52 protein-coding genes (2 of these 52 running past the window's edge) are annotated in these 56,755 nt (G+C 63.4%); 21 read left to right on the top strand and 31 right to left on the bottom strand.

Annotation, left to right across the window (positions count from 1 at the left end; all coding sequences use genetic code 11):
• The 3 genes in view from ACODT0_RS23725 to ACODT0_RS23715 are tightly spaced (at most 2 nt apart) and all read left to right on the top strand, a layout consistent with a single transcriptional unit that may run on beyond the window.
• A protein-coding gene (locus ACODT0_RS23725) for a hypothetical protein (protein ID WP_489042437.1) crosses the window boundary here: on the top strand, positions 1–583 show its final stretch. Its footprint begins 2,267 nt before the window's first position; only the last 583 of its 2,850 coding nucleotides appear in the window; its start codon lies beyond the left edge, outside the window; its stop codon occupies positions 581–583.
• The gene (locus tag ACODT0_RS23720; protein WP_489042436.1) at positions 576–4,772 is read left to right on the top strand and encodes a helicase-related protein; all 4,197 of its coding nucleotides are present in this window, start codon (positions 576–578) and stop codon (positions 4,770–4,772) included. Before ACODT0_RS23725 ends, ACODT0_RS23720 begins: the two co-directional genes overlap by 8 nt.
• A 2-nt stretch (positions 4,773–4,774) precedes the next feature.
• A complete protein-coding gene (locus tag ACODT0_RS23715) occupies positions 4,775–7,009 on the top strand; it encodes a DUF8724 domain-containing protein (RefSeq protein ID WP_489042446.1) in 2,235 nt (744 codons plus the stop codon).
• Between the two features lie 118 nt (positions 7,010–7,127).
• On the opposite strand, the gene ACODT0_RS23710 is transcribed toward ACODT0_RS23715, so the two are convergent.
• From ACODT0_RS23710 to ACODT0_RS23695, 4 genes are all read right to left on the bottom strand, one after another.
• The gene (locus tag ACODT0_RS23710; RefSeq protein ID WP_489042435.1) at positions 7,128–7,901 is read right to left on the bottom strand and encodes a hypothetical protein; all 774 of its coding nucleotides are present in this window, start codon (positions 7,899–7,901) and stop codon (positions 7,128–7,130) included.
• A complete protein-coding gene (locus ACODT0_RS23705) occupies positions 7,898–8,248 on the bottom strand; it encodes a helix-turn-helix transcriptional regulator (protein WP_489042434.1) in 351 nt (116 codons plus the stop codon). The genes ACODT0_RS23710 and ACODT0_RS23705 overlap by 4 nt, the downstream gene beginning before the upstream one ends.
• A gap of 418 nt (positions 8,249–8,666) precedes the next feature.
• The gene (locus tag ACODT0_RS23700; RefSeq protein WP_489042433.1) at positions 8,667–9,470 is read right to left on the bottom strand and encodes an autoinducer binding domain-containing protein; all 804 of its coding nucleotides are present in this window, start codon (positions 9,468–9,470) and stop codon (positions 8,667–8,669) included.
• Positions 9,471–10,347: 877 nt separating this feature from the next.
• Positions 10,348–11,115 (bottom strand): SOS response-associated peptidase, encoded by a 768-nt coding sequence (locus ACODT0_RS23695; protein ID WP_489042432.1) that lies wholly within the window; start codon positions 11,113–11,115, stop codon positions 10,348–10,350.
• A 91-nt stretch (positions 11,116–11,206) separates the two neighbouring features.
• Between ACODT0_RS23695 and ACODT0_RS23690 the strand changes: the two genes are divergently transcribed.
• The 3 genes from ACODT0_RS23690 (at position 11,207) to ACODT0_RS23680 (ending at position 12,764) form a co-directional block, all read left to right on the top strand.
• Complete coding sequence (locus ACODT0_RS23690; protein ID WP_489042431.1) at positions 11,207–11,680, top strand: hypothetical protein; 474 nt, start codon at positions 11,207–11,209, stop codon at positions 11,678–11,680.
• A gap of 278 nt (positions 11,681–11,958) precedes the next feature.
• The gene (locus ACODT0_RS23685; RefSeq protein WP_489042430.1) at positions 11,959–12,324 is read left to right on the top strand and encodes a hypothetical protein; all 366 of its coding nucleotides are present in this window, start codon (positions 11,959–11,961) and stop codon (positions 12,322–12,324) included.
• A 224-nt stretch (positions 12,325–12,548) separates the two neighbouring features.
• Positions 12,549–12,764 (top strand): hypothetical protein, encoded by a 216-nt coding sequence (locus ACODT0_RS23680; RefSeq protein WP_489042429.1) that lies wholly within the window; start codon positions 12,549–12,551, stop codon positions 12,762–12,764.
• A gap of 180 nt (positions 12,765–12,944) precedes the next feature.
• On the opposite strand, the gene ACODT0_RS23675 is transcribed toward ACODT0_RS23680, so the two are convergent.
• The 3 genes from ACODT0_RS23675 to ACODT0_RS23665 form a co-directional block, all read right to left on the bottom strand.
• Positions 12,945–13,379 (bottom strand): helix-turn-helix domain-containing protein, encoded by a 435-nt coding sequence (locus ACODT0_RS23675; protein WP_489042428.1) that lies wholly within the window; start codon positions 13,377–13,379, stop codon positions 12,945–12,947.
• Positions 13,376–13,684 carry a type II toxin-antitoxin system RelE/ParE family toxin gene (locus ACODT0_RS23670; RefSeq protein WP_489042427.1) on the bottom strand — a complete coding sequence of 103 codons (309 nt, stop codon included), beginning with the start codon at positions 13,682–13,684 and terminating at the stop codon, positions 13,376–13,378. Before ACODT0_RS23670 ends, ACODT0_RS23675 begins: the two co-directional genes overlap by 4 nt.
• A 355-nt stretch (positions 13,685–14,039) precedes the next feature.
• Positions 14,040–14,336 (bottom strand): hypothetical protein, encoded by a 297-nt coding sequence (locus ACODT0_RS23665; protein WP_489042426.1) that lies wholly within the window; start codon positions 14,334–14,336, stop codon positions 14,040–14,042.
• 745 nt (positions 14,337–15,081) lie between these two features.
• On the opposite strand from ACODT0_RS23665, the gene ACODT0_RS23660 reads away from it, so the two are divergent.
• Together ACODT0_RS23660 and ACODT0_RS23655 are read left to right on the top strand one after the other, a co-directional pair.
• Positions 15,082–15,591, top strand: coding sequence for a hypothetical protein (locus ACODT0_RS23660; protein WP_413764976.1), 510 nt, complete (start codon positions 15,082–15,084; stop codon positions 15,589–15,591).
• A gap of 882 nt (positions 15,592–16,473) precedes the next feature.
• The gene (locus ACODT0_RS23655; RefSeq protein WP_296736328.1) at positions 16,474–17,043 is read left to right on the top strand and encodes a sugar O-acetyltransferase; all 570 of its coding nucleotides are present in this window, start codon (positions 16,474–16,476) and stop codon (positions 17,041–17,043) included.
• 446 nt (positions 17,044–17,489) lie between these two features.
• Here ACODT0_RS23655 and ACODT0_RS23650 read toward each other — a convergent pair whose 3' ends face one another.
• The 4 genes from ACODT0_RS23650 to ACODT0_RS23635 all read right to left on the bottom strand — a co-directional run bounded on the left by ACODT0_RS23650 (position 17,490) and on the right by ACODT0_RS23635 (position 25,694).
• Positions 17,490–19,763: a YadA family autotransporter adhesin gene (locus tag ACODT0_RS23650; RefSeq protein ID WP_489042425.1), complete on the bottom strand. Its 2,274-nt coding sequence runs from the start codon at positions 19,761–19,763 to the stop codon at positions 17,490–17,492.
• Positions 19,760–20,107, bottom strand: coding sequence for a hypothetical protein (locus ACODT0_RS23645; protein WP_489042424.1), 348 nt, complete (start codon positions 20,105–20,107; stop codon positions 19,760–19,762). The genes ACODT0_RS23650 and ACODT0_RS23645 overlap by 4 nt, the downstream gene beginning before the upstream one ends.
• 3,348 nt (positions 20,108–23,455) lie before the next feature.
• A complete protein-coding gene (locus ACODT0_RS23640; RefSeq protein ID WP_413764974.1) occupies positions 23,456–24,496 on the bottom strand; it encodes a ParB/RepB/Spo0J family partition protein in 1,041 nt (346 codons plus the stop codon).
• A 1-nt stretch (position 24,497) separates the two neighbouring features.
• On the bottom strand, positions 24,498–25,694 hold the full coding sequence (locus tag ACODT0_RS23635) for a ParA family protein (RefSeq protein ID WP_281081777.1): 1,197 nt from the start codon (positions 25,692–25,694) through the stop codon (positions 24,498–24,500).
• Between the two features lie 616 nt (positions 25,695–26,310).
• On the opposite strand from ACODT0_RS23635, the gene ACODT0_RS23630 reads away from it, so the two are divergent.
• Positions 26,311–27,696: a replication initiation protein gene (locus tag ACODT0_RS23630; protein WP_489042423.1), complete on the top strand. Its 1,386-nt coding sequence runs from the start codon at positions 26,311–26,313 to the stop codon at positions 27,694–27,696.
• Positions 27,697–28,064: 368 nt separating this feature from the next.
• A complete protein-coding gene (locus ACODT0_RS23625) occupies positions 28,065–28,304 on the top strand; it encodes a hypothetical protein (protein WP_489042422.1) in 240 nt (79 codons plus the stop codon).
• Positions 28,305–28,475: 171 nt separating this feature from the next.
• On the opposite strand, the gene ACODT0_RS23620 is transcribed toward ACODT0_RS23625, so the two are convergent.
• The 3 genes from ACODT0_RS23620 to ACODT0_RS23610 form a co-directional block, all read right to left on the bottom strand.
• A complete protein-coding gene (locus ACODT0_RS23620) occupies positions 28,476–28,727 on the bottom strand; it encodes a hypothetical protein (RefSeq protein WP_489042421.1) in 252 nt (83 codons plus the stop codon).
• Positions 28,728–29,017: 290 nt separating this feature from the next.
• Positions 29,018–29,572, bottom strand: a complete 555-nt coding sequence (locus tag ACODT0_RS23615) for an Rrf2 family transcriptional regulator (protein WP_489042420.1) — start codon at positions 29,570–29,572, stop codon at positions 29,018–29,020.
• Between the two features lie 466 nt (positions 29,573–30,038).
• Complete coding sequence (locus tag ACODT0_RS23610) at positions 30,039–30,449, bottom strand: hypothetical protein (protein ID WP_395347313.1); 411 nt, start codon at positions 30,447–30,449, stop codon at positions 30,039–30,041.
• Positions 30,450–30,739: 290 nt separating this feature from the next.
• On the opposite strand from ACODT0_RS23610, the gene ACODT0_RS23605 reads away from it, so the two are divergent.
• Positions 30,740–31,411 (top strand): hypothetical protein, encoded by a 672-nt coding sequence (locus ACODT0_RS23605; protein WP_203208204.1) that lies wholly within the window; start codon positions 30,740–30,742, stop codon positions 31,409–31,411.
• 744 nt (positions 31,412–32,155) lie between these two features.
• Complete coding sequence (gene mltA / locus ACODT0_RS23600; RefSeq protein ID WP_489042418.1) at positions 32,156–33,541, top strand: murein transglycosylase A; 1,386 nt, start codon at positions 32,156–32,158, stop codon at positions 33,539–33,541.
• A 110-nt stretch (positions 33,542–33,651) separates the two neighbouring features.
• Here mltA and ACODT0_RS23595 read toward each other — a convergent pair whose 3' ends face one another.
• The gene (locus ACODT0_RS23595; protein ID WP_057596352.1) at positions 33,652–33,873 is read right to left on the bottom strand and encodes a hypothetical protein; all 222 of its coding nucleotides are present in this window, start codon (positions 33,871–33,873) and stop codon (positions 33,652–33,654) included.
• 190 nt (positions 33,874–34,063) lie between these two features.
• On the opposite strand from ACODT0_RS23595, the gene ACODT0_RS23590 reads away from it, so the two are divergent.
• Genes ACODT0_RS23590 through ACODT0_RS23580 form a run of 3 tightly spaced genes read left to right on the top strand, consistent with a single transcriptional unit; the run spans position 34,064 to position 35,283 of the window.
• Positions 34,064–34,627, top strand: coding sequence for a DNA-3-methyladenine glycosylase (locus tag ACODT0_RS23590; RefSeq protein WP_489042417.1), 564 nt, complete (start codon positions 34,064–34,066; stop codon positions 34,625–34,627).
• Positions 34,628–34,645: 18 nt separating this feature from the next.
• Positions 34,646–34,936 (top strand): DUF3253 domain-containing protein, encoded by a 291-nt coding sequence (locus ACODT0_RS23585; RefSeq protein ID WP_057596351.1) that lies wholly within the window; start codon positions 34,646–34,648, stop codon positions 34,934–34,936.
• A gap of 17 nt (positions 34,937–34,953) precedes the next feature.
• Positions 34,954–35,283, top strand: coding sequence for a hypothetical protein (locus ACODT0_RS23580; protein ID WP_395347445.1), 330 nt, complete (start codon positions 34,954–34,956; stop codon positions 35,281–35,283).
• A gap of 52 nt (positions 35,284–35,335) precedes the next feature.
• Here ACODT0_RS23580 and ACODT0_RS23575 read toward each other — a convergent pair whose 3' ends face one another.
• Entirely contained in the window at positions 35,336–37,075 is a 1,740-nt protein-coding gene (locus ACODT0_RS23575; RefSeq protein ID WP_489042416.1) for an ATP-binding protein, read from the bottom strand.
• An 84-nt stretch (positions 37,076–37,159) separates the two neighbouring features.
• Between ACODT0_RS23575 and ACODT0_RS23570 the strand changes: the two genes are divergently transcribed.
• Positions 37,160–37,327 (top strand): hypothetical protein, encoded by a 168-nt coding sequence (locus ACODT0_RS23570; protein WP_261211765.1) that lies wholly within the window; start codon positions 37,160–37,162, stop codon positions 37,325–37,327.
• A 19-nt stretch (positions 37,328–37,346) separates the two neighbouring features.
• On the opposite strand, the gene ACODT0_RS23565 is transcribed toward ACODT0_RS23570, so the two are convergent.
• Positions 37,347–38,318 (bottom strand): helix-turn-helix transcriptional regulator, encoded by a 972-nt coding sequence (locus ACODT0_RS23565; protein WP_261211767.1) that lies wholly within the window; start codon positions 38,316–38,318, stop codon positions 37,347–37,349.
• Between the two features lie 251 nt (positions 38,319–38,569).
• Here ACODT0_RS23565 and ACODT0_RS23560 point away from each other — a divergent pair, with 251 nt between their 5' ends.
• From ACODT0_RS23560 to ACODT0_RS23550, 3 genes are read left to right on the top strand one after another with little or no spacing between them, the layout of a single operon-like run.
• Positions 38,570–38,797, top strand: a complete 228-nt coding sequence (locus tag ACODT0_RS23560; protein WP_057596348.1) for a hypothetical protein — start codon at positions 38,570–38,572, stop codon at positions 38,795–38,797.
• Between the two features lie 4 nt (positions 38,798–38,801).
• Positions 38,802–40,319 (top strand): sodium:solute symporter family protein, encoded by a 1,518-nt coding sequence (locus ACODT0_RS23555; protein ID WP_489042415.1) that lies wholly within the window; start codon positions 38,802–38,804, stop codon positions 40,317–40,319.
• A gap of 53 nt (positions 40,320–40,372) precedes the next feature.
• Complete coding sequence (locus ACODT0_RS23550; RefSeq protein ID WP_489042414.1) at positions 40,373–41,458, top strand: carbon-nitrogen hydrolase family protein; 1,086 nt, start codon at positions 40,373–40,375, stop codon at positions 41,456–41,458.
• Positions 41,459–41,660: 202 nt separating this feature from the next.
• Here ACODT0_RS23550 and ACODT0_RS23545 read toward each other — a convergent pair whose 3' ends face one another.
• The 14 genes from ACODT0_RS23545 to ACODT0_RS23480 form a co-directional block, all read right to left on the bottom strand.
• Positions 41,661–41,942 carry a prevent-host-death protein gene (locus ACODT0_RS23545; protein ID WP_489042413.1) on the bottom strand — a complete coding sequence of 94 codons (282 nt, stop codon included), beginning with the start codon at positions 41,940–41,942 and terminating at the stop codon, positions 41,661–41,663.
• Positions 41,939–42,850 carry a TraX family protein gene (locus ACODT0_RS23540; protein ID WP_489042412.1) on the bottom strand — a complete coding sequence of 304 codons (912 nt, stop codon included), beginning with the start codon at positions 42,848–42,850 and terminating at the stop codon, positions 41,939–41,941. Before ACODT0_RS23540 ends, ACODT0_RS23545 begins: the two co-directional genes overlap by 4 nt.
• 63 nt (positions 42,851–42,913) lie before the next feature.
• Entirely contained in the window at positions 42,914–43,663 is a 750-nt protein-coding gene (locus ACODT0_RS23535; RefSeq protein WP_489042411.1) for a hypothetical protein, read from the bottom strand.
• Between the two features lie 27 nt (positions 43,664–43,690).
• A complete protein-coding gene (locus tag ACODT0_RS23530) occupies positions 43,691–45,628 on the bottom strand; it encodes a type IV secretory system conjugative DNA transfer family protein (RefSeq protein ID WP_489042410.1) in 1,938 nt (645 codons plus the stop codon).
• The gene (gene virB11, locus ACODT0_RS23525) at positions 45,594–46,706 is read right to left on the bottom strand and encodes a P-type DNA transfer ATPase VirB11 (RefSeq protein ID WP_489042409.1); all 1,113 of its coding nucleotides are present in this window, start codon (positions 46,704–46,706) and stop codon (positions 45,594–45,596) included. The genes ACODT0_RS23530 and virB11 overlap by 35 nt, the downstream gene beginning before the upstream one ends.
• Entirely contained in the window at positions 46,669–48,009 is a 1,341-nt protein-coding gene (gene virB10, locus ACODT0_RS23520; RefSeq protein ID WP_489042408.1) for a type IV secretion system protein VirB10, read from the bottom strand. Before virB10 ends, virB11 begins: the two co-directional genes overlap by 38 nt.
• On the bottom strand, positions 48,006–48,845 hold the full coding sequence (locus ACODT0_RS23515; protein ID WP_489042407.1) for a TrbG/VirB9 family P-type conjugative transfer protein: 840 nt from the start codon (positions 48,843–48,845) through the stop codon (positions 48,006–48,008). The genes virB10 and ACODT0_RS23515 overlap by 4 nt, the downstream gene beginning before the upstream one ends.
• Complete coding sequence (locus ACODT0_RS23510; RefSeq protein ID WP_296736398.1) at positions 48,845–49,573, bottom strand: VirB8 family type IV secretion system protein; 729 nt, start codon at positions 49,571–49,573, stop codon at positions 48,845–48,847. Before ACODT0_RS23510 ends, ACODT0_RS23515 begins: the two co-directional genes overlap by 1 nt.
• A 167-nt stretch (positions 49,574–49,740) precedes the next feature.
• On the bottom strand, positions 49,741–50,787 hold the full coding sequence (locus ACODT0_RS23505) for a TrbL/VirB6 family protein (RefSeq protein WP_489042406.1): 1,047 nt from the start codon (positions 50,785–50,787) through the stop codon (positions 49,741–49,743).
• 236 nt (positions 50,788–51,023) lie between these two features.
• Positions 51,024–51,758 (bottom strand): TrbJ/VirB5 family protein, encoded by a 735-nt coding sequence (locus ACODT0_RS23500; protein ID WP_489042405.1) that lies wholly within the window; start codon positions 51,756–51,758, stop codon positions 51,024–51,026.
• Positions 51,751–54,258, bottom strand: coding sequence for a VirB4 family type IV secretion/conjugal transfer ATPase (locus ACODT0_RS23495; protein ID WP_489042404.1), 2,508 nt, complete (start codon positions 54,256–54,258; stop codon positions 51,751–51,753). Before ACODT0_RS23495 ends, ACODT0_RS23500 begins: the two co-directional genes overlap by 8 nt.
• Positions 54,249–54,638, bottom strand: a complete 390-nt coding sequence (locus ACODT0_RS23490) for a VirB3 family type IV secretion system protein (protein WP_489042403.1) — start codon at positions 54,636–54,638, stop codon at positions 54,249–54,251. Before ACODT0_RS23490 ends, ACODT0_RS23495 begins: the two co-directional genes overlap by 10 nt.
• 9 nt (positions 54,639–54,647) lie before the next feature.
• Complete coding sequence (locus ACODT0_RS23485) at positions 54,648–54,983, bottom strand: TrbC/VirB2 family protein (protein WP_261211782.1); 336 nt, start codon at positions 54,981–54,983, stop codon at positions 54,648–54,650.
• Entirely contained in the window at positions 54,980–55,411 is a 432-nt protein-coding gene (locus tag ACODT0_RS23480) for a hypothetical protein (protein ID WP_489042402.1), read from the bottom strand. Before ACODT0_RS23480 ends, ACODT0_RS23485 begins: the two co-directional genes overlap by 4 nt.
• 325 nt (positions 55,412–55,736) lie before the next feature.
• Here ACODT0_RS23480 and ACODT0_RS23475 point away from each other — a divergent pair, with 325 nt between their 5' ends.
• Positions 55,737–56,663 (top strand): ParA family protein, encoded by a 927-nt coding sequence (locus ACODT0_RS23475; RefSeq protein ID WP_489042401.1) that lies wholly within the window; start codon positions 55,737–55,739, stop codon positions 56,661–56,663.
• A protein-coding gene (locus ACODT0_RS23470) for a ParB/RepB/Spo0J family partition protein (protein WP_057590548.1) crosses the window boundary here: on the top strand, positions 56,660–56,755 show its start. The gene runs 813 nt beyond the window's last position; 96 of the gene's 909 nt are visible here — the first part of the coding sequence; it begins with the start codon at positions 56,660–56,662; its stop codon lies off the right edge, out of view. Before ACODT0_RS23475 ends, ACODT0_RS23470 begins: the two co-directional genes overlap by 4 nt.

Raw genomic sequence — 56,755 nt, 5'->3', positions numbered from 1 at the left:
CGTCATGTCGCTGGAGCTCCGAGAGCTCACCGAGGCTGCCCTCAAGGAGGCGGGAGTCCCTATCAGCCACGACCGGCGATTCGAAGAAGACCTCCGACGCTATCACCGCACGGTGAGTGATCTGGCCACCCAGCTTCCCGGCGCGACGCTGAGCCTGAAAGCGGCACAGCTGCACGAAGCCATCACCCACGCGCTGGGGCTCAAGGGCGCGCCACCAGCTGAGGGCACGGTTCGCGCCTGGCTCGACGCAGATCGATATGCCGGTCAGTCGTTCGACGACGCCAAGCCCGGAGCCCCTCGCACTGAGGCCCACTTCAAGGCGTTTGCCAAGACACTTGGGATGCACGACATTCACGCTGTCTACTTCTGGAAGGCCGTCATCCAGCCACTGCGAGGCGTGCGCCGGGCAGACGGCCGTCGCGTCTCGGATGTCTATGCCGAGATGCTGCTCGAGCCGGAGTCCACCGTGGTGCACCGCCGTCTCAGACCCGACGTTGTGAAAATGCTCTTCGAGCGCGCCAAGGAAAACATTCACACCGTTGAAGCCATCCGCAAACCCCAGGGGGAAGTGAAAGATGAGTAGTGCAGTCGTTCGCGTCGACCCTGCCAAAATTTCGAGCACGCTCAAGGAGGCCACGGTCGACTCCTTGCTGAACCTAACGTTCTCGCGCATCAGCGGGCATGGACCGGAAGGCCAGGTGCTCTTTGGCTCGCGGCCGCGCTCTATCCTGGCCGCAGCCTTCCTGCTGCCGCCCCTGCGCGCGGAAGGCACGGGCGACGAGGTGACGCAGCCCATTCGGATCACTGCGCATGGGCTGGACTGCCAGATCCATCGCGGCGTGCAAGGGGTCGTCACGGTTGAGCCGCGGCTGCAGGTATACGTCCGCGTACTACCCACACCTGACGACATGAAGCGGTCGGACTGTGCGCCGCGCTTTCGCCTAAGCGATGAGGTCCGAAAGCTGCTGCAGACGCAGACCAAGGAAGCGTTGAGTGAGCGCTGGAAGGTCGAGTCAGCGGGCAAGTCCTACAAGCGCCGCATTGACCATCCCCAGTGGCGCGAGATTGAGCAGGCTGTGCGGCGCGAGGTGCTCGAGCGCCTGAAGCTTCCGGCCAACATAACGACGCTGTTCTCAGTAGAGGGGGATGGCTCAAGCGAGCCCGGCCAAGAGTCCGGAGAAGGCGTTGTTGCGACGGGTGGGGCTCTTCCCGAGATTCACGACGAGCTCTTCAAACCGATGGATTTGCCGCACAAGTGGCTGCGCATACCCGTCGACCAAGCCCATCTCTCAGCCTTGGTGATCGATCCGGCGATGTCGGAAACGGAACTCGCGGCGAACGTCCAGAAGGCATCTGGCGACTTGACCGCCGCCATTCAGCTTGCTGTACGTCAGTGGGCCGACTCAGCCGAAGGTAAGTTATGGTGCATCCGTAAGGGCGTTGTCGTTCGACCCTCGCAGTATCGTGACTGGCCTAAGTTCCTCGAAGAACTGCGAGCTGATCCGACCCGGGAACTAGCGCTGCCTGAGATCGTCGTTTCTTGGCAAGTAAAGCTGTCCGCCGATTGGAGGCAACCGACGCGCTCCAACCTGCACATCAGCCTCGAAAATGTCTCGAAAGAGGCGCGCCGAGGCGGTGACCTCACTGACCAGAGTATCTTCCAGGTGCATCTGGAAGTCTCCATGCCGCGAGTGCTTCACGCTCCGTTGCGACTGGGACGTGTGCAGGCGTCCTACCGCTACAACCGCTACCTTGACTACTCGGCGATGGGCTTCAACGGTGGCGTGCAGCCGCAGCACTCGTCCGACCCAATCGCACTAAGGCTGCGCACCACATGGGCGCCCCGCTACACGCAGCCGCGCATCACACCCAAGAGTTATGCAGGCATCAACCCCTCCATGCGCGTCCTCGCCACGCCCGAGGGACTAGATGCGGTGTCGCCGCTGGGAGAAGCGCTGGATGGGTGGTTCAGAGAACTTGACAAGACGGTAGACCTGACAGCGGGTCTAGAGCCCGGTGATTTGGTTGGTCTCGAGCGCGAGGAAGAGGGCTTCGCACAGGACAAGCAGGGCTGGGAGAAGGAGATCGCGGCAGTAAAGGCAGGCCTAGCAATCTTGCAGGAGTCCAAGGCATCCTGGGACAAGACCGCCAAGCGAGGGACTCAATCCGACGACCGAGCGGTAGTCTACGAGGCGTGGCTTTGCATGAACGAGGCCATGGCCAACCTCATGCGCGACAAACTCAAGAGCGATGACGGCTCGTGGCGCCTTTTCCAGCTCGCCTTCGTCATCGCGCACGTTCCGGCGATGGCAAGCCGCATGAAGTGCTTCCGCGACAAGTATGACCGCACGCGTGACGACACAGTCTCGCTGCTCTACTTCGCCACCGGTGGCGGCAAGTCCGAAGCATTCTTCGGCTTGCTGGTGCTCTCGCTTTTCCTAGACCGTCTGCGCGACAAACATGTGGGTGTGACCGCGATGATTCGCTACCCGCTGCGTCTGCTGACCATCCAGCAGGCGCAGCGTTGCGCCTTGGCGTTGGCCAAGGCCGAACAGGTCCGCAGGCGCTTCGCCATCGAGGGCGACCCGTTCGCCATCGGCTTTTGGGTTGGTAGCGGCGGCTCGCCGAACAATCACTACGCGCCAGGTGTCTCCGACGTACCTGACATCAAGGATGTCGCACCAGACATCAAATCCGAGCGCGACCACGAGGCTGCGGAAGTCAACTACGAGTTGCAGAAGGCGGCCTGGAACAAGCTCCCGAGTTGCCCGTTCTGTCGTTGTGAAACAGTATTGCGTCGATTTTCCGACAAGGGCGGAACACTCGCACACGTGTGCTCCAACGCCAAGTGCGAGTCGAACACTGATGGCTATCAACCGCTTCCGTTCTACATCTGCGACGTCGATATCTATGACCTGGCACCCTCGGTGCTGCTGGGCACCGTGGATAAGCTGGCCCTCATCGGCCAGTCTCCCGGCACGCTACGTCGCATCTACGCAATGCTGGGCGCAGCGCCCCTGCGCGACCGGGCGACGAAACGCCTCGTCATGCCCTCCAAGACCAATGAGTTCGAGGGGGACGTGGAGGCCAAGGGCTACGAGAAGCTCTATCCGGCCTATCCGGACGGAACGCATCTCTTCCACGATCCGTTCCCGAGCCTACTCATCCAAGACGAGGCTCACTTGCTCGATGAGTCTCTGGGCACGTTCGCGGGCCTATTCGAGTCAGCACTCGACGCCATCTTGACGTCTATCTCGAATCCGCTCCATGAGCTTGTGGCTTACGAGCCTGATGGCAGCACGCGTCGTCGGGCCAAAGTAGTGGCGGCCTCGGCCACGGTCTCGGATCCCGACAGGCAGCTCGAACACCTCTACCAGCGTCCCGTGCCCGCCATGCAGTTTCCGTATCCGGGGCAAAGCCTCTACGAGTCCTTCTACGCAGGGCCGACGGCACCGTCCGACGATGAACCGCAACGCGCCGCACTGAGGAACATCGAGGAGTGGTCCCGCTGGAGCCGCGTCTACGTCGGCTTCATGACCAACGGCCGCGCCCACACGGCTACGACCGTGGCTGTACTCTCGAATTTCCACACCATCATCACAGAGCTCCTGCTGGCGTTTACCTCGAGCGACGGAGCTCAGGTTGCAGCAGCGCGGGCCAAGCTGGTCGACAGCGTCTCACCCGGGATGCTCGAGGAGCTCTATCGCGACACACTCCGGGGTGCAACGCCGTCAGACCTCGCCACCATCGTCGACTTGCACCGAATAGCGCTGACATACGTCACCAACAAAAAAGGTGGAGACCAGATCATGGCAGCCGAGTTCGAGGAGACGCGAAAGCGCCACGCGGAGCGAAGGCTCCCCATCGCGGACCTGCGCACAGCGCTCATCACGGGCTCAGTCTCCCAAGGCGAAATCCAGGCGACGGTCCAAGAGGCTCAGGCACGACCCAAGCCCGGGGAGCCATTGCCCGAGCTCGCCGATGCGCTTCGCTCCGTCATCGCCACGTCGGCTGTTTCGCACGGCGTGGACGTCGAAGAGTTCAACTCAATGTTTTTTGCCGGTATGCCCTCTGACGTTGCGGAATATATACAAGCCTCCTCACGCGTGGGCCGCACGCACGTGGGCTTCGTAGTGCTAATCCCCACACCTCAACGCCGCCGCGACCGCTACATCGTCGAAGTCTTCGACAGCTATCATCGCTTCCTAGAGCGAATGGTTTCGCCTGCGGCCATCGACCGCTGGGCCGGACGGGCTATTGAGCGCGTGTTGCCGAGCTTCATTCAAGCCTACCTCGCCGGCGTGCGCTATATCTTGGAGCTCTACAAGCTCGACCCGGACAAGAAGTACACCGTACGAGACCTATCCTGGATTCCGTTCATCGTCGACATCTACAAGAACCCGGCGACCAAGGGTCCGCTCCTCAAGGGCATATGTGAGTTCGTCGAGAAGGCCATCGGTTTAGACGGAAATTTCGCGCCCGGCGGCAAGCAGCACTACCAGGATCTCATCCGCGAGCGGGTGGAGACGCTTCTGACGAACTGGGCCCGGGATGCGCTGGGCGAGCAGCGCAGCTTGATGGATTACTTCAAGGCGCAGCCCAGTGTCATGAACAGGCCCATGACTTCGCTCCGCGATGTCGACGAGGCCGGAGTCATCTACTTTGGCCACCGTGACCTCGACGGACGTCACGGAATTGCCGATGGAGTTGCGCGCAAGGTCATGCGGTTCATCCGATGCGGCGTAGCCGAAGGAACGGATTTGGGGGAGTGAAGATGGCAACAAGAAAAACCTCCCGCGGTGATATCGAAGAGCGCGAGCCTTCGGCCGCACGAATGATTCGCTCGCGCGGGCAGCTAGCCACCGCCTATGCGCCTGGCGCTCTGTTCACGTTTGAAGGTGGTCTGGGCGCTTGTCTGTCCATGGCTGACCAGAGCCAAAGCCCAACAAAAGCCGACATCACCAACGAGACCGCGACCCAAATTCACCTTCGCTTGCGCGAGATCTGGCAGAGCTGGTTCAGCCGTGCGATGCTAGGCGGCACTGACAAGGCGGCGGTACTCCCTACTCAGTGCCTTGACCCCGCATTGTTGCCAGACGGGACCTTCAAGGCGCCGCCACCGAATCGGTTCGAGCTCGTTGATCCCAAGGCCATGAGCTACGTACCTGCACCGCTGGACTTTGTGTGCAACACGTGCGGGCGGTTTCGGAAGTTCGAGTCCGTTCGGGAGGCTTTCACCCAGATTGGCGAGCTCAAGTTCGACCAGTGCGACACCCGCAAGCCCGAGGACAAGGGTAAATGCCGTTGGCGGCAGCTTGACGTCATCTTTGTGCACTGGTCGGGCAATTGGGAGCCGCCGAGTTCGGGCAAGTGGGAATGGAGTCAGCCTGAGCAGAAGGTGAAAGCCCCGATCCAGGCATGCGCCGTCTGCCAGAGCCGGAGGTTCTACCTCATCGACAAGTCGCCGCGCATTGGTGAGTGGGTTTTCGAGTGCGAGAACGGGCACAAAGAAGGGGATAGTTGGCTGCAAAACGACCCTGAAACCACACAACTGCTAGGGGACGAGTGCTTGCAGCGCCCGCCTCGCTGGCGACGCATGGAGCCGATCTCGTACCGAGCAGCACCGGCCTTCTACCCGCACAGTGAGCAGTTCATCGTCTTCGCAGCAGGCGAACGCGACCTGCTGCTGATGCTGCAGGAAGGCAATGCGGAAGACCTGGTGGGCTTTGCCTCGGAACGCTTCGGTCTTGGAGTCAAGCCACCCTCCGATGCTGAGGTTGTCGAGATGATGAGGAAGGCTGGGCAGACTGCCAAGGTGTCTCTGTACGAAGACCTTGATCGTATGCGGCAGGCCTTGCCGTCTCCCATGTGCGACGAGTTGGCAACGAAGCTGCGCGTCATGGTCGATGACTGGAGGGCCACGCCGGGCCTTGTTCCTGTCAAGCACGAGCCGCCGCCATGGCTGTCGGCGCAAATCGACCGGCGCGCCGAGTTCGGAAGTCGCTACGACCCCCTCGTGCTCGCCGTTGAGCACGAGGCCCTGCGTCGCAGCAAGCTCACCAAACTGAGCGTGGCTGACGAGCACTCGCCATTTGTACGCTTCACGGAACCCGACCGTGACCTTGCCCCTAGAACCCAAGCAGAGCTCGACGCGCAGAAGGCGAAAACATCACGCGTCCTCTCTGCCATGGGGCTCGCTGAGATGGGCCTCATCCGTGAGTTCGACTTGTGCCGCTTCACGCACGGCTTCACCCGCATGTCAACCGATCCGCTCATCGAAAAAAGCGATCAGCAGGAGCTCATGCTCCCGGTTCGACTGAACCTCTTTCAGCCGCTGGGCAACGGCAAGATTCCTATCTACGTCGTCACCCAGGCCAACGAGGCCATCTACGCGCGCCTAAACCCGGAACTTGTCTACGCGTGGCTGCGCGCCATCGGCGTGAACGACTTGCCGGAGTGGAACCCCGCAGGCGACTTGAAGCTCGGAGCTCACATCCTGGAGAGCGCTGCACCGTTCGGAAAGTACTTCTCGGACCTGGAGCCGGGACCGGCAAACACCTACCGATACGTCTACACGCTGCTGCACACTTATGCACACACGCTGATGAAGGCGGTCGCGGAGTTCTCGGGGCTGGACATGGGCAGCCTCGGGGAGTACCTGTTCCCAGCGGATCTGTCTTTCGTGGTCTACCGCAACGGAACGACGATGGACCTTGGGAACCTATCGGCGCTCTGGCGCAACTACAACACGGTGTTTCTTGAACACATATTGGAGCCGAGGACGCTGATGTGCGGCTCGGGCAGCTTGTGCGATGCCGACGGAGGCGCATGTCCGAGCTGCATCGTTATTCCAGAGACCTCCTGCGTCGCCGCAAATTGGCTACTGTCACGCTCGGCGCTTCGCGGCGGGCTTGCTCCTCGTGAGGATGAGGGCAGGCAGCAAGGCAAGCGCATCGTCGGCTATCTCGACATCACGACAGCCAGGGTGGCCTCCGATGCCACGAGCTGATGAGCTCTTGTGCGACTCACACTTCACACCGAGGTGCTTAAGCCTGTACTCAACTGGACTGGTGACGGCAAGTAACCCGCGGAGGTACGAAGACCGAACACTCTCGTGGTTTTGCACCCTAGGTCCATTCGAGAACTCGGTTCATGAGCGTCCACCAGCAGCCCACGGTCTTCGGGAGGTGATCTGCATCATCGAACCTGCCGCGTTGAACGAGGCATCCGCCCCCGAACTCCGTGGGAGCCGTCGGGTCCGGTTCAATGTAGACAGTGTTTTTCTCATCCACCTCATTCAGGCGCTGAGTGACCGTGATGCACTGCATGTATATGACCGCCACGCCGCCATGAGCAAAGCTGCGAATCCACTCATGAATATTCTGGCGTGCAAACCAATCCAGACTACCGATGGCCATTAGCGCGACGATATCGTCGATCACTACGCACTCAGTCCCTTCTGGCATGGAAGCTGTGAGCGCATTGCGCCCTTCAGCATGCTCGATTTCCACCGGGGTCAGCTCACGATCAAAGCTGGGCTGATAGATCATCAGATTGTTTCTGACATGTTCTCGCGCAGTCGCGTCCAAGGTATCCGCATGTTGGTGAAATCGCAACTGCTCCGAGTGCGCTTCGGCGGAGGCACTCAGGTACCAGGTTTTTCGAGGACGTGTGGCATCGAAATGACCCAGGCACTTCGTACCACCTGCGATAGAGCAGACGATGTTCACCGTCAGCCGCCTCACGTCAACCCCGGGGGCCACGGCGACATGGGTTACCGCTGACTCTTCAAAAAGGCCGTCAAACATCATGAGAGGTGCGGGGAGTTCCGCGCTAAGCCAGTCAGCGCCACTGATCGAGCTAACTTTCTTGAGCTCCCCAGATTCGTCTTCGATCCTCATGCGCGATCTCCAGAGGGTTTGCGCGACTCCTCTTGAAGCGGGCGACCGGCAGCCCAAATGCCGTGCAGCCCCGCCTGGGCAAGTTTGTACAACTGAGCATCACGCTCGGCGGCCTGATCTTCGAGCCACTGCATCCATTCGCTCTTAAGCCAATACGAGGTGCTGTTGCGCTTGATGGCACCGTTGACAGCGGGATACTTGATGGGTGCCGGCGCCAAGCCCGCTTGGATGAGCTCGTACAACTTGGTTTTGCGCAGCTTGGTCAATTCCAAGACTTCGGGCAAGCGAAGCAGACCGGCATAAATAGGGCCGTGGTCTTCCACAGCTTGATCAATCACAAAGGGCATCTTTCTCTCCGTTTGGGGAAAGAAGTGCCCAGAATCACGCGGACGACCCCTCTCCCCCCGTTTGACACAGGTTGGAATGGGTCACGCCCCTGGATTAAATTGCGTGATGCGGCACAGTCACATCGATCCAAAAATCAAAGCAAACACGACTCGCCGTATATTGATGCCTAGGCAGATTTAAGCCACGTCTTATGCGACGGTAAGGCTGCGGTCAACTTCGGAAAGCACATGAGCGCTACACACCCATGTGAGTTGACTTATCAGTCACGCCCTGCTAGCCCAAAAAGCTTTTATTTTTCAACGGCTTACACAGGTTCTTGGCGGAGAGTGTGGGATTCGAACTAGTGCCGACGCGGCGCGGATGATGCCGGCTCTATGTGCCTCCCTTCGGATTTGTTCCAGTGGGTTTGCTACACCGTCATACCAGCAGGCCACGGCTCACCACGCGAGCGATAGCGGCTACCTTGTTAGCCACGGACAGCTTCTCGATCACCTTCTTCATATGGAACTTGATTGTGTTGGGGGAAACCTCCAGGAGGATGCCGGCCTCTTCTGATGTCTTGCCATCCGCCGTCCAGCGCAATACCTCGAGCTCTCGGTCGGACAGGAGGGGAAAGTCGTCAGGCTCTTCCCTTCGAACCTGAGCCGACAAGTGTCGGTGGGCGGCATCGGCGAGCAAGTGAAGCTGATAGCCGAGGATTGCAAGTTCCGAGGACGTGAGCTTTTCGTGGGACCTAGCGACTGTCAGCATGCCTACGCAGCCATCTGCATCGAAGAACGACTGAGCCCATCCGTAGCGCAACCCGCATTCTCGCGCCTCGTCCCAGAGCTGAGGGGCGCTCCTGAAGAGTTCGGTGCTCCAGACTAGCGGTGCATGGGATCGCAAGCCGTGCGCTACGCTTGGGTCAATGCCCAGGTAACCCGCCTCCTGGTAGCGCTGCTGCCAAGCCGTACTGTAGTTGTTGATCATGCGCGTCTTAGGGCGCGTAAACGAGTCAAAAATTCTGACGCCGTAGGCGCAACGTTCGAAGCCAAGCCGTCGCGCGTACCGCGCGATCACGTCGAACTTGGCCTGTAGGTTGTTGGCGCGGACCAGTGCCCTCTCCATGTCCAGGAAGAATTCGAAAGTTGAGGCGAAGTCCTCATTCACTCGAGGCTTGTAGAGCCGAAGGCTGCCGCCAGGGCGTCGCTCAAGGAATGGCAGATTCCTTTTCTTGCGCATGGATGGGTTCCTTTTCGAATGTGATGCCGGACTCTTGATGTGCTGCTGTGGGCCCGTTGCTTTCTTGGTTCAGTCTAGAAAGGACGTTCTCGCAGCACAGCGACAAAACTTCCACCCTTTCCGCCAATGCTTAAGCGCGGGCCACGCGTCGAAGAGTTGCGCTGCGCACGATGAATACCTTTGTGCGGCTGACAATGAGGAAGTAGGCAGGAAAGCTGATATCGATGTGACAGGAAGGCCCTCGTCGCAGCAGACCGCGTGAAGCAGCCGCACTACGCCATGCTTCTTCTCAGGGCTCCACCACGCGGGGACTGCAGGAGCCCGAGCAACAGGCGCGCGGGATCAGCCGGGTCGAGCAAACGATGCCTGAGCCAGTTCACCGGGGGAACACCCGGCACGTAAATGCGCTAACGCCGTGCGTACTCACAAACTCATCGCCTCGTACGCCGCGTCATGCCTGAAGCCAGCGAAGATTCACCAGCTTGCGCAGCACTTCCCACCATGCTGAGCACGGCCATTCGTGCATGACATCCAGAGGCTCGGAAATGTTTTGAACGACTCGCACGTTCCGCGCATGTACACACGCCGCTGTTCCCTGCCCTACATCCTCAAGGAGGAAGTTCGCTCTACCAGCCCGAAACAATGGCGTGATGTCGAGCCAGGTATGGCGAACGAGTCAGGCAACGCGATCACAGCCGTCGGCGCTCTCACTGCTGCTGAGGCCAAGTAGCGCCGGAGCTCGACACCGACGTTCTGCTTTACCTGGCACTCTGCGGTCGCACCGAGTGCCCGCTGGACTCCGTATCTCAAATGCCATCAACTGGGCAGTAGCACGGCCCTCGGCTCGTCGGTTTCCGCCATGGGCCGCGGTGGAAGCTCAGCGTTCTTCCGAGGATTCGACTTCTCGCTGTTGACCTGCCTCGGCCACCTCGGGCACGGTCGGCGCCGGTGCGGCGTCGATCAGGTGAACGGGGATGAGCTCGACCATCTCTCGGGCTTCCTCTGGTGAGCAGGTGAGCCAGCGATCAATGTCGTGCTCCTCGATGGCGACGACCGAGCGCTTGTCCTGCACCTCGAGTGACCTCTTTGTCGCCTTGTCGACCTCTGGCTTGTGCATCCTGGCCATGATCGGGTGGAGGTTGGCGTTGATCGTGATCATGGTGAAGCTCTCCCACATCTCACCGGTCTCGCGGTCCAGCCAGGGGCTCCACAGGCCCGCGAGCGCCCAAGGGCGGCCGTCGGTGCGTTTGAAGCGCCACCACACGTTGGCGCCAGTTTCCCAGCAGGGCTCATCGAAGCTGTCGGCGAGGATCACGCAGCGCCGGCTGTGGGCCCATGCATCCTTGAAGGTCGGCTTCTTCTCGATCCCATCGAACCGGGCGTTGTAGGTCGACAGCCGCTGGGACTTCGTCTCGCCTTTTCGCGGCTTGTTTTGGGGAATATGGCTTGGCGAGTGCGCTGGGATCAGCCCCCACTGCCCTGCCACCAACTCACGCGTGTACTCGGTGCGCTCGCGATCGCGGCGGATGAAGACGCCGGTGGCAAGCGGCCGCATGCTGCGCATCCAGCGCTCAGCGCTGCGCGCGCCGATGTACCAAGCAGCTTCGATCTCGCGGTCTTCGGGGGTGATGTAGCGGGTGCACATGGCTTGGCTGAATTCTGCGCTCGGGAACCCATTGACGGTCGGGTTGCGGCGGGTTGATACTGTATTTTTATACAGTTATTGGAGATAGTCCATGGCCATCACCCCGCCCCTGCCCGGCGCCGAGTCGGCGCTCGACAACCCCGTATCCGATGGGGAGTTCATCCGCCTTGCAACGCGACGTGACGCCAAGCGCGATTGGACCCGGCGCTTCAGCGACGAGTACCAGCGTCTGCATCAGGGCCGCGTCGATATCGAATACCTGACGTTCGAAGCCCATGCGGTGTACCCCTTCCTGAGCCACCGGCCTCCCGAGGAGTGTGCGCGTCAGCGCTTCGGCTTCGACACGGGCGCGGACCGCTTCGAGGTCCAAGCGGAGCAGAAATTCCGCACCCTCGCCGGCAACATCGGCCTGATCGACCACGGGCAGCCGCTTCCGGAGGATCTCAAGGAATTTGCGCACGGCGTGGCGGAGCTCTGCGCAGCCTCCGCGGAGCAGTACCGCCATCCGCGAGACGGCAGCGCTGGCGATCACATCCGGGCGACCTTCTGTGCGCTGCCCTTTTGATGGACAAGTTGGCGGCTTCTCTGTGTGTCCGAAGCAGGCTGCAGGCCCGAGAGCCTGCGTCGTTCCAGGGAGTCCGCACTCGCCACCGCTTAGCGGGTGTTTTCTTTCGACGCAAGCGATCCGTCGTTTGCCGCTGGCGCGCAGCGCGAGCGGGCGGGCGTCGTTGCTTCGAGATCGCAGTGAGGGCCTCATTTCCCCGCGACCTGTCGTGTTGACCTCAACCTTCTTCATCGACAACCCGACCACACAGAAGGCACGAAGCCTTGACTGGATGCGCCATGAACAACACTGAACTTTTTGAGGTCGAGGCGGCAGTCGACGCGCCGCTGAACTTCGACATCCTGCTGCAGCCGCACCGCGTTGCCTTCATTGCCAAGCTCCTGGACTACCCGCACGCCACGGCCGATGTGGTGCGTGTGTCCGAGCAGCGCTTCACGCGTGAGCTCGAGCGCCAGCTCGGCGAGGATGTGGTGTCGGCGCTGCGTGCCTACCAAAACGCCTACGAGTCCAGCGGTGCGGATCTCACGAAGGACGAGTTGGCGCTGGCGCAACGCTGGGCCAAGGCCTATGACGCCGCACGAACCGCGGGCTTCCGAGATCTCGGGGACACCGACGAGGCGTTCTTCGAGGTCCGGCCGGTTTGAAGTGGACATCCAGGGCGAGTACGCGGCCATGGCCAGACGGGCCGGCGAGCTGGCGCCGGACGAGCCACTGCGCCCTACCCTCCTTGAATTTGCCGAGCTCGTGGTCGGCATGTGTGCCGAAATCGGCCAACACTATGGTGACTGGGACCGCAACGCTGGCGATCACATCCGGGCGGTCATGTACGACGTGCCCGGTCTTCTCCCTCCACCTCGACAATCGCCGGATGAGCCAAGCTGATTTTTTCCTGTCCGAGACCTCCGTGCTCGTCACACCCGTCTGGTACAGCGACGAGGTGCAAGACACGCGCGAGCTGCCGATGGCGCCGGGCGACTACAAGGTGACGCCTGGTGCGCGTTGGTCAGTCACGTCGCTCAAGGACGGTGCGACGGTTTACGAGGGCGTCGGTCCCGTGGTGATTCGACGCGCCAACAGCGCGTGATCCCATTGAGCCGATGCGTCTCTCTTGATTGAGACACTTGTTGCACAGGATTCAAGCTAACGGCCTTCGTCCTTAGCCGCAGGCTTCGCTCAGGAAGCGGCCGCGAGCCGCGGCTGCCACCCACGCTGCACTGGCCATGTTGCATCTAGCATATCGATGCATTCTTGCCCGAACGGGTCGTCAGGCGACAGCGGCCCCTCCGCGCTCGACCTTGGCCTTGCCGGCAGGACGAGGCTGCCGCTTGCGCGCAACGCCAGACGCGCGCGTGCGACGCGGCGCCGACGGTTTGGCAAGGGAGCTCAGACTATCAAGCATGATCACAGTGCCCGTTTCAGTTCTGACAGCTACGGCCAGTTCTCCGCCCATTGCTTCTATGTACTTGCGCAATGTAGAGAGCAGCAGGTCCGAACGCTTCTCCAGCTGAGCTACAGCGTTTTGTCTGACATTGAGAACGCGCGCCACCTCCTCCTGGGTCTTGACCAACGCAGCGCGGACCTCCGCCAATGAATCCGCATGACGAACCATCTCCTCTGCCAAGACGGTCGCTTTGCTCTGGATGAGCTTCTGATCCTCGACGGAAAACTCTTCGATGATGCTTCGCAGCGTGGTGCTCATGTCGATTCCTTCTTGTCCTTGGCGAGTTTCTTCAGGTGGGAGTCGAACTTGTCGGCCATGTTGAGCAGAGCCTTGTAGAACGCCGCCTCGTCCTGCCCCTGCTTGTCGCCGGCTACCAGCACATAGGCTTTTCGCTGCGGACCGAAGGCGAAGGCCGCCCGCCAGATCTCCGAGCCGTTGTGAGCTTTGAAGCGCAACTCCTTCATGTTGGCATGCTTCGATCCATTGAGCGTGTCGACATGGGGTCGTCCCGTCTTCGGTCCCGCCAACTCGATGCCGCTATCAGCGTGCGCGGCCTCGACCATGGGAAATTGGTGTGCCAGCCGTCCAGACCATCTAAGCGCCGGAAGAACCTCTCATTGCACTGGGTGGCCGGGGCCGGCTTTTTTCGCTCGCTCATGCCGCCATCGAGAATGGACTGCGCCGAGTCTGCTTCGCGATGTCTACCAAAGAGGCAACGATAGGACGAAATCTGTGGTCGGACTGGGTGAGCCTTGGCGTTCGCCGTTGGTCCAGGGTTGCCGCCTTCTGCCCAACGAAACAACGTGGTCGCACAGCGCTCCAGCGCTGAGGGTCGAAGTTGCGTCCGAATCTCATGTTGGCAATGCCCCCCGCTTCTAATCTGACTTGCCTATGCCCTTGGGCGCGTGAAGTTAGTCTTCACCCTTCGATGTTGCGGAGGAAGACGGCGGCGAGCATCGCCGCAGCCCGCTTGTCGCTCGCGAGGTCCTCAACGGACAGGCAGGGTTCATCGTCGAGCGAGAGATCGCGGACTTCAACGACGTACTTCAGCACCAGGTCTTGGTCGGTCATGGCCTCCCCGCTTTTCCCGAGGAGCCATCGGTTCACCTCCTCCCGGGATGCCACATGGAACACGGCACGGACCGGACGCGACACGCGCACGCGGTCGTCCAACTGCCTTGGCAAATCGAAAACCTGCGAGATGGTGTCTGTCATGGGCAACCTCTCCGGAGGGCGTTTCCGGCTGATCCAAACGGTGGTCACGCACGCGAGGCGCACTTCTTCCGCCGGTCTCAACCCGCGCACCGAGACAATGTAATCATTTGGTTGCAATGCTAAGCCCAATGAAACAAAATGCAATCAAATCACAGGTGCTGCGCCTCGCGACCGGCATCAAGGGAAGAAAAGCGCGCCATGTGTGATGCGCCTCACCATGGCCACGACAAGCGAGGGACCCGTCACGCTTGTCGGCAACGATGGACGCAACTCTTCTCTTTGCGAACATGTCTTTCTTCTCCGCCTGCGACTGCACTGCCAATCACCTGGGACGCGTGGAGCGACGGGGGTGGATGCGCTTGTTCTCTCAGCGTCGCCTGTATCAGTGCTCGAGCTGCCGAAAGCTGCAACTGCTGCCCGAAGAGGCAGTCAACCGGGCCAAGGCGGAATACGCCTCGCGCGAAGCCATGCCGAATCGACGTCCGCGTTCCGCGGCGGCTTGATCGTCAAGGCCAGCAGTTATTGCCAGAGTACCGCTGGGAGTGGGTGCTCACCGGCCGTGACCCTTTCATGTGCGCGCTGGTGCTGGCCCTGAGATGGGCCTTGGGCCAAGTCACGCTGGATCGGCGCGGGGCCGCTACGATGCTGCGCGGCTGCGCCCAGCAGCCCAAAAGAGGCACTCCGGGCAGGGTGGTGTTCCGCGCGATCGCGGGCCTTCCCCCTGCCCGCCCATCCGACGCGCAGCATGACCATTTTTCGCTTTGTCCCAGCACTCGCAGCGTTGCTCGCCCTGACTGTGGTGGAGCCTTCGCCGGCGTCGGCTCAAGGCTTCGACCTCGCGGCCCAGGTCCGCGACAAGGCCGCACTGGCCGTGTCCCAGTTTCAGGCGCGCGCCGGCGGACGGCTCGATTACTCCGAACAAAGTCTGGCCACCGTCGAGGAGATGTTGGCGGAGGCGTCACCATATGCCAAGGAGATGCCGCCTGCGGATGTGAAGGCCTTGGTCGAGCTGATGGGGTCTTACATCCTCGAAGTTGGGCGTCGACAACACGGTGGCACCTACCAGTGGCATGAAGCCCGGTCGCAGCCCGTCCTGGTCGTCGGGCCACCGAAGTTCAGCGTGGCGATGATGACCTTCGACAAAGTCAGGGCAAGACTGTCGGGTGACCCGGCGGACAGCATAGTTTTCTTCTACGAGGGATTTTCCGCGCGAGCCAATGCCGCCTCGCCGGGCACGGACGCCCTCTATGTCTGAGCCAACGACGAATTCCACCCGTTTGTGCCGCGAACCAGCTGCGGCCGGGAGAGCGTCGAGACACGACATGCTGGATCGCCGGCTCTTTCAGCGCCCATGGTCGGGCGAGTCCAGTCAGTTCACCATGGGCAGTGGCTCGCGTTTCGGCCGCCGTCGGCTGAGGACGCAGGCGCCGACGGCCTCTCGCCTCATGGACGGGTTGTTGATTTTCCGTCGAATACTGACTTCCGGCTGGACAGCATGTCCGAGGTGTTCATCAAGGATGCGCCGCCACGGAGCCCGCCGGTTGCCAAGCAGATACGCTGTCAATTCAGAACTCGACAAACTGCGCGCGCAGTACCGTGATGCATGAGGCTCTAACAGCGGCCTTACCCCTCACGGTGTCGCCACTGTGAGACCTCGCCCTGGTGTCAGAGCCAGGGTCTTAAGCCCGACCAGGCCATGCCTGGTCGAGTTTCTTTTGGGGAGGGTGCTGGGATCGGCGCGGCCAAAGAAAAAGGGCCCGAAGGCCCTTTCCTTGACAGCCCGAGGGCTATCGCTGCGAGGCTCTGTTACCCCTGCTGGTGTGCAGGACCTGTTTACAGGCAGCTAGTTCGTATACGCACTCGCTCTCGAACTGTCTTTGATTGGTCATGATAACAGTTGGGGGGGCGCCGACGTTCTGCACACCTTGAAGCAGGTCTTTGAGTACCTTGGGAACAGGCCAGTTGCACCAGGGGGATGTTCGCCCCCCAACGCCGAGATGAAGGCTGTCCTCTCCTTCGATCGGCCGGTTGACTGCGCCCGGGCTCCTACATCAATAGCTGCTCTGCGCGCTTAGGCTTGTCTTCAGCCGGCCATGGCCTGCATGGCTGGCGCGACCGACGACATGGAGTGCCTTCGATGAGATCCGAGAAACAGAAGATGCTGGCCGGCGAGCTTTATGACGCGGGCGACGCCGAGCTTCAGGGTAACCTGGCGGCGACCCGGGAGTGGCTGGTGCGCTACAACGCCGCGCTGGGCATGGCCACCGCCGATCGACGCGTGCTGCTGGCCGAGCGGCTGGGCTCGGTGGGAGATGGCTCGACGATCCGGCCGCCCTTTCACTGCGACTATGGCTTCAACATCCATCTGGGGTCGGGCGCGTTCCTCAACTTCGGCTGTGTCATCCTGGATGTGGTGGAAGTCCACATCGGGGACAAGACGCAAATCGGGCCCAACGTGCAGATCCTGACCGCGGACCACCCGCGCACCGCTGCGGAACGCGAGACCGGCCTCGAGTTCGGCCGCCCTATTCGGATCGGGCGCAACGTATGGATCGGGGGCGGCGCCATTTTGTTGCCCGGCATCACGGTAGGTGATGATGCGGTCATCGGAGCCGGGAGCGTGGTCACCCGCGACGTGCCTCAAGGCGCGACGGTGGTCGGGAACCCCGCGCGCATCAAAGCCCAGACCTCGCCCGCTCGCTCATAGCCCTGGCGGGCATCCGGAGGTTGGGTGCATTCGCAACCGATGCCATGACTGCGGCTTTGCGCAAAGCCAGAATGGTCACGGGTGCACGTCGTCTCGAAACGCAGGCCGCTTATGCGGAGCGACACCGCCCTCCGCCAACTTGCCATCTAACTTTTCTCAGCCTGCGCGAGGGTCCGCCGAGGGCACTCCATCGTGCCGGCTGGGCGCGGCACGATGCAACCTGAATCCAGAACCGGCCTCAAGCCGTCATTGCTTCAGTCTTCGCAAAGCAGCATCAACGTCTCGTTGTCGCTGGGACTGCACCTTCGCGCCCCTCTTCTCCCGTTTGGGGGCATGCGATTGGTATGTGACCATCTTTGCAGGCGCTCTACGAACCACGATGGAGCAGTGAGTCACGGCGAGACGGTGTCGCATGCAAGACGCACTGCAACACCGTCAAGCATTGCTTACCAGGCGTAGCCGACCTGCACCCGCGTGGCCACGTGGTTGGCGCTGCCGCTGGTTCCGGTCGACACGCCCAGCCCGAGGTTCAGGCGCTCGCTGACCTGGTAACCGAAGGCCATGCCCAGCGCGGAGGCGCCCGCGTAGTTGCCGACCGCGGCGCCCACCCAGCGCTGTCCGGGCGCGAGCATGGGGATGCTGGGCATGGCCAGCGCCGACGCGATGCCCTGAGCGGCGAAGCTGCGGAGCTCGTTGGTCGCGGTGGCGACGGCTTGCTGCATCTGGCCGACGTTGACGGCATCGCTGGGCAGCACGCCCGGCGCGACGTTGGTGATGGTGCGTGCGAGCCCGGTAGCCTGGTTGCCCACCGACACGCTGTTGTCGCGCGTGGCGACCGACCCCTGGCCTAGTGCCACGGCATTGCGGCCGGTGGCGAGCGTGTTGGCGCCGAGCGCGACCGAATCATTGCCGAGGGCCTGGGCGTTGTTGCCGACCGCGGTGGTCGGATCGGCCAGCGCGCGCGCGCCCGCGCCGATGGCGACCGAGCCCGCATGGCTGGCCTGCGCGCCGTTGCCGACCGCCACGGTGTCGTTGCCGTTGGCCTGCGCATTCGGGCCGAAGGCGGTGGCGCCCTGGCCAGTGGCGCTCGCGCCCGTGCCGCAGGTGACGTTGCCGCCCGAGAAGCTGCACAGCCCGTTCGAGAACGCCTGATTCATGAGCGTCTGCAGTGCCATGACCTGCTGGCTGGTGAAGTTGTTCGCGCTGGTGATAGCGCCTTGCTGGGCCTGCTGCACTTGGCCCACGTTGGCCGCATCGGTGAGCGCCGCGCCGGCACGCACGTTGCTGATGGTCGAGCCTGCGCCGCCGTTGGCGTTCAGTTGCAGGTTGGTCCCGCCCGCGCTGTATTGTGCCGAGTTGTTCGCCACGCCCAGGGCGGTGTTCGCCGTCGTCTGAGCCGCGCCTGCAGCTGCAACGCCTGTGTTGGCCGTCGTTTGTGCCGCGGCGGCCGCGCTCACTGCGGTGTTCGCAGTCGTCTGTGCGTTGGCAGCCGCAGCCACGCCTGTGTTTGCCGTCGTCTGCGCAGCCGCAGCAGCAGCGACGCCGGCGTTGGCAGTCGTCTGCGAAGCGGCAGCCGCGGCCACGCCCGTATTCGCCGTCGTCTGCGCGGCCGCAGCAGCGGCAACACCGGCATCAGCCGTGGTCTGTGCGTTGGCAGCCGCGCCTAGAGCCGTGTTCGCGGTTGTTTGGGCATTGGCAGCAGCGGCCACGCCTGTGTTGGCAATCGATTGTGCAGCCGCGGCCGCGCTCACCGCCGTGTTGGCCGTGGTCTGTGCATTGGCGGCCGCGCCCAGTGCGGTGTTCGCGGTCGTTTGTGCGTTGGCAGCAGCAGACACGCCTGCGTTGGCCGTCGTCTGGGCGTTGGCGGCCGCGGCAACCCCGCTGTTCGCCGTCGTCTGTGCAGCGGCGGCAGCGGCAACGCCTGAATTCGCGGTCGTCTGCGCGTTGCCGGCTGCAGCGAGGGCGTTGTTCGCGGTGTTGTTGGCCGTGTTTCCCACGCCGAGAGCCACGCCAGCCAGGTTGTTGGCCGTGTTGGCTGTCTGCTGGGCACCGAAGGCTGCCTTGTCTGCCGTCATGGCGGCAGCAAACGCGCTGTCGGCAGTGGACTGCGCGTTGGTGGCGGCGCCCTGAGCTTTGCTTGCCGTCGCCTGTGCGGCATTCGCGCTGGACTGCGCCACCCCTGCCGCCGCAGACGCGCCTTGCGCGGTGCTCAGCGCATTATTTGCCGTATTGTTCGCCGTATTGCCGACGCCGAGGGCCACACTGGCCACGTTGCTGGCGGAGTTGGCTGTTTGCTGCGCGATGAACGCGGCCTTGTCAGCTGCTTGCGCCGCTGAAACAGCGCCGTCAGCGGTAGTTTGTGCATTGCCGGCCGCGCCCAGCGCTTTGCTGGCGGTGGCCTGGGCGTTGTCCGCGGCAGCTTGCGCCGTGCCTGCTGCCGTCGTTGCTGTCTGCGCCGTGCTCAGCGCATTGGTGGCCGTGGTCTGAGCCTTGTTGCCGACGTCCAGTGCAGTGCCCGCAATGGAGTTTGCTGCGTTTGCAGACTGCTGGGCTGCGTTGGCATCTTTGCCCGCCTGACCCGCAATCGCCGACGCAAATTCAGCGGTGGCCTTCGCCTCGTTCGCGGTCTGCTGCACGCTGAACAACTGACCGCCAGTGACGGCGTCCGTGCTGCCACTGGCAACGTTTCCTGAAGCGACATTGGTGAGCGTACGGGTCACACCATTGCCACCAACCGACACGGTGTTGGCTGCGCTGGCCACGGAGCCGGCCCCCAAGGCAACGCTGTTGGTCGCAGCACCAGTGACTTGGCTGCCAGCGCCCAACGCAACGCCGCTGGCGGCCGCGGCGCTTGCGCCACTTTGCGTTCCAGACGCGCCACCAATCGCCATGCTCGATTCGCCCGAGGCGACTGCACCTTGTTTTCCGCCAGACGCACTTCCAATCGCGATTGCCGACGCGCCGCCAGCCTGCGCGCCGGATGCAGAGCTGCCGCTGCCCACAGCAATAGATCCTGTTCCAGCAGCAGCAGCACCTGCACCGCCAGCGGCCGCTGTTCGACCATTCGAACCTGCGTCGCCCGATCCCCCCGCGCCGATGGCCGTCGCTCCAGCGCCGCTTGCCACGGCACCAGCTCCTCCGTTGCCGCCGGTTCCGCCGGTCGTCGCACCGCCACCGTTGCCTCCGGTGCCGATCGCCGTCGTGCCCAACCCGCTTGCGGTCGCGCCTGCGCCCCCAAGTCCGGCGGTTGCCCCATTGCTTGCAGAGCCGCCTGTGCCGCCAGCACCGATCGCTGAAGCGTTCGATCCAGCGCTTGAGCCGCTGCCACCCGAGCCAGCAACCCCACCTGAAGTTGCAGATCCTCCATTGCCCCCGGCGCCTATGGAAGTCGCAGCATCCCCAGCCACAACAGCCGCGGAACCGCCCGCGCCAGCGGTGCCGCCGCTATTTGAGCCGCCAGCACTACCAGATGCCCCCAAATTCAGATTGGCGCCAAAGGCAGTGCTGGAAGCCAGCAGAACGGTGAGAACGGCGGATGCGGCAGCGGTGCGGCGGAACTTCGAATTAGTCATGTCTCTTCGGTTGTAAATGTTTCAGAAAGATACATCATAAAACACATACATAGAACTTTGGCGCTAATCGGAGGATGGCTGTGAGGAAAAACACAGAGAACCTTCTCTGCCCTGCCGCAGCGCCCGTGTGCCTGTGGTTCGGAACCACAGCTGGTCAACGACAGCGAGCGAGCCTTGGCTTAAAGGGCGGGGGCGTGCTGCTGACGGGCGGGCGGGTGCATTGCCAGTCCGCGGGATGTGTTGGGGGAAGCCTCGCTTCACTGGGACGCTTGGGCGTGGAGCTACCAGCTACAAGGTCGACAGCACAGGCAACGCTCAGAATTGGCTGGAGCTCTTGCTCCACGGTTGGCTTGACGAAGAAGAGCTGGTGAGCGTGGGGGGCCTTTTGCGCGCGCGGGCCGGCTTGGGACAAAACACCGGTCGCGACCCGCAAGCGGTCTTGACCTGTGGCGCGCTGTGGGACGGTCCGGTCGCGCTCACAGCGGACTGAACGGTCGCCCGATGCTGGGTGCATGGATCGACTGGCGTTGGGGGACTACTGCCTGTCGTGATCACTTGCTGTCGAGGCTTGAACCCGCCGCTGGTGACTGGCTGGAAACGCGAAGGCGAGATCTCGGCCGGCTCACCCTAATCGACGGCGCCGTCGTGGCCTACACAGCGGATTCGGCAATGTGGGCGCCTCTCTCGTATGCGTACAAGCGTGCAGTCGTTCAGCTTCGGCCACTGCTTGGAGCGCCTATGCCCTGTCTCCTGTCATTGGGAGCTGCGCGCCGCACGCAATAATCATCCATGCTATTTTTCGATGCACAAACCCCTCATGCAAAAGCAGGTTCACCGGATCTCCTGATAAATCAATGACTTAGCGCACACTTTTGATGCCGGCGAGTGGCGGCTTACTTTGTTCAGATTCACTCTCAAGGCGGCGCTTCGTGCTCCGATGATTACTTTAGGATGAATCAATGCGGCGCTGCATGGTGAGTCGTTTTGGCTTTACCAATGGGAATGTGGCGCAGCGGGGCCGACGTCCCATTCTCGAGCTCCACGGATCACTGCACCAAGTCCGCTGCGCTTGCTGGGTTGAGCGAACAAGTGCACTGACGACCGAAAACGTCATGGCGCTCTCGCGCCACCAGGATTCCGCAGCTGATTTGCGTGTAGAGTAAGTGCGCACTTTTATCTAAGCAACTGCGTTCGGACATGACGGATGTGCGCGAGGGAGCGCTTTCCGTCTAGAAAATAGTAGCTGCTGGGACACAACGCCATTGGAGCTGGAGCAGGGAAAATGCCGGTGCTAGCTACGCGAGGCGCTTGACAGCAATCAGCGTCTCTAACCGTCGCTATTCCGAGCTCATGGCGGCAGTCAGGACGAAGGTTTGGCGCCGCACAACTGGATGTCAGTGGCGTCGGATGATTGAATCAAGACGCGATGCAGTGACTCTGTTGCGACTTCGACAGCTCAGAGTTAAGGGGAAAAGTACGCGGCGAACTTTGAATTTTCGTCCGCCGACCATGTTCGGGGGCCCGTCCCGAAGGAAGCAGTAGCAACTACGACACACGGCAGTTCAGGGCCGAGTAAAGCACGGACGGTTTGCTCGCTCTCGCCCCTCATGGATCGAAACGCGTCCCGGGCTGCGATGTGGCCTGGAGGTACTGCTGCCAAGCCACCAAGTGGTGGGCAAAGTGTTCGGCAAGCACCGATGTGCGAGATTGTTCACCGCTTAAAGAAAGTTGGACGCATCACACCCCGAGCTAATCCATCTTGGGTTTAGGGGGTGTGGTTCGGAACCACACCCCACCATGGTCGCTTGCAGCCGCGCTAGATCTACAAAATTTCGCATGTTGGAGGCGGCTCGTCCTAGTAGTTGTGCGGTCGGATCCTTGCGCAGCGTGCTCCGCCGCGGGTGCAAACGGGCAGGCAAGTCAACGTGATTCTTGTTATCCACCAGGGAAGGTTGAACGCTTGCAACTAGGCGATCGGAGCCAAGTTTCGCCATCTCTGTGGTCTTCTCGCATCGCTCGGCAGCCGTGCGAGCGATGCGGTCAGACTTAACGCCAAGGCGCACGAGCTGGTGCCGAGCGTGAGAGCCGCACACCCGTTGCGCAGTGATCTCGAAATCGCCATCCAACCGGGTTCAAGCAAGGGATGTGGTTTGGAACCACAGCCGAGGGATTGGTCGGGTTATTTGACGGCACCCCAGGGTGACTGGATTTCGGCCGGAAAGCATTCTGGCGGACGCCCGTTGGCCTATGGCAGTTCGGCCTCTGAACGGGCTGGAGTCCCAAATAAACAGAACCGATGCGGCTTCGCAACTCCCGGGACGAACTCCTACTGATGTGCAGCCCAAAGCACTTTCGGGTCTCCGTTGGGGCCCCCGGGACGGCCGGCAGGGCTCCGGCGTACGCGCGAACTGTCGTCCCATGAACTCCTCTTGGCCACAAGGTGGGGCGGGTGTGGTTCCGAACCACACCCTGAGTTTGTCCGATGAATTGGAGCATTCGAGGCGGGGTCCTCACGCTGACGAGTAGATCGCTACGCGGACTTGGTAGCTTCCCTCCCGCTGACCAGCCTTCCGTTGCGTCGATCAGGACACTTCGAGCGGCGAGATTCCCCAGACTCATCTGTGCGTACGCCCTGCCCCAAACGTCGCGGCCCTCGTGCACAGCTTCCGCCCCGCGCCCCATTCCGCTTTACCCTTCACGATCGGACAGCGTTGGACTGAGACATCGCTGGTTGCCGGGTGCGAACCGCGGAGGCGCAAAGTGCAAGCGACAAGAAAAAAGGGGTGTGGTTCGGAACCACACCCCTCTGCTGCCTGGCGCCGCTGCCTGTGGCGCCCTGCCTACTCGTTCTGCAGGAACTCGGCCAACAGCTTCTCCAGGGACGCTCGCCGCTCAACTGAAAGCGGCACATGGATACGCACATTCGCCCTTCCGTCCGCGTCGAAGCTCAGCGTTGCTGCCTTCTTATTCTTGACCGTCAACGTGTGGGGTTTTGCATCGACCTGAAGTTCGGTATCGGCGACCAACAGCTTGGCCAGCACTTCCTTGGCGGCCGGACGCGAGGGTTGGGTCAACAACTTCTCGGCCCGGGCCCGCACGCCGTCCGCGTCCGACTCGAGCGCGCGGTTGAGCAAGGGCGCCCAGCGCAACTGGATCTCCAGTGGTGAGCGGAAGGCAGCGACAACTTCGTCCGGAAGCCGCGCCAGCGCGAGAGACTTGCCCACGTTGCTGTGATCAATGCCCAGCGCCGTGGCCAAGGCGCGGTTCGAGGTGAAGAGGCCCAGGTCCAGCGCGCGCCGGTACATCATCCCCTGCTCCCACGGCGACAAATCCTGGCGCTCGCGGTTCTCGCGCTCCATCTCGACGAAGAGCGACCGATCATCGAGGTTGTCGATGACCGCCAGCACGGGAAGGCCGAGCTGCGTACACGCCTCGAGACGCCGGTGGCCAAAGACCACCTCGTAGTCGAACTCGCCGCCCGGCTTGCTGGCCGGACGCACCTTGATCGGCTGCACATTGCCGCCCGATTCCTGGATCTCGCGCTTGAGCCGTTCGAAATCCTCCCCCACAAAACTGCTCTCATGGCGGTTCGCATAGCGGCTGCGTCCGATGCGCTTCGGGTCCAGGTGACGCGTCGCGCGAGCGCCCTCCCAGCCGTCGAGCTCCGTGCGGACTTCCTGCAGCTGTGCCTCGAGGCCCGCGGCCTTGTCCGCGGCTTCCTTGAGCATCTCGTTCTCGCGCAGCAGGTCCGAACGCGCGTCGTTCGCGAAAGCCATCATGGCGCCAGGCGCCGTTTTGGGCTGCTTGGTTTCGGGCGTCACCGAAACGGGGGCAGTCAGCGAAGCAAAGTCGATCTTGGAAGCTTTGTCTCTCAAGCCCATATCAATCTCCTGCCACCAACATGGCGTTTTCGGACAGCTGACGTGCCCAGACTGCCCGTATCTGTTGCTCCACCAACTCGCACATCCTGTCGTACGCATCGCGCGCCCGCGCGAAGGTCTTCGAGCTCACTGACCCACGCGGAAGGTCGTACACGGTACCGAACTCGGCGCTCGCCGTGGCCGCGACGGCCGTCTTCGGAATCTCGATGGGCAGCACCTTGTCGCCGTAGCCCTCGAGCACCCATTGCCGGACCACCGAACTTGCGGCATCCGAGGCTTCCACCCGCGAGAGCAGCACGTCGATGAACTCGAAGCTCTTGTTCTTGCCGCGGCTTCGGATCAGCTGGTTGCACAGGTCGGAGAACAGATCCCAGAACTGGGCCGAGCTCGCGAAGTCAAGTGCAGACGGGGGCAAGGGCATGATCACACCATCAGCCGCCATGAGTGCGTTGATGGTGACGTAGCTCAGTGAGGGTGGGGTGTCGATGACGATCACGTCGTAGGCCTCGCGCAGGGTGTCAAGACCTCGGTCAAGCACGCGCCAGAACTCGAAACCCGGGTCCTTGGCTTGCCGCGCAGGCAACACGAACTCGGCACCGTAAAGAAGCGGGGCCGCACAGACCAGGTCGATGCTTGGCCAGTAGGTCGTACGGATCGCATACGCCAGGTCGTCTTCGTCGCCGGCAAAGAGTGGCATCGCGGTGTGCTCGGTGTCGACCTCGGCATCGGGCAGCACGCCGAAGAGCGTGGTGGCCGACCCCTGAGGATCCAGATCGAGTAGCAGGACTTTGTGACCCCGCATCGACAAACCCTGGGCCAGGGTCACGGCGGAGGTGGTCTTGGCCACGCCACCCTTGAAGTTGGCCACCGTGATGGTGATGCCGGCGGCGCCCTTGGGTCGCATGTGCTCACTGCGGAAATCGCGCGACCACAGTTGGGCCTCCCCCATCGACCATTCACGGCGATTGCCTTGAATCGACCCTGCAGGCAGATCGCCGCGGGTGAGACGATAGGCGATCTTCGATTTGTCGACCCCGCACAGGTCGGCCAGTTGCGCAGAACCCAGCGCCGGTGCAAGCTTGGTGGCGGTCGGAGCCAGCATCGCGGTGCGGATGTGATCCATCATGCCGGCAATGCGTTGCGCCTGTGCCTCGATATCTTCAAGGGACTGACGTTTGATGGTTTGTTTGATATCCACGAGCGAAACTCTCAAAGTGCTGATGTCATGCGATTATGCCCAGCACTCGTCGAAATTCGAAGAATCTGCAATCCATCAGAGAAGGTTTCGCCGAAGTTCTCTCTGATTGTGGATAACTTCTCCCGAGTTTAAGAAGGTATTAATACCTTTAAAGAAGTTAGCAAAGGCTTCGAATCAGATTTTCTCCTTTAAAATCAACGGGTTACGGCTATTTCTAGAGGCGAATTGTCTGTGCTTTACGCGGATGCGTCCGCGATCTACTCGGATCCGTCCGTACCGTACTCGGAAGTCGTCCGTGGTCTAACGACACCCTGCCGGGTTGTCCACAGTACGACCTGGCCACCCCAAAGCCTCGTTTTTGGCCCGCGTCCGTGATCTAACCAGGGGCGGATTGACCCAAAACGGGGTGCCAATCGGTCCGGTGTCCGCGTTTTACTCGCCGGCATGAGGCGCTGGACTGTCGTCGAATTCGCCGTATGTCCGTGTTTTACTCGGCCTGAAAGTGGATCGCCCAGCAAAGTGTCCGCGCTTTAACCAAGCTTCGGACACTTCCCACCCCAAAATTGGTAGGCCGCTCGGCTTGGTGTCCACGCTGACTTGGACATATGATCGCGAGATGACAGCTTCCAGCCCGCTTTCGTCTTCGGCGCCCACCCGCGTCGTGGGCACGGACGGGCTCGAACTGCGCAAGCCACACGAGATGATCGTGATGGTCCCGCGTTCCGCCCGGGTGACGTTGACCGCTCGCCGCATCTACACGGTGCTGCTGCAGGTGTCACAGGCTCGCCTCACCGCCATGGCGTCGATGCCATTGGCAGACTTCATGTTCGAGGCACCCCTGGCGGCCGTGCTGCGCACCACCGGGTCCGATGGCGCTGACCGTACCGCCGCCAAGCGCTACCTCGGCGAGATGAGAAGCCTGGAGGTCGACTGGGAATCCACGGCGCCAGGCGATGGGGTCAAATGGCGCGGTTTCTCCATGCTGTCAGAAGTCGCGCTAGAGGTTCGCCGCGGCGAGACCTGGGTGAGCTGGTCCTTCCCCCCGTCCATCATGACGGCGCTGCGCGAGCCCTCGCGCTGGGCCCGTATCGAGCTCGACGTGCTTGCCCGCTTGAGCACCTATGCCGCGATCGCGTTGTACGAGATCTGCGTGCGCTACCGGGACAACCCCGGCGGCGTGACGAGCCGCAAGCCGGTGGGGTGGTGGACCGACGCGCTGAGCAATCTGCCTGGTGGCGACCGCCGCGAATGGCGCAAATTCAAGAACGAGCGCGTGAAGGAGGCGGTGGCCGAGATCAACCAGGAGACGGATCTGGAGATCGAGCTCATCGAGCATCGCCAAGGCAGGGTGGTCGACGAAGTGCAGTTTGCGGTTCGCCGTCGTGCCCGTTCGCCCTTTGCGACGAGCGCTGACAAGCCGGTGGATGCCAACCTTGTGCTTCGCGCAGAAACTCTGGGCATTCGAGAGATCAAGCTCGATGGCCTGATCAAGGAGTTCGGCGACGACCGGGTGCGCGAGGAACTCGACGCTTTGGAAAGGCGTGCGGCCAACAACTCGCTGCGGGCCGTGGACAACGCCTACTCCTATCTCCGTTCGCTGCTGCGCAACGAGCGCGAGGCGCCTGCGCCGACGGACGCAGACGAAGAGCAGGATCTTGAATCGCCGCCGGCACAGCCTACCGCGGACGCTGCCGTACCCCCGGACGCTGCTGCCAACACAACGGCCGCTACCGTTGCCGCAGAGTCCACCACTCCCATCACACCCGCCGATTCTGCTGGCGAACGGATCCGCATGATGCGCCGAGAGATCGAGGCGCTGCCGCAGGCTCAACGTCAGGTATGGGTGGATCGCGCGCTGCAGGCGCTCGCCACCAAGGGGTTGTTGACCGCGATCGTGAGCCGACGCGCGGCGCAGGGTGACGTGATGCATGGCCTGCTCGGCTCGATGGTGGTCCAGACCTACGCGGCCGCCACATACGGCGCCGACTGGAACACGGTGTAGGCACCTGAGACGCTGGCCTTATCTGCGCCGCATGGCAGGTGGTGTCGAGACGAGCAGGCACCTGTGCGTCAGATCATTGGATTCGCCACAGCGCGCGAGGATGAGGTCATGCCGAGGGCGGGAACCGCCGGGGAACCGCCGGGCAAGCGGCGTCGGAAATACCGGCTCCGCTACGATGCCAGGCAGCCGCCATCGGCCAGGCGCAGTCACTCTCGACACCCCCGACTTCAGCCAAGGCCCGACAGCGAACGTCAACTTTCACTGGTGCCAGTGATCCATCGAATGCTGGCAAAAATATGTCTGATGCTGAGGATGCCTGGGCTTTCGAAGATGCCCCGAACGTTGCTTGCTTCACCATGAGGTCCATCATGAGTGAGGCTGCACCAATCCTGCAGGTGTTCCACGACGAGGACGACGGCGCCTGGCAGATGCTGCCCGGCAGCGGCGCTGACGCGTCGGAAGCGATGATCGCCGGGCTGGGTCAGCTGGTGCAGGTTGATCAGACGCTCGTTGAACTCGCGAACTTGCCGCTGGGTTGGGTTGCTCGACGCGAACGCAAGAACTCGCCCTGGCTGTGCCGACCCGCGTCGCAACCGCCAGCGGTCTGAATGGTGGATGTAGTGCACTTGTCCGAGCGTTGAGTGCGCCGGTTCAGATGCCCTCGATGGGCTGGCGCCCACGCGCACGCGGATAGCCTTTCACGCAGCCTGTTCAGCTCCTCTGGTGCTTGCTCGTGAAGGAATGCTCCTTCGAACCGCGGCCGGCCGGGCTACGGCCTCTCATTCAAAGGACGCAAGCAGCAGGGCGATCGCACCCACCGCCGCAGCGCTGAGCGCACAGATCCCCGCACCCACGAGCAGCTGCGTGGCGTTGCGCCGTTCATCGACAGTGGCGTCGTGCTGGAAACCGTTGAGCAAGCCGCCGGCGAATGCGAAGAGGTGAAGCAGCATCCCGAAAGCCGCAAACGTACCGCCGGTCATGGCCAGACCCAGCGCGGCCCATGACAAGGTCATGATGACCGTTGCAGCCATGGCATTCGATTCAACAAGCGGGCCCAACGCGCGCTTGCAAGTGGATCGACCTCCATGTGCCCCGTGCATCATCGCGAGATGGCTGAAGGTCGCGTGGGTTCAAAGCGATGGCACTGCGACGTCGAGCCGCTGCACCGCCGTCGGTGAAACTGCCACGCAGGGTGACGCTCGTTGACGGGACCCGTGCTCAGCTCGCGGCGCGTTCATGGGCGTCCATAAAGCGCATGAAGTGAAGGATGTGATGGCGGCTTGTGGCTGGATCGTTTGCTCAGGTTGCTCGAGCGACCGCATCAGTGCTTGGACATCGCATTGGCCAGCGCGAAGACCGAATTGGGGGCGCGGGTGCGCACAGGCTTCACGGGGGCAGCCGAGGTGATCGCACTCTTTGCCGGAGTGGGTGCTTCAAGCTCGACGCCCTTGGCAACTTGGTCCTCGACAAGCTTTTGCAAAGTGACGGTCCGCAGAAAATCAAGCATGCGCTGATTCAGCGAAGCCCAGAGTTCCTCGGTGCTGCGCGCCAGTGAGGTCGGCGAAGCGCCTTGCTCCCCCAGGTCGTCTGCATCATCCGCATCGTTGCCAAGGGCACCTCGCTCATCCACGGCCGCGATGATGTCGGCCACCGAGATGTCAGCGCTGTGGCGCGCCAGATGGTAGCCGCCGCCAGGCCCACGGACCGACACGACGAGGTTATGCTTGCGGAGCTTGCCGAACAACTGCTCGAGGTATGACAGCGAGATCTGCTGTCGTTGGCTGATGGCGGCCAGGTTCACAGGCCCGAGACGTTGGCGCAGCCCGATGTCGATCATCGCGGTCACGGCAAAACGACCCTTGGTGGTCAATCGCATCGCAAGCTCCTTTTCACAGCGTTTGTTGGATCACGTCGCTTTTGGCAAACGAACCGCTGCGCTTTAGCGAGGGCCAACGAGGGGTCCGTTGCACCAACTACACCAGCGCGACATCTGTGGAGAAAGGTACTTGGGCCGTCGATGCAGGGCCCAAGACATCGGCGGGATCGCCCGTCAGATGATGCGCTACGGGCTTTCCCGTGCCAAGTTGCGCATCGTGCACGCCTGCACTTGTGTCCGTGCCTTGGGCATCAAGTTCGCTCAAAGGGTGATGGTGGCGTTGGCCGTCGAGGGCCAGACTAAGAAACGCCGTTAGCTTATTTTTTAGTGCTCGGCTCACCTTGATCGGGCACCCGACCAGAGGTTGAAGCCCACAAAAAAAGAATGCCCCGCACGAGGCGGGGCATGGGGGGAGGGCAGGGAAGTACGCGGGATCGCGCACCCACACATGAGCGCTGAGGGGAGCTTAGCCCTTCATCGCCTTGATGTCGGCCTTGGCCTTGTCGTGGTCGGCCTTGGCTTGGCTCACGCAGGCGTTCTTGGCATCGCCCGACTGGTCGTCGCACTTCTCCTTGGCAACGTCGTAGGTCATGTTGGCCTTTTCCTCAGCGACCTTCTTGGCATGTGCCGCGCTGGGCTTGTAGTCCTGCTCCAGCTGCGCCTTTGCCACGTTTTCTGTGCCCTTGGCTTCCTTCTCGCAGACGTCCTTGGCGTTGTCCTTCAGCGTGTCGCACTTGGCCTTGGCGACCTTGTAGTCGGCCTCGATCTTTTCCTTGGCGACGTTGTACTGGTCCTTGGTCATGCCTTCAGCAGCATTCGCGGCGTTCATGGCGAAGCAGGTCGATGCGATGGCGAGAACGAGAAGATGTTTTTTCATGAGTAAGTCCCCTGAACTTGATGTTGCTTGGAGCTGCCCTGTGCATCTCCAGTAGTTGGCAATTTAGGGGCCTGGACGTGGGGCCGGAGTAGGACGATGCCCGTCGGGCCCTTAGGTAGGGACCGCGGCCATTTGCAAGCGCCGATATGAAGAGATGATCCGCTCCTCGCTCATTGCAACCGACGCAACGTTCGGTGGAGGTGCTCTGAAAGGCAGCGGTGAACTGGACAGGCTGTTCGCTCGCCGGCATCCTATCGCCGCAGACGTTCTCGACTCATCCTGTCGCCATCATGCTCGCACGCAAGATCGCCTCCTTGTTCGCCTCGCGCCCCGCAGCGTCGACGCCATCGCGCCTGATGCAACTCCACGAATATCTGGCGCTGCTCCAGGAGGGGACTGAAGAGTTCGCAGCAGGGGACCGCATCAAGCGCGACGCCTTTTCACTTGCGCAGCGTCTTCGCGAAGAGCTTCGATTGCCGCTCGGACCCGAACGCAGTCTCGAGTTGATCCTCGCGAGGCGCTGCAAGGTGCAACGAATTTCCCTTGTTCATGTACCGCTCGCTGCCGAGGACTGCTTCTTTATCGCGATGTACCGCCAGGACGCATCGAGCGCGCACGCCCATCTGGTCTTCGATATCGGCGCAGAGTACCAACGCCCCTTCCTGGAGTGCCCCGACTTTGGTGTCGGGGAGGAGGCGACGGAGGACAATTTGCGCCGCTGGATTCCTCGACTGGCCGAAGCGCCCGATGCCTTCGCGATCGTGAAGCGACGCGATGGAACCTACATCCAGGTCTATGCCGACGATCGGGGTTTTCATCTCGAGCACCAGTTGGTCACGACGGGCTGTCACTATCGGGCTGCGCAGCCCGTGGGCAGCGAGGCCGCCGTGGAGACGCTCGTCTCCTATGCTTGCGGAAAGTATGAGTGGGCGCACCAGGCATGGGACCGGATGGTCCTTTGAGGAGACAGTCGGCGTTGCAGCGCGAGGCATGAACCCGTCGACCCATCATCGGCGAAGGCGTCAGGTCGAGACCTGTGGATCAAGGTGAGCTTCATGGCAAATGTGGCCACCGCATGGTCGACGCGCGGACCGCGTCTGCCCGATCCACGCGGCCGTCTGGGCTGTACTCATCGCCGCAACGGATCGGCAGCGAAGGTACATCCACAGCAAGGCGCCAGCTGCCTGCGCATTGCAGCGCCTAAGCATGGGCCGGCGGCGAGCCTTGCCCTCGCGTGCGCCACGTTCCTACGTCGTTTGCGCTAGGCAGTCGCCCCGATTCGCAAGCATCTGGCCGGCACTAAGCTTGGCCGTTCGTAGCGCCACTTCGTCGGTCACGTGGCGCGTCAGCAAGCTCCTTCGCGAGGAATCGGCATGCAACTGCGAGACATGATCCTTGCTCGCTGGGTAGCCCTGATTGCCCTGGGCGCAGTGACACTGCCAGGGTGCACGACGGGTGACTCCCATTCGGTCGGAAGTGCAGGAGATTCCGCAGCGATGCCTGAGTGGTCGTCAAACCCACCGGCGCAGCGCTCGGCAACGTCAACACCGCGCGCATCAGCGCCGCTGCCGGTTTCTCGTCCAGCCTCTCCATCGAGCTCAACAGGGCAAGCGCCATCGAGCGGGTCGCAGGCAGCCGTTGCCGGCGGGTCCGGGTTGAGCAGCGCGGGTGCGATCGCGGGTCGAGCGCGTACTTTCTCAACTCGGTTGGCCACCTATACCTCGGTGGGCTTCGAACTCTTGCCGGGCTGGCGGCAGGATGATTTCTCGGAGACCTGGCCTGCGTTTCTCGGCAGCTGCAAGGTCTTGTCGGGGCGAGCACAGGCGTGGCGGCAAGTCTGCGAGCGTGCACGAACAGTAGATCGTGCCGATGACTTGGCCATCCGCCATTTTTTCGAGCGCGATTTCTCGGCCTATCAGATCCGCGACGATGATCGGCGCCCTGACGGCGTTGTTACCGGCTACTTTGAGCCTGAGATCAGCGGCAGCCGGCACTACGGCGCCCCCAACATCTACCCCGTATATGCACAGCCCCAAGACATGCTGTTTGCGGATGCGCGAAAACTTCCCAAAGGCGAAGGGATCGTCGCTGCGCGTGTGGCGGGACGCAGTGTCGTCGTGCAAGCGGGACTGAGCACGCGTGACATGGGCCGCGCAGGGTTGTACGCGCTCGACCTCTCGCGTATCACCAGAGACACTTTGGATCGCAAGGTGCGCCTTCGCGTCGAGGGAAAGCGTCTCCTGCCCTACTACACACGCAAGGAAATCGAAACCAAGGGAGCGCCGAATGCCAAGGTCATTGCCTTCGTGAACAACGCTTCCGCGCTCTACGAGATGCAGATCCAGGGCTCTGGACGCATTCGTCTGGACTCGGGCGAGGTGATCCGCATCGCCTATGCGGAGCAGAACGGTCAGCCGTTCAGGCCCACACTGGCCCAGGCGGCGTCGGGCAAACCTCGCAGTCCCGTGAAAGTGCGCGGCTCCTCGCTGGAACTTGAGCTCGACGATGATGAGGACGAAGCACTGCAGCCTGCGGCTGGCAGCAGCGCCGACGTCTCCGTGGTTCGCACGCGTGGCTTCACACTCGCCCTGCCCAAGGTCAATGGCGCTGTTGCGGTGCCCGGACGCCGCCCCGCACAGCGGGTGACTGGCTCGGGTATTGAAGATCCAAGCTACGTGTTTTTCAAGGAGGCCAATGCGCCCGGTGGAGGACCGGTTGGCGCGCTGGGGGTGCCGCTATCGCCTGGGCGTTCGATCGCAGTGGACCCGCGAAGCACGCCGCTCGGGTATCCCGTGTTCGTCTCCACGCGCGCGCCAGGCAGTGGGGCCCCAATGCGCCGCTTGACGATCGCGCAGGACACGGGCGGTGCCATTCGCGGTGCAGTGCGCGCGGACTACTTCTTCGGCAATGGCCAGCAAGCTGCGACGCAGGCTCGGCGCATGAAGGAGCGAGGACAACTCTGGGTCCTCCTGCCGCGCGACTTGGCGGTGGCACAGGCGGCCTCCACGGCGGTGCGCACGCGCGGCGGTGCCGTCGGGGAAGATCTTCCCGAATGCCTTGTCGCGGACGAAAACAGCTGCGTCAACGATTGAAGCGCGGAGGAAGAGGCACCATTCCGGATGCGACGCCGCAAGGCGTCTCGCAACTTCTCAGGAACTCCCCACGGCAACGGACACAGGCCGCGCAGCGGCCACTGCGTGGCTCACTGTCGGCGGCCGAGAGATAGCCAGCCCTCGGGCGTGATCGCGGTGACCGTTGCCTCGAGCGGATCGCAGTAGCCCGTCGACCGCCCGCTGAGCGTGCGAAACCTCGCTTCCACAAGGCCAGCGTAAACCAGGCGAGAGACCTTCTGCACGTCCGCTCTCGCGATGACGGTGAGGGGCAGCTTGATCGCTGCAATTTCAGAAAGCAAAGCGAGTGCCATCGGTCAACACCTTTTGCGAATAAAAAGTCCAATGTGCACCTTGTTCTCGAAGAGTGCAATGCCGAGGCGCTGGATGCGCTGCGGTGAGCCTGCTCCGGCATCTGCCTGGGCCTTGGATGCGCCGTGCGACTACAGCTGCGCCAGAGGGATAGCGACATCGCTTGGCGGCCACCGGCAGCAGGCTGTCGGCATGTGCTCTCCGCCTTCCATCGACTTTGGCGTTTCGTCGCCCGAGCTCGCGCGAGCATTGATCGGTGTGTCGTTTTGGGTGGAAGGAATTGGGGGGCGCATTGTCGAAACGGAAGCCTATGACGTCTTGGACCCGGCCTCGCACAGCTATGGCGGCCGATCGGTGCGCAACGCCACGATGTTCGGTCCGCCAGGCCGTGCTTACGTGTATCGGTCCTACGGCTTGCACTGGTGCCTGAACTTCGTGTGCCGGGAGGAGGGCCACGGCGCCGGTGTCCTGATTCGCGCGCTGGAGCCGACGGACGGTCTCGATGCAATGCAGGCACGCCGAGGGCTTCTCGAGCCGCGGCTCTTGTGCGCGGGGCCGGGGCGGGTCGCCCAGGCGCTGGGGATCACCGGTTCGCATGACGGCCTGCCGCTGGATCGCGCGCCTTTCGAGTTGAAGGGTCCGAGCGTGGCACAGGATGTGGTGGTCGGTGTCCGCATCGGCATTTCGAAGGCGATGGATGTGCCTTGGCGTTTTGGGTTGAAAGGATCGCGCTTTGTCAGTCGCAGGTTTGGTTGACGCGGGAGGCCCGCTCCCATGAACGTCTCCTCACGGGCGCTCGTGGCGAACGAGGCTGTCGAAGCGCAAATCTTCGAGCTGCTGGCCCGTCGTGCGCCTGGAGCAAGCATCTGCCCTTCGGAGGTTGCGCGAGCCCTGGTGAGCGCGCCGTCGGACTGGCGGGCCCTGATGCCGAAGGTGCGCGAGGTGGCCCAGGAACTCGCCCTTCGCCGGCGACTGCTCGTCACCCGCAAAGGGGACCGTGTCGACGCGATGGATCGCGGTGGACCTATTCGTCTCGCGTTGCCGTTCGAGAAGGAACGCAAGTGATCGGAAAAAGAGGCCGATTGCAGACCCTCGACGGCCCCCTCATGACACCCGATGGCCGATATCTGGTGGTACGGGGGCGGTTGTGGCGCGCAGCAAACCCGGGACTGTCCGAAGAAGAGAAAAGCCTCTGGGTCCGCCAATTGATGGCGGCGCGACGCGCGTTGCGTGCAACCGCATCGATCGATGAGCGCGCAACCGCTCGCGCCCTAGTCGACGATGCAAAGCGTCGACTGGGAGAACGCGGCCCGCCGTGGTGGACCGACGGTGCGCCCGATATGAATCGCAAGCTGGTCAAGAACACACCCTATGGCGAATGGTTTCGCCGCCTGAACGACGAGGTGACTTGATCGAGCTGCATTTATGAACGGCGGTCGCCGGCGCAGTCCGCCGTGCGATGACTCAGACGTCAAGCATCCGGGCAATGCGCCGCTTGAATTCGCCCAGCTCGAAAGGCTTGGTCATCACTTCCATCCCAGGCTCCAGAAGACCATTGCCCACGGCGGCGCCGGCCGCGTAGCCCGTGATGAAAAGCACTTTGAGGTCGGGTTTGCGCAGGCGCATGACATCGGCGACCTGGCGTCCATTCATGCCACCGGGAAGTCCGACATCGGTGATCAGGATCTGGAGGTCGCTGTTCGGCCCGTCATCCAGGCACGCAAGGCCTTCCCGGCCGTCTGCCGCGGCAGTGACTTCGTAGCCCGCGGCGACAAGTTCTTCCTGGAGCAGGGCTCGAAGCGGTGCCTCGTCCTCGATCAGAAGCACGCGCGCCGACCTCGGTGCTGAGAATGCCGCCGTATCGCTTGTTGGGTTGCGCTGACCAACCGCAGCCTCCGTGTCGTTCGAATCGCCGTCGATACGGGGCATATAGATACTAACGGTGGTGCCTTGACCCAATTCCGACTCGATGCGCATTTGGCCACCCGATTGGCGGGCGAATCCGTACACCATCGACAAACCCAGGCCGGTGCCCTGGCCCAAGGGTTTGGTTGTGAAGAACGGCTCCGTGGCATGAGCCTTGGTTTGCGCATCCATGCCGCAACCCGTGTCGCGCACCTCGAGGCACACGTAGTCACCAGGCGCGTTCCCGATGGGCGTGCTTGCGTCGTGGGGAAATGAACAGTTGTTGCCCGTCACCGTCAAGCTTCCCCCACCGGGCTGCATCGCGTCGCGCGCATTGATGCACAGGTTGAGCAGCGCGTTCTCGAGTTGCGCGCTGTCTGCGCGCACGGGCCAAAGGTCCGCCGGAACATTGAACTGGACGGCGATCGATGGCCCGACGCTGCGACGAACAAGTTCCTCGAACTGGTTCAGGCGATGGCGAAGATCAATTCGCCGCGGATCCAAGGTCTGGCGGCGAGAGAAGGCCAAAAGACGCTGGGTCAGTGACGCCGCCCGCTCCACTGTTTCCTTGCCGACGGTGACGTACCGCTGGGCTTGCTGCGTGTCGCCGGAACGCATGCGCAGTTCGAGGAGCTCGAAGCTGACCTTCAGGGTGCCGAGCAGGTTGTTGAAATCATGTGCGATGCCCCCGGTGAGCTGCCCAATCGCCTCCATCTTCTGGGCTTGGCGCAGCGCATCCTCGGCTTCCACGAGCGCGCGCGTGCGCTCCTCGATCCTCGCTTCGAGCGTTTGATTGGCCTTGCGCAGCTCGCGCTCTGCCATCACCTTGCTCGTGGTTTCGGTCACCGTTGCCATCACTCCAGCGAACCCTCCGGCGGCATCCGGCACCGGCGAATAGTCGAGCGTGAGCCACACACTTTCCGGCGAACCGTTGCGCAAGAAGGTGAACTCGTGATCTTCGAAGGATTGAGGTTTGCCGGCCAGCACCGTCTTCATGAGGCGATCGTTGAACTCGGACACTTCCGGCCACGCTTCGCGCAAGGGTTGACCCAGGCAAGCTGGATGCCGCCCGCCTGCGACGACGGCATAGGCATCGTTGTAGATCATGATGCCGGCTTCGCCCCAAAGAAGCGCGATGGGCTTCGGCGAATGCAGCACGATGCCCACGGCGCAGCACAGATGCTGAGGCCATTGATCGATCGGGCCCAAGGGCGTAGCCGCCCAATCAAGCTGGGCAATCAGCGCGGCGAGTGCCGAGTCGGGTGGCAAAAATGCCGCTGAGATGGAAGCAGGCGCCACGGTGCTTTCGATCGGGATTCGGTGAAAACGAAAGCTATCACAGCCTGAGGCGAGTTGGCGTAGGAGGGGCCAGCGACCGCTGAAATGCCCAGCGTCGACGCGCATTGTCCAGCCCTGCCGGCAAACATGCGCCAAGCTGCCCCGGAGATCTCGGGTTTGGGCAGACAGCTGTCCTGCATGGGAATGACCATGATGCTGGTCGGCGACGGAAAAAAGGTGGTCGAGGAGATAGGCAAGGCGGTCGTCGCCTGAGGGCGTCGACGGCGGCGAATCACGGCGCGTTCAACAGGCTCGCCAGTTCCGCCTTGTCCGTCAGCCCGAGCTTGATGTAGATCTCGCGCAGGTAGTGCCTGACGGTGGCCGGCGACAGCTGCAGCGCGCGGGCGACTTCCTTGTACGACTGGCCCGAGGAGAACGCGCGCGCCACGTCGGACTCGCGCGGCGTGAGGCGATCGATGGCGCGCAGCCTGCGGACCGAAAGCCGCTGCAGTGCTCCCGCGGCCTCGATCGAGAAGACCAGGTCCGAGAAAACGCTGCGCGCGCCGTCGCGGCGCAAGGCCGAAACGAGCGCCGGCGGCAGCGCTGGCGGCGCCCATGCGGGCCAGATCCGGGTCATGCAGTCCTGGAAGCCCGCCGATTTCTCGATCACGCCCCACTGCAGGTCGACGAAGGCCGACGCCAGCAGTCCGCCGCTTGGCTGCGTATCGGCGCGCTCCTGATTGCGCCCGAGGTTGTGCCGCCAGCCCATGAAGACATGCGGCATGAGGAACTGCTTGGCCCAGGCCTCGGAGGTGTCGAACGCGGGGCTGCGGCCGCCGCGGAACAGCGAGACGAACAGGAAGTCCCCGGGACGCTCCGCGAGCTTGATCGCGGTGCACAGCGCATGCCGGTTGCCGACCCCCGCGTTGATCTCGTACAGGCCGGGCGTGCTGTGGAGCTGGTGGGTGTCGAAGCGCACGGTGTGGGTGGGCGCGTCGCTGACGCTGCTGGCCAGGCGATCGTCGGGCGTGCAGGTGTCCCAGGTCTCGACGTAGGACGCGGGCAGGTTGGCCCGGTAGGAGCTCAGCAGACGAAAGCCGCCTGCGGCGAGGGGCGACATGATCCCCCACCACGCGCGATCGAAACCGATCACGCGATCGATGTCGCTCAGCACGCGCGCCTGGAAGTCCTCTTCGCGCGTCTCGTAGGCCGCCTCGTTGATCCGAAGGATCAGATTGCCGCACTCCTGAAGGTTGTTCAGCATGGGAGTTCCAACTGGGGGCGTTCCAACAAGCAAGCCATATGCCATCGCATGGTGTGGCGGGCCATCCTAGCCTTGCGTCTCCGCCTTGCCAATGCGGCTTGCCCGCCCTCGCGAACCGACCCCGTTCATTTGAACGGTGCACGCCGAAGGACGGCGCTCCTAGAGTCCGTCGCGATGCGATGGATCCGCCTCGCAGACCTCGTACCGGCCCTTTTCCCGCGCGCAGCCCGCGGCCTTCCCGAAAGCCTCCCATGCCCCTCGCGACACTTCCACGGCTACCGGCCTCGATCCGGTGGTGGTTCCTGCTCAATGCGCTGCTGCTCCTGCTGCCGCCCGTGCACTGGCTCGTCAACGACCACCGGGCGCCGGTCCTCGGCCTGCCGCCAACCCTGTTCTATTTCCTCGCGCTCAGCGTGTCGATCGCGGCCAGCGTGGTGGCCGCCTATGTCGCCGAATACGGCGAAGCGGGAAGGGGGTGAAGCCATGGCGCTGACATTCGGCCTCCAGCTGGCCTTCTTCCTCGTCATCATCTACGTGCTGCACCGCAGCTACCACAAGGACCGGTCCTTCACCGACTACGCCGTGGGCGGCCGCTCGTTCGGGGCCAACTACCAGGCGATGTCCTTCCTCAACACCTGGTATCCGGGCGCGATGTTCACCGCCTTCGCGGGCCTGGCCGTCAGTGCCGGCGTGATCTCGTTCTACGTGCTGGCCTACAGCCTGATGACGGTGGTGCTGATGTACGCCATGTCGCAGCGCGTGTGGACCTGGGGCCAGCGCTTCGATCTGCGCACGCAGCCCGACCTGTTCGCACTGCGCTATGACTCCAGGCACATCCGCACCATCGCGGCGCTGATCGGTATCGTGTCGGGCTTCCCCTGGCTGGTGCTCGCGATGCAGGCGATGGGTGGCCTCTTCCACTTCATGTCGCTTGGTGCACTGCCCTTCTCGCAGGCCGTGATCCTCGGCGTGGTGGTGGTCGCGATCCGCCAGATCTGGACCGTTCGCATGGGCATGCGCGGCGTGATCATCTCGGACATGTACCAGGGCATCGTGGCCTACATCTTCGGCAGCCTCATGCTGTGCGGCCTGGTCGTGTGGTTGTGGACGAGCAAGGGCGTGCGGCTGCAGTCGCTCGATCCCGCGATGTTCTCGCTGCCGTCCCTCGGCTCGAAGGAAGGGCCGCTCTACCTGTTCAGCCTGCTGTTCACGAGCACCATCGGCGGCTGGTGCCTGCCGTTCATCTTCGTGCGCCTGTTCACCGCCGACGGCGTGGCGGCGCTGAAGAAATCGGCGGCCATCGCGATGCCCGCGTCGCTGGTGTTCTGCATCCCCCTGCTGATCTTCGGCATGCTCGCCTCGCAGCTTCCCTCCGTGGCCAGCCACCCCGAGGACGTGTGGTTCATCGTGAGCCAGGAAGCGGGTGGCCTGCTGCTGCTCGGGCTGGCCGGCGTGGTGCTGCTGGCTGCATCGATCGGCCACACCGACGGCAGCATCCAGGCGACGGGTGCGCAGATCGCCAACGACCTGGTCGGGAACTACGCCACGCTGAGCCAGCGGCAACTGGTCACGGTGTCGAAGATCGGCATGGTGGTCCTCACGGCCCTGGCCGCCTGGGTCGCCTGCCTCAAGCTGCCGGCGCTGTTCACGCTGGCGGTGCTGGCCTACCAGGGCGTCATCCAGCTCGCGGTGCCGCAGTTCCTGGGCATCTTCTGGAAGCGCGGCACCAAGGAAGGGGCGATCGCGGGCATGGTCGTGGGCTTCGTGCTCGTCATCGTGCTCGAGAGCTTCTTCGCCCGGCAGCTCGAGGCCGCCTGGGGCCTGACCTCGGGCGTGATCGCGCTGGCCGTGAACCTGGCCATCTACGCCGGCTTCGCATGGCTGCGGCCCCACGGCGCGGCCGAGCGCCAGCGCATCGACGGCCTGTTCGGGCTGACCCGCGAGGCCGTGGCCGAGCCGGTGCCGCCGCAGGCGAGCGTCGGTGCTTCCGCGCGCGTCTGAGCTTCCCCCCATCCATCCACCCATTCACTCATCCTTCGAGGAGCGCTTCGTCCATGAATGCATCCACCGGCGCGTCGTCGCCACTTTTCCCTCCCAAGTTCCTCGCGGCCGTGGTGCAGGCCGCACCGGGCTTCTGCGACCACGACGCCGCCATCGATCTCACCGTGCGCTACATCGAGGAGGCGGCCGGCAAGGGTGCCGCCATCGTGGCCTTTCCGGAGGACTGGATCCCGGGCTATCCCTGGTGGGTCTGGCTCGACGCGCCGGCCTGGGGCTTCGGCAAGGGATGGGTGCGGCGCTTCTTCGAGAACGCCTTCAGCTACGACGGCGAGGGCGCGCGGCGCATCGCCGCGGCCGCGAAGCAGTTCGGCATCTTCGTGTCGCTCGGCGTGGTCGAGCGGCTGGGCGCGAGCCTTTACGTCGGCAACTGGATCATCGACGACCGGGGCGAGACCGTTTCGCGCCGACGCAAGCTCAAGCCGACGCACATGGAGCGCACCGTCTTCGGCGAAGGCGATGGCAGCGACCTCGTGGTGAGCGACACGCCGCTGGGCCGCATCGGCGCGCTCTCCTGCTGGGAGCATCTGCAGCCGCTCACGAAGTTCGCGATGTACAGCCAGAACGAGCAGCTGCACATCGCCGCCTGGCCCGGCTTCAGCCTCTACAAGGAGAACGCCTACGCGCTGGGCGCGGAGGTCAGCCTCGCGGCAACGCAGACCTATGCGCTCGAGGGCGGCTGCTTCGTGCTGGCCCCCTCGGCCGTGACCTCGGCGTCGATGGTGTCGCAGATCTGCGATACGCCGGCCAAGCATGCGCTGTTCACGGTCGGGGGCGGGCACTCCGTCATCTACGGGCCGCATGGCAACCCGCTGTCCGAGCGCATGCCCGACACCTGGGAGGGAGTCATCTGCGCCGAGATCGACCTGGGCGAGATCGCGGTGGCCAAGGCGGCCGCCGATCCTGCGGGCCACTATGCGCGCGCCGACGTCATGCGGCTGATGATCAACCGGGCACCGAACCACCGGGTCCATGCCTTCGATCTGGCGCTTCAGGCCGAGGGCGGCGCGCCAGGGCAGGCGCCGCGCCTCGACACCGATGCCGTGGCCGAGCACGCGTCCGGCGCGAACAGCCCGGCTTGATGAGGCTTCCCGCCCACTCGGCGGGTCATCGACGCTCGCCCGACTTCATCCGCGCGGTGACTCGGTCTGCAAGCCCGGGTCGCAGACCTAAGGCCGCATCGTCTCAGTGGTAGTCCGCTTCGCGCAAATGACGAATGGCCAACGCCCTAATCTGCTGGTCGGAAAGGATTTCGCGGGGTCATCTCAACCCCGCGAACCCTGGTCATGTGTTTGGGTCTTGAAGCTCGCGACCCCGTGCATGAATGCGGGCCTGGATGCGATCGAACACCTCGGCCACAGGTTGCGAAACACCAGTTCGTAGATCTTCTTGCCAAGCGGTATCCCCACGCGCGTAGAACTCGCCTTGAACACGGCAGCGTTCGACGGCTCGGCACGCCCCATCGGCGGCAGAAGTGCTGACGGGTCCGCCAGCATCCGCAACCGATTCGAGTTCGGCACGCAGTTCAGGCTCGACGTCAAAGGTAGTCACGATGCGTGAAGTCATGGTGGCCACTTTGTCACGGTTGTACTTGAATCGCCACCTCCGGCCGCGCTGACACCTTCGATAGGTCGGGGTTGGACCGGTTCGGCTGCGCCAGCGAGTGGCTGCACTTCAGGAGCCCTTATGAGGTTCGTTGCAACTTGTGAGCATGCCCGCGCACAGCGCGGTGTGCTGGCGAGATGCAGCGCAAGGGCAAGAACGAACAGGTGGGCGGGGTAGAAGGCATAGAAGACCCATCGCTGCCGTTCAAGGGGAACATGAATGCGGCTGAACCCCAAGATCAACGGAAGCGCGGCCATGGCAGCGAAGTTGCCGTTGACGAACCATAGGGACGCGGTCGCAAGCAGCCAGGCGATCGCGGTCTTGATGCTCGGACGACGAATGAAGGAGCGCGCGCCCAGGCAGCACAGCAGTCCCGGCCACCAGAATTCAACCACCGTGCCACCAACCACAAAGGTGACCAGTGCCAGCGATCGATGGCCAACGGTCCGGAGCTCCAGCAGCCAGGCGATGAAGGTCGCGACGAGCAACGTCGCCATGATGTTCAGTGGCCACCATCCGACCAGCAGCACGAACGCGGGCGTTGCGAGCACACCGAAGGCCGCGAGCCGCTTCACTACACGTCGATGAACACTCGCGGCCTCCACGCGAGGGCGCGCGAGGTTGTACATGAGCACAAAGCCGAAAAGCGGCATCGCCATGCGACCGAGCAGGTAGAGCGTCGTGACCTGCCCGCTCAGAAGATACTTGTTGACATGGTCCCCCACCATCAACGCCAGCGCGAGCCACTTGAGCGACTCGAGCGATCCATCCGCCACGTGCCAGCGGCCGCTGGCCGTCGCTTCGCAACGGCTGCTGCTGTGCGTTGTGGGCATCAAGGTCTTCTCGTGCGCATCACGACGCATGGTCATCTGGCAGCGTGCGGATCGAGTCCGCAGCGGCCGGCGAAGGGCGCGCGCCTCTGCGTTGCGAGTTCACGTCCGCTCATGGGCATGCCTGTCCCACTCGGTGGCGCGTCCCGGCCCTGAGAGGACGGGCGCTCGCGCCATCGCCACCCGCCTGTCTGGAAGATGGAGGTCCAGCCCATCCACGAGCGCATCAGCGATGCGATGGCGAATGGATGCGAGTAACTGATGCTGAGAGTGCGGATCTACGGTGAGGCGCCGCGCATACTGTGCAGCCAGTTGCAGTCCGGCCATGGCGTATGTCAGACGAGGGTCGCGCCGCATGGTCTCTGGCGACAGCGTTCGTTCAACGCGCAGCTGCTGAGCCTCTTGCGCGAGCATGTGCATATGGTCTTGCGTCTCGATGCGCCATTGGCGCCGCTGCGCAAGCACTCGCTCTTCGCCGACTGCGTCTGCATGGCCATCCTGGGCGGGAACGCGAAGCCGTACGGGTTTCGTGCCCAGGGGCAGGACGACGACCTCGTCTCCGATGCGTGGCTGGGAGACCGCTCGCTGGAGCGCGGCTTCCAGGTCGGCGCCCCAAAGCCTGCGCTCTCCAACCTCTGTGCGCAGGAGCACGTAGAACGAGCGTCGTGCTGCCGGATCGAACCGATAAGGCGCTGCGGCGGCCTCCAGCAACACGCCGCGCACGGGCGCGCGGCCACTGCGCGGGCGCCTTGTGCTGGCGGTCTCCTGCGGATCATCGGATCCCGATGGCGGCGAAGACGCGGCCCCTGGCGGCTGCGCGCCGAGTGGGGCGGCGTTGGATGAGGAGTGCATGCGATGGCCTTGGTTGGAATGGACCGCTCAGACCAGCAGGCGGGCCATGAACTCGTCGGTGCGCCGCTTCATCTCCGCCTCGCTCAGTGGCTCGGTGGGGATGTCGACGTCGTCGAAATCGAAAGAAAAGTCCTTCAGATCCAAGCTGCCGTCGAGCACGGCCTGGGCCATCTGCAGGTCGTCCTTCGCCCGCGCATGGCCCGTGCCCGTGGCGGGCGTCGTCGAAGTCGCAGCGCTCGATCCTGCCGGTGGCGCAGGCATCGCATTCCCGGCAGGTGCCGTGGTTGCATGAGCGGCCATCTCAAGCTTCGGGACGTCGGGTGGGGCGATTTCCCGCCGGGCAAAGGATTTGTCCTTGAAGTAGATGATGCGGTGAGCGAGAACGGGCCGAAGTCCTTCATAGAAAAGGATCATGCGCGCCGGGTCGAGCTCCTTGACTTCCTGGGGCAGCAGCAGCCGGCGCGGCTGTTCGCTGATGCTGACGCTGCCCGATGTGCCTGAGCCGCCCCACATCGGCCGGCTGACGCTCCTCTGGCGGACCGTGTAGGTGCCGAGTTCGCGCGAGATGGCCTCGGCATCCTCGTACTCTTTGGGCGGAAAAACGATGCGCGCGGCGAGCATCTTTCGAATCGACTTGGCACCCTCCACGCCGTACTTCTCGATCAGCTGCGAGTTGGACTGGACGATCACCACGGTGCGCACGTTGTAGCCGGGCAGGAACGCCGTGGATTCCGCGATCACCGGAATGCGCCCGAGCGCGGGGAACTCGTCGAGCATGAGCAGCAGTTGGTGCTTCAGGGCCGGGTTGCTCTCGGGCAGTTCCCGCGTCTGCAAACCGATGGCCTGCTGGAAGAACAGGTTGAGCAAGGGCTGCAGACGCGCGATGTTGTCTGGGTTGATCTGCACATAGATCGAGATCGGACGCTTGCGCAGGTCGCGAAGATCGAAGTCGTTGGCCGAAGTGGCCGCGTCGATCAGGGGGTTGAGCCACAGATCAAGTCGACTCGTGAAGGTCTTGCGGATGCTCGAGGCGGTCGTTGGCGCGAGGTCGATGACGTCGTAGAGACTGCGCACAGCTTCCTGCGACAGCGGGTAGCCGGCGCGCTCGCACGATTCGATGACGCGCTTCCAGTGCTTCTGGAAGCCCTCCGCATCGCTCGCCATGCCCTGGCGCAGGACTTCACCCAAGGTGCGTGTCGCCCGGGGTGTCTCGAACAGGTACAGCGCGATCCCAAGGAACAGTGATCTCGCGGACGAGGTCCAGAAGGGATCGCCCGCCAGGGGATCCGGGAACAGCATCGTTCCGATGCGCTGCAGGTCGTCGATGCAGCGGTAAGGCGTTTGCGACACATAGCCCAGCGGATTCCAGCGCGAGGAGCGCTCCTGCTCGGACAGGGGATCGAACAGGTGCACTTCCTGGCCCTTGGAAAGCCGGAATCCCGCTGTGCGCATGAAGTTCTCTCCCTTCACGTCGCTCACGATGGTGGAGCCGGGCCAGTTCAGCAGGTTGGGCACCACGACGCCCACGCCCTTGCCGCTGCGAGGAGGTGCTTCGACCTCGGCGCCTTGCTGACCGGCCAGCACGAGGTAGCGCGCGCCCAGGCGCCCCAGAACGATGCCGTTGTCTGCAAGCAGCCCGGCCTTCCGGATCTCGCGGTGCGTGGCGAAGCGGGCCTCACCATGCAGCGCGCGTCGGCGTGGGACCATCGCGATGACGACGCCACCGAGCGTGATCCCTTGTGCTCCCACCAAAGCGGCCAGCAGCGATCGGCGAACTTCGGGTTGGTCACCGTAAGCAAGCCAGTAGTCAACGATCGTCGACAGCGTGGCGCTCTCGGGCGGCAGCTTCATGAGCATCAAGAAGGCGTAGCCGGCCGCCCACAGGCCGACCAAGGCCGCGACGAGCAAGGCACCGGCGATCCTGAAAGCACTAGGCCAAGGCTCGACGCTTGGTGCTGGGGTCATGCCAGATCTCCTGCACGATGCGTCGCTGCCGCACACGTGCGCATTGGATGACGATGTCCACGCTCAGCTGCGAAAGCTCTACGCCTTCACGCGTGGTCATGCCGTGGCCCGCGGCACTGCGCTTCATCAGCTGCGCGAGTGCCACGAAGGCCATCTGGGCGCTGTCGGCATGAACGCTGGTGATCGAGCCCGGATGGCCGGTGTTCACCGAGACGAGGTAGTCATAGACTTCATCGCCGGTTCGCAGTTCGGACAGGAAAATGCGGTCGGGACGCTGACGTTTGGCGCCAGCCAGGAGCTGCCCTGGCGTCACGATCGCCTGTCCCTGAGCGCCCTGGGAGTAGAACAGACGCACGTGATTGGGCTGGTTGCGAAGGGACAGCTCCCTGACGTCTTCGATGGTGATCAGCCGGTCCTCGGGGGGAACTTCGAGAATCAATGCCTTGCTCAGCGTCGTCTTGCCCGATCCGGTGGCGCCCGACAGCAAGATATTGCGGCGCAGTTGAACTGCGCGGCGCAGGAAGTCTCCGAACCTGCGTTCGCGAAGCAGGCCCGCAAGCTCGCAGTCTTCGAGGCCCGCCGAGCCCGCCTCCGACGCTGCCTTCAATGCTGCTTCGTTGTAGCGTGTCGCCTCGAACACGCCCATCGATTCAAGTTGATCGAGCGACCATAGTGCACTGGAGGGACGACGAATCGTGATGGAGACGGTCTGCTCGGAGGTCGCCGGCGGCAGCACGATCTGTATGCGTTCGCCACCAGGCAAGGTGGCCGACAACAACGGTTCTTGGGCCGAGACGCGCTGCTTCGTGAAGTTGGCAACGAGCTTGGCGATCGACATGCACCATTCGAAGCTCGCGAACTCGACGATTTCGCGTGTCCATCCTGTCTGCCGTTCCACAAAAGCGATTCCTGGTTCGTTGATGCAGATCTCCGTGACCTCGGTGTCCTCGAGCAGCGGCATCAGCGGGTCGAGAAACAGCGCGAGCGAGGAGGGCGGCGGTGGCGTGGCTGCCGTCGCCAAGCCTGAAGCTTCCGCTTCTTCAGGGTTGGGCAGGCGCGACGCGTAGGGCATAGACATCGCGGAAGTCCACGTCTCGGGCCACCAGGATTTGGATGCGTTCGCCCTGGTTCTTGATCACGGTTGGAGGTATCGCAATGGTGCTGCGCAGTACCTCGGTCAGGATGTCCCGGCTGCCTTGGGGACCGACCACCAGCGCGCCGCGGTTGGTCAGGCCCGCGCCACCTTGCTGCTGGGCCGTCATCGCCTGCATCGTGCCGTCGATGACCGACACGAGGATCGCTGCGCCAAAGCGCTCCCAGAAGTGGGTGTCCACAAACCCCGGTAGGCCGTTGCGCCCCAGCTCATCGGTGCCCGGCGATGCCAGCTGGACCACCACCCCGGTGGGTGCTCTCGCTTCGCTCCAAAGCACGAAAACACGGCCCTGCCCTTGGCGGGGCGAGCCGCGCTGCTCACCCACGTACTTCGTGCCGCGCTCGAGCAGCACCACCTTACCGTCGGCACTGTAGATGTCGCTGGCACCGATGCAGGTGGTGAGACCTTCGTAGGTCGAATCGATCGCGGTCTCCAAGGTGCAATCGATGAACGCGCCCTTCGGCAGAAGAAAGCGGCGCGTCGGCAGGATCTGTGCTGTAACGGCGGGGGTGCGCGTCGGTCGGAGACTGCCCTCGAGGCCAGGAGGGCTGGAGAGGCTGGAGGGTGGCGGCTGCAAGGTACCCAGGATCTGCGCCATGTTGGGTACGCCACTTGCCGCCGGCCCGGCAGGGCCGCCGGCGAAAGCGGCCGCTGCTGCGGCAGCGTCGGGCGACGGCGTGTGCCGCATCACGGGTGTTCCGAGCTTGCGCTCGAGCGCAAGCTGGGCCGGTGTCTTTGACGGGGGGCCGCCCGGGGGTGTCGCCTCCACTGCAGCCGGTGAGGCGCTGGGTGGCGGTGCGGGGGCCTGTGATGAAGTCGGCGGCGGGTCGATCCGGCCCAGCGGCGGCACCTTGGTTTCGCCGCCGGCGCGGGCCGCCGAGGCCTTCTGTGCGGCCAACTGCGCCTCGCGACCCTTGGCGTACTGGGTGCTGTAGTACCAAAACAGGAAACCGGCACCCAGCAGCAGCATGGTGCCGATGGCCACGAAGCTGCTGATCCTCGACTGGATCGTGCGTTCCCGATTCACCGAGGGAATGGTCCGCTCCCCGTCGATCGCATGGCCGCGCCCGGTGTGGGAGGCATCAGGGCGCTCCGGACGACGGGGAACGGAATAAAGCTCGCCAGTATCTGGATCGACCGCGCCCGCGCGGCGGCGCCCATCGAGCGCTTCGTTGTCGGCGGATGAATTCGCCGGTGGGTTGAGTCCCGGATTCGGTGCATCGCTCATGGTTGCTCTCCCACGGTTGCGCGTTGCACATCGGGCGCCACCGTCGCGCCGGGCGTGCGCGCACCGCTTGCGAATGCCTTGTTGACCACGCACCCCACGAGCTGACCCCGGCGCAGCACGAGGCGACGCGCGAGGCGATGGATCACGATCTCGTCGGCGTCGATGTTGAAGTTCAGCAATGACTCCGTGCCGTCGTCGTTTTGAACGAACATGGCCGGCAGTTCAGCCTGGTCGGCGAAACGAAGGCGGATGTGGTGGCCGTCGTCGAAGGCGCGGGTCGGCTTGAGCGACGCACTTCCGCAGAACCAGTAGTCCCAGTTGCGCGTGGCTGCCGTGCGGGTGAGCTTCGCGTCCATCTCAGCACGCTGGGCCGCCTCTTGGGCAGCGCGCAGCGTGTCGGCCGGATAGTTGAACCGGATCGAGTAGATCATCCGTCGAGCCGCGGCCCCGGCGGACGCCCGGGCTGAGACGATGTAGTCGAAGTGATAGGTGCGACGGTCGGTGAGGATCGTGAGGTTCGTATTGGCCTGCGCCTCCTTCGGCTTGAGAAAGAGGTGGTTGCGTTGCGCACCCACATCGAAGGAGCCGTTGTCGCCGGAGCCTAGGTTCACGAAGGTCTCGCCCTCGGCGAACTGCAGGTGAATCTGGTAGCCCACGTAGCCATGCAGGCTGATGACGTCTTCCGGGTCGTAGTCGATCGTGCGCACGCGCGCATCCACGTGCCCCTCGGGCGGGATCGTTGCGGCGCGCACCGCCGTGTGGGTGGTGCACAGCCAGCCGATGACGAGCACCAGCACGAGCGCGGGCCGGCGAAGAGATGCAAGACGATGGTTCATCAGCGCGCCTGCTTTGCGGGGGAGAGGGGGACGGCGACGGTCGGTGCGACTTCGGGCTCGCGCCGATACTCGACCACCCTGAAACCCAGGGGATTGAGCGAGCGCCATTTGTCATCCTTCGATGGCGGCACGTAAGCGAACTCGATCGTCGCCACCCAATGGGTCGTCTGCTCATCGCCCGTGCCGCCGGCTCGGGCGTAGCGGCTGAAGCGAACTTGTGCAAGCTTCTCCTTGCCGCTTTCCAGCTTGAGGAAGGTCACAGCACGCACCTGCGCGCGAATGGCCGTGCCGTCCTTGAAGGTGTTGAGCGGCGAGAGTGGATTGTTGGCGGCCCACGACGCCGCCCAGGCCTGGTTCAGGAGAGGCGAGTTCTGGGAGGCGACCAGCTCGTAGTCGGCTTCGGCGGTCGCATAGAAGTAGCGCTCGCGTGCAATGACATAGTTCTGCAGCAGGTTGCGCGTCACGACCTCTTGAATGTCGGTGGTACCTTCGTAGGTCGGCACGATGTCGACGATGCCGCTGCTGCTGTCCACGCGAATGACCACCGGCACCGGCTGCTTGAGGGGCGTGAGTCCAGCGACAGCGGCCACGGCGAATACCGCGACGGCCGTGGCGGCAGCGGCCACGGCCCAGGCGGTCTTGGCGGAGCCTTGGGCGCGACGTGCGCGATCGAGCTCCCAGCTCTGAGCTTCGAGCGTGTAGCGCTCGAGCGCCTCGTCACGATGCATCGGAGCCTCCTGCAGGAAGGGGTGCCGGGGAGCCATTGATGGGTGTGAGGGCGCCTTCGCAGGTCGGAGGACGGGGTGCTCGCGTGCCGCAGCCGCCAAGCGCCAGAGTGAGCAATAGTGCGACCATGAATCTCACGTGAGAGCTCCTATAAAGTCGTTTTGGAAGGTCAAGTCCGAGAGGAAGAGGGGTTCATCACTCGGTTTCTGGGCAGGGTGGGGCGCTGCGCGCCTGCACCCCTGCCGGCCAGCGAAGCGATCGACGACCCGACCCGGTTGCCTCCCAGGCGACGGAAGGAGTCCCATCGGCTGCCGCGTTCGCCGTGCAGGCCGTCGAGCACGCCGCGGCCGAATTCGTACGCGCTGCGCCTGGTGCCACCGAGCGCCCACTTGGTGAGCCCACCGACAGCGCTGAAGGAACTGAGCGCAACGCCACTGGCAAGTCCGGCGGCGATCGGCATCACTTGGCACATCACGAGCAGCACCACCGCTGCGATCAAGGCCATGTTGATGGCATCCACCGTCGTGAGCGCCGCGCCACGTTCCGCGGTTTGAGCGGCGTAGTTCGCAACGACTTGCAGCATGAGCGAGGCGACCATGCTTGCGAGCACCGCGACGAGCGCGTAGTTCGAGAGCTGGGCGACCCATGCCTCGAAGAAGCGCCGTGTCGCTTCGAAGAAGAGCAGGGAGATGAAAATCGGGCCCAGCGCCAGCACGACGGACAGCGCGATCTTCGACAGGGCGAAGAGGAAAAGCGCGTAGACCGCGACGGCGCCGATGATGAGGTAGATGACGGCGCCGGCGATGTAGAAGCCCACATCCCCATTGAGCACACCGCCCCTGCTCCACAGGCTGAATGCGACCTCTCCCCCCTTCTCCCAGATCGTGTCGATGGTCGAGACGGGATCTGCGGCGCCGACGATCGCTGCCGCGAGTTGGGTCGGGGCGTTGAAGAAGGTGTCGACGATGAGCTCGTTGAAAGCCCAGAGTCTCAAAGCCACACCCAGGATGACCGCGATGAAGAAGATCCGCTTGATCCCCTCCAGAATGGGTTCCTGAATCTTGCCGGTGAGCGATAGGTATCCCCAGATCATCACGTAGAGCGTTGCCAACGTGATCACCGCGGGCTCGACCGCCGACGCCAGCGCGGCGGACTTCGCGCCCACGAATTCAGTGAGCTGAGAGACGAGCTGCGTCCAAAGCTGCCGAAAGAACATGGCTTGGCTCCTGAAGTTTCAAAAATCGTGCGACGCCACTTCGACCTCAGCCGCTGGATGCGCCGTCGGCCTTCTCCGTGGGGTCGCATGGCTTGTGGTTGGTGCGCATGCCGCAAGCGCAGCGGACGATTGGCAGCCCGCTCGCCGTTTGAGAAGCCAGTGGCTTTCCCGAGTCCGCCATGGCGATGACCACGACGGTGGCGCGCCAAAGCGATGTGTTGAGGGGGCAGGGGCGGCTAGGGTGTCGGTGTGAATCGACTGGAGAAGTCACCGTGGCCGGACACCACGCGTTCTCGGGTTCGCTGGCGCAGTCTTGCCTCATCAGCCTGGGACAACTGGTAGAGCGCCTGGAGCTTGGTCTGCTCGTTCGTCAACATGTTCTGCTCCCCCTGGATTCGCGCTTGCAGCTCCTGAATGGCCTTGGGGTCTCGGGCTCGCGCGATGGCGGTGATCAGCGTCTGCAGTGCAGAGAACCTCTGGCTGGTATTCTGAAAAGCCGTCTGGGTCATGCCATCCAGCAAGGCGGCAGATTGACGGCCTTGTTCGACGAGTTGCCTGAGCTCAGGGCTCAGCGCGTCCATCTGCGTCGTCGACAGCACGCTGTTGGCGCTCACGATCGATCGCACCTGTTCCGACAGACCTGCATAGCTTGGCACGGGCGTGTCGAGCGACCTCCTCAGATCGGCATAGTTGCTCGGCAAGTAGTTGCGTGCTGCGTCGGAAGTCGCAAGAAGCTGCTCCATGCCGCGCGAGCCGCTCATCGACTCGTAGGTCTGCTTGAGTTGCTCCTTGGAGGCCTTGAGCTCGTCGAACTGCTTTTGCATGGCAGAGATCTGCTGTTGCCAGTACATGATCTGCTGGATCAGATTGGCAATGGCCGCGAAGTCGATGACCGGGATCCCCGCACGCGCTTGCAGTGGAGCCAGTAGCGCAGCGCAGGTGACAAGCGAGAAAAGCAGCTTTCTAGGCATGTGGAAACTCCTGGGGCGAAGGTCGTTGCGAGCCGTGCTGTAGCAGCGCCTCGCGAAAAGGGGCGAGCCACTGGGTGGGGGCGTCTCCATGGCGCTTCATCAGCGCCTGCATGAGCCGGACGTTGCTGGTACGGCCCGAGATGACGCCCAGCGCATCGTCCAGATGCCTGAGGTCCAACTGGGCCACGACGCTGTCGCGGTTCTGCTTGATGAGGAACTGACGCGATCCGGGCACGAGTTCCTGCTTGACCAGCGCGAACTCACGCTCGGTGAGGTTGAAACCCTCGGTGCAATCCGCGTGGTTGGCCTCGGGGTTCGGAAAGAGGATCTTGGTGGGCGTTTGCTCCACGATGGCTCGCGCGATGCTCGAGCCCAGAACATGGTGCGTGCTTTGTGTGAAGGTCACGATGTTCGCGTTCTTCTTGCGCCACGTCTCCAGGCCGTTCTTTGCGAAGCTCGCGAATGCGGGGTCGTCCAGCAGCTTGGCGAACTCGTCCATCCAGCACACCAGCGGCCGGCCATCGACCATGCAGTTGACGAGATGGAAGAGGTACATGGTCAACGGGGCGCGCACCACGTCGTTGTCGAGGAAATCGGTGACGTCGAAGCCGACCAACGCATGGGCCTCGAGCAGTGGCGCGACGACGTCGTGGTCGTTGTCGAACACCCACGCGTAGTCACCGCGCTCCGAGGCGCACCATTTGCGCAGCCGTGCATGGACACCTTCCGGATCGGTGACGTCCAGGAAAGCCAGCAGGCGCGACAAGCGGCGGTAGGGCGGCGCGAGTGCGAGCGTCCCGTGCAGGGCCTGATCCAGGTCGTCTTCTTGTCGCACGCTCAGGAGCTCGTGAGGCGAGCGCATCACGAGGCGGCGCAGCCATTGCCGCAGGAACTCGAGGTTCGTGGGGACCCCTGCGTCGAGCTGCAGCGGATTGCAGCCGGTGGGACTTCCGTTCTTCAACGGAAGGTACTGACCTCCCAATGCCCGCACGAGGATGTGGAGGCCCTCGTCCTTGTCGAAGATGATCTGGGTGGCGTCCAGCCGGTTGCAGATCGCGACAATGCAAAACCCGAGGAAGGTCGTCTTTCCCGTACCAACGGGCCCGACGCCCGTGACATGGCCCACATCGCGACGGCTACCGCCGTCGGGGCTGCGCGGATCGCTCGCATGCAATGAGAAGTAGTAGGGCGAGCCTGCGCGTGTCGTGAGCATCGCCAGCGCATCGCCCCAAAAGTTTCCGCGCGCGCGACCCGTCGGAAAGTTGTGAAAGGGCGACATGGCCGCGAAGTTGCGGCTCGTGATCGGCGCCTTGCGCGTCCGGTAGCCGAAGTTGCCCGGCAACTGCGCCCAGAACGCGGCCTCGAGTGCCAAGTCCTCGCGTGCGACAACCATCCCGGTGTCGCCGAGCAGGTAGCGGGCCCGCGCGATGTGGTCGTTGAGTTGCTTGAGCCGCGGTACGCCCTCGACGGCGCCTGCACCTTCCTCGGCATCGGCGAGCACATGCAGGCTGAAGTGATGATCGCCGACGACGAAACGGTTGCTGACCAGGTCATCCAGCGCGTCTGCGAGCTCGTCAGCCTGCGAGACGGCCAGATCGCCTGCCGCCGCCATGCGGTTGTGCTGCCGACGCATCATGTCCACGGCGGTGCCTTTGGCCAGGAACGTGAAGCTCTGCGCGAGGATGAACGGAAAGTCGGCCGTGAGAAGACCGCTGAACATGCCGGGCGCCGTGGGCGTCGGGTACTCCTTGATGCCGAGGAAAGCGCCGATGCGACTTTGCGTCCCCGAGCGGTACTCCATGGCTTCGTTGCCGAAGAAGGGGCGGGATGTGGCAAGTACCTCGTTGAGCGGCGATCGTGGCAGCGGTATGCGCTGCCACTCCCCATTGATCAGCATTGCGAAAAACTCGAGCAGCGAGGAGAACGGTTTTTGTGTGCCTATCGGTCGGTAGATGCCCAGTGGCTCGGGGTCGTAGCGCTCCAGTGAGGCCAGTAACTCCTGGCGAAGCTTGGTGCATGTGTCCAGGGAGTCCTTGAGCTCTGCCACGGCGCCCTGTGCGTCGGTTCGCTTGAGGAAGGCCAGCGCCGCGTTGCCGACACGGGTGGACTGGGGACGGTAGACGACGGACAGATAGAGCTCGTTGACCATGAGCCGCTCCTCGGCCATCTTGCGGCGGTAGCGCTGCTCGAGCTCATCGGCAAAGCCGGGGACGGTGCGCCCGGCGGGGTAGCCTGTCTCTCGCCTGCGTACGACGTGGGTCCACAGCGCCAGATGTGGTGATGCGATGTTGCGCAGCAGCACGTTCAGGCGTTCATGCCAGTTGTTGAGGTCCTCGTCGTCAGCGCTCTCGAAGCTTGCGCCCCCCAGGCGCAGGGTCTGGACATAGTCTCCTGAGCGCAGGCGAACCACATGGGCATCGACGTGCGAGGAGAAGGGGATCATCGAGGCCGCGCTCGCTTCGCGGCGCAATGTCGATTCAGAACGGGTGGTCAATCGCACAGCGCACCCTCCACGGCGATCAGCACCTGCACGTGTCGGTCCCGGCGGCGGCCGCGGGCACCAGGCAGGGTCAGAGCGAGCGGGCTGTAGGAGTTGGCGCGCCAGAAGCGCAGGTTTCCGTTGAGCGCCCCTGGCAAGCGCGTGCGGCCCCACAACTGCAGCAGGTCGAAGAAACGTGGCTCGTAGAGGCATACGAGGTAGAGCACGCCATGGATCGGGACGAAGGCGAGCAGCCAGGCGAGGTTCTTCGTGACGATGAAGGATTCGATGGTCACGACGATGTTGAACATCATGGCGGAGTAGGTCACGCCCCAGACCATGGAGGGCCGGGTCATGCCGACGAACAGAGAGTCGGCCGTGATGCCGTGGTTGCGATGCATGGCCACCCCTCAGACGCCGAAGAGGCCTCGGATCCAGGAAACGATCTGTGGGCCCCCGAACACCAGCACCGTACCGATCACCACGGCCACCAGCCACCACCAGCTCAGCCGCCCGAACCAGGCCATCGCACCCGAGACCATCACCGCGACGGCCGCGATGGGTGTCAGGATCGCAACGAGTTGCTGCTGCGCGGCGTTGGCGCCGGTTGCAAACGGGCTGCCCGCATGCGCCATGAGGGGCCACAGCACACACAGAGCGGCGGCGAGCAGGACGCGCAGGGCAAGCGTTGGCGCTCTTGAATGGCGCATCGCCGGACGGTGGATATCACGAGTGTTGAAGTTCATGTGCCACTTTCTTTGTTTCTCACGCTGGTCGGAACAGGGGAAAGAGATCCCGCGGGCGGTGGCGCCGATGGGTCCGCGCTGCCGATGCGTTGCTGATACACGTCCCACCAGCGCGCGGGTGCTCCCGCATCCGAGCGGCGCGCGGTGGGCTTCGTGTCCGTCGACCGTGGTCTGTCGGCGCTGCGCTGCCGCGGCGCAGACGGGCTTTCTTGTAAGGCCGTTGCGAGCTCTCGCTCGAGCGCGACCAGATCCCCGAACGCGCGTGCACGCTCCGTGTCGACTTCGGCCGCGCCTTCGGCATCTGCGGCCTTCAGACGCGCGGCATGACGGCGAGTCAAGGCGTCGATGGACGCTTTGGTGTTCTGGAGCTCCTGTCTGAGGATGGCGACGCGCTCGCTGTTGCGCGTTGCTTGCACGACGGGCGGCATGCTGGGCTCGGCGCCGGCGGATTGGCAAGCCACTGCAGCGAGGATTGTTCCCAGGAGCGTCTTTGGGAGCGCTCCTGAGAACATCTGAAGGCGCGTTCCTTGGCACGTTCCCTGGGGCCTTTCTGGCCATGCCGTCAAGCGCGGTGCCGCAGATGCCTTCGCTACGCGCGTATTGCATCGCATGCAACGCTGGATGAGCCGTTGCACCCCAGGAGGAGGGTTCGAGAAGTTGGTGGAGATTTGCATCGGGTGCAATGTCTGTGCGCGAGGGCTACCACGCCACTATCAGTTCGGGTAGTCATCGGCTGGGCACCTCTGGTCTCCAATGCGCACCTTTGCCGGCAGGCGTTCTCGACGCCGTCGACCGGCGTCGACGCACGGGTCCTTTCAGACCGGCGAACTGCTCCGCACGCTGCGGTGGCTGCACGCTTGCGTCGAACAAACCTTCGACCAAGGGGATGGCATGGGCAAGGTGGTGGTCTTCAGCAATCAGAAGGGCGGGGTGGGGAAGACCACTCTCGCTGTGCTTTACGCGTTCTGGCAACGCGAGAAGCACGACAGATCCGTGTGCCTCATCGACCTTGACACGCAGGGCAACGCCTCCAAGACGCTGCGTGCACATGCCCAGGGTGTGGGCGCAGCCGGGCTTTTTGTGCAAGGGACCGAGGTGAAGGATCAGCTCGCAGGACAAGGCCGGCTTGCATTGGCGCCGGCCTCGAGGAACCTTGCAGACGTCGAACTTGCCAAGGCGGAGGTTGCCATCCCGGTGTTTCGCCGGAACGTCGAGGCTCTGAGCTCGCTGTTTGACGTGGTGGTCATCGACACGCCACCCGCGCTCGGCTTGCGAATGAGCGCCTCACTGATCGCCGCCACCGATGTGGTCTGTCCGATCGAGTTGGAGGAGTACAGCATCGATGGCGTGACCGACATGCTCAAGACGGTCTTCGGTGTGCGTCAGCGCTACAACCCTCAGCTGCGCCTCGCCGGCATCGTGCTCAATCGCTTCAACCCTCACTCCGTGCGGCAAAAGGCAGCGATGCGGCAACTCGTCCAAAGCTTTGCCGAATACATCGTTCCCGCACACATCTCGACGCGCTCGGCCATTCCGGAAGCGTTGTCGCAGGGTGTGTCGGTCTGGACGCTGGCCAAGGGCTCAGCACGTGATGCGTGCTTGGAGGTAAGGGAGGTTTTCGAGCTGCTACAGCGTCGCATGGACGCGCAAGACGTGGCATCTTCGGGCATGCCATCATGAAGGACATCAAGCCACTCGACCTCAGCGGGCTCCACAAGTTTCGGGCTTCCGAGCTTCTCGATTCAGCTGGCACTGCAAGTGCGCTGCAAGCG

Source organism: Variovorax sp. FG153, from assembly GCF_057809595.1.
This window is presented reverse-complemented; position numbering and strand designations above follow the sequence as displayed.

Coding starts and splice junctions, on each gene's coding strand:
- ACODT0_RS23695 (WP_489042432.1), bottom strand. CDS start 11,115: ATGTGCACCCGCTACATCACCCCCGAAGACCGCGAGATCGAAGCTGCT.
- ACODT0_RS23630 (WP_489042423.1), top strand. CDS start 26,311: ATGACAGCTTCCAGCCCGCTTTCGTCTTCGGCGCCCACCCGCGTCGTG.
- ACODT0_RS23690 (WP_489042431.1), top strand. CDS start 11,207: ATGGCCATCACCCCGCCCCTGCCCGGCGCCGAGTCGGCGCTCGACAAC.
- ACODT0_RS23700 (WP_489042433.1), bottom strand. CDS start 9,470: ATGCGCAAGAAAAGGAATCTGCCATTCCTTGAGCGACGCCCTGGCGGC.
- ACODT0_RS23710 (WP_489042435.1), bottom strand. CDS start 7,901: ATGAGGATCGAAGACGAATCTGGGGAGCTCAAGAAAGTTAGCTCGATC.
- ACODT0_RS23480 (WP_489042402.1), bottom strand. CDS start 55,411: ATGCCGCCCGTCGTGCAAGCAACGCGCAACAGCGAGCGCGTCGCCATC.
- ACODT0_RS23720 (WP_489042436.1), top strand. CDS start 576: ATGAGTAGTGCAGTCGTTCGCGTCGACCCTGCCAAAATTTCGAGCACG.
- ACODT0_RS23660 (WP_413764976.1), top strand. CDS start 15,082: ATGACCATTTTTCGCTTTGTCCCAGCACTCGCAGCGTTGCTCGCCCTG.
- ACODT0_RS23475 (WP_489042401.1), top strand. CDS start 55,737: ATGCGCACCTTTGCCGGCAGGCGTTCTCGACGCCGTCGACCGGCGTCG.
- ACODT0_RS23665 (WP_489042426.1), bottom strand. CDS start 14,336: ATGACAGACACCATCTCGCAGGTTTTCGATTTGCCAAGGCAGTTGGAC.
- virB10 (WP_489042408.1), bottom strand. CDS start 48,009: ATGAGCGATGCACCGAATCCGGGACTCAACCCACCGGCGAATTCATCC.
- ACODT0_RS23530 (WP_489042410.1), bottom strand. CDS start 45,628: ATGACCCCAGCACCAAGCGTCGAGCCTTGGCCTAGTGCTTTCAGGATC.
- ACODT0_RS23595 (WP_057596352.1), bottom strand. CDS start 33,873: ATGGCACTCGCTTTGCTTTCTGAAATTGCAGCGATCAAGCTGCCCCTC.
- ACODT0_RS23570 (WP_261211765.1), top strand. CDS start 37,160: ATGCCCAGCGTCGACGCGCATTGTCCAGCCCTGCCGGCAAACATGCGC.
- ACODT0_RS23705 (WP_489042434.1), bottom strand. CDS start 8,248: ATGCCCTTTGTGATTGATCAAGCTGTGGAAGACCACGGCCCTATTTAT.
- ACODT0_RS23515 (WP_489042407.1), bottom strand. CDS start 48,845: ATGAACCATCGTCTTGCATCTCTTCGCCGGCCCGCGCTCGTGCTGGTG.
- ACODT0_RS23510 (WP_296736398.1), bottom strand. CDS start 49,573: ATGCATCGTGACGAGGCGCTCGAGCGCTACACGCTCGAAGCTCAGAGC.
- ACODT0_RS23610 (WP_395347313.1), bottom strand. CDS start 30,449: ATGAAAAAACATCTTCTCGTTCTCGCCATCGCATCGACCTGCTTCGCC.
- ACODT0_RS23585 (WP_057596351.1), top strand. CDS start 34,646: ATGAACGTCTCCTCACGGGCGCTCGTGGCGAACGAGGCTGTCGAAGCG.
- ACODT0_RS23535 (WP_489042411.1), bottom strand. CDS start 43,663: ATGCACTCCTCATCCAACGCCGCCCCACTCGGCGCGCAGCCGCCAGGG.
- ACODT0_RS23685 (WP_489042430.1), top strand. CDS start 11,959: ATGAACAACACTGAACTTTTTGAGGTCGAGGCGGCAGTCGACGCGCCG.
- ACODT0_RS23550 (WP_489042414.1), top strand. CDS start 40,373: ATGAATGCATCCACCGGCGCGTCGTCGCCACTTTTCCCTCCCAAGTTC.
- virB11 (WP_489042409.1), bottom strand. CDS start 46,706: ATGTCTATGCCCTACGCGTCGCGCCTGCCCAACCCTGAAGAAGCGGAA.
- ACODT0_RS23565 (WP_261211767.1), bottom strand. CDS start 38,318: ATGCTGAACAACCTTCAGGAGTGCGGCAATCTGATCCTTCGGATCAAC.
- ACODT0_RS23590 (WP_489042417.1), top strand. CDS start 34,064: ATGTGCTCTCCGCCTTCCATCGACTTTGGCGTTTCGTCGCCCGAGCTC.
- ACODT0_RS23555 (WP_489042415.1), top strand. CDS start 38,802: ATGGCGCTGACATTCGGCCTCCAGCTGGCCTTCTTCCTCGTCATCATC.
- ACODT0_RS23620 (WP_489042421.1), bottom strand. CDS start 28,727: ATGGCTGCAACGGTCATCATGACCTTGTCATGGGCCGCGCTGGGTCTG.
- ACODT0_RS23680 (WP_489042429.1), top strand. CDS start 12,549: ATGAGCCAAGCTGATTTTTTCCTGTCCGAGACCTCCGTGCTCGTCACA.
- ACODT0_RS23605 (WP_203208204.1), top strand. CDS start 30,740: ATGCTCGCACGCAAGATCGCCTCCTTGTTCGCCTCGCGCCCCGCAGCG.
- ACODT0_RS23615 (WP_489042420.1), bottom strand. CDS start 29,572: ATGCGATTGACCACCAAGGGTCGTTTTGCCGTGACCGCGATGATCGAC.
- ACODT0_RS23540 (WP_489042412.1), bottom strand. CDS start 42,850: ATGACCATGCGTCGTGATGCGCACGAGAAGACCTTGATGCCCACAACG.
- ACODT0_RS23670 (WP_489042427.1), bottom strand. CDS start 13,684: ATGGTCGAGGCCGCGCACGCTGATAGCGGCATCGAGTTGGCGGGACCG.
- ACODT0_RS23545 (WP_489042413.1), bottom strand. CDS start 41,942: ATGACTTCACGCATCGTGACTACCTTTGACGTCGAGCCTGAACTGCGT.
- ACODT0_RS23560 (WP_057596348.1), top strand. CDS start 38,570: ATGCCCCTCGCGACACTTCCACGGCTACCGGCCTCGATCCGGTGGTGG.
- ACODT0_RS23715 (WP_489042446.1), top strand. CDS start 4,775: ATGGCAACAAGAAAAACCTCCCGCGGTGATATCGAAGAGCGCGAGCCT.
- ACODT0_RS23675 (WP_489042428.1), bottom strand. CDS start 13,379: ATGAGCACCACGCTGCGAAGCATCATCGAAGAGTTTTCCGTCGAGGAT.
- ACODT0_RS23490 (WP_489042403.1), bottom strand. CDS start 54,638: ATGCATCGCAACCACGGCATCACGGCCGACTCTCTGTTCGTCGGCATG.
- ACODT0_RS23485 (WP_261211782.1), bottom strand. CDS start 54,983: ATGAACTTCAACACTCGTGATATCCACCGTCCGGCGATGCGCCATTCA.
- ACODT0_RS23655 (WP_296736328.1), top strand. CDS start 16,474: ATGAGATCCGAGAAACAGAAGATGCTGGCCGGCGAGCTTTATGACGCG.
- ACODT0_RS23505 (WP_489042406.1), bottom strand. CDS start 50,787: ATGTTCTTTCGGCAGCTTTGGACGCAGCTCGTCTCTCAGCTCACTGAA.
- ACODT0_RS23625 (WP_489042422.1), top strand. CDS start 28,065: ATGAGTGAGGCTGCACCAATCCTGCAGGTGTTCCACGACGAGGACGAC.
- ACODT0_RS23640 (WP_413764974.1), bottom strand. CDS start 24,496: ATGGGCTTGAGAGACAAAGCTTCCAAGATCGACTTTGCTTCGCTGACT.
- ACODT0_RS23645 (WP_489042424.1), bottom strand. CDS start 20,107: ATGGTCGAACAGCGGCCGCTGGCGGTGCAGGTGCTGCTGCTGCTGGAA.
- ACODT0_RS23500 (WP_489042405.1), bottom strand. CDS start 51,758: ATGCCTAGAAAGCTGCTTTTCTCGCTTGTCACCTGCGCTGCGCTACTG.